Origin of the sequence: Lentzea cavernae, assembly GCF_014653695.1 — a bacterium.
Lineage (GTDB): Bacteria > Actinomycetota > Actinomycetes > Mycobacteriales > Pseudonocardiaceae > Lentzea > Lentzea cavernae.
Map to the genome: position 1 here is coordinate 1 of NZ_BNAR01000022.1, position 55,695 is coordinate 55,695.

A 55,695-nucleotide genomic window follows, 5' to 3' on the forward strand; every position below is an offset into this window, starting at 1 on the left:
CGTTCGCCCCGTCCGGCGACACGGCTGGCCGCCGGCACGTTCGCCCCGTCCGGCGACACGGCTGCCGCGTGCCACACCTCTTGCACGGCAACGAAGAGCTCGTCGATCGGTCACTTCGACTGGGGCAGCTTGACCTTCTTGTTCCCGCCCGACGCCGAAGGCGGCGGCACCACGGGCCCGATGTCCCCGTCCGGCGCCTCGTCCAGGTCCACGATCACCGGCGCGTGATCACTGGGCCCGGTCCCCTTGCGCGCGTGCCGGTCGATCCACGCGGCTTCAGCCCGCGGCGCGACGGAACTGGACGCCAGGATCAAATCGATCCGCATCCCAAGATCGCGGTGGAACATGCCGGCCCGGTAGTCCCAGTAGCTGAAGATCCGCTTGTCAGGCCACCGTTCGCGCACGACGTCGTGGAACCCCAACGCTTCGATGGCCTGCAAGGCGGCACGTTCGGGTTCGGTGACGTGGGTGTGGCCGATGTAGGCGGCGGGGTCGAACAGGTCGGCGTCGGCCGGTGCGATGTTGATGTCGCCGCACACCAGCGCGTCGGCGGGGCCTGCCTCCAGGACGTCGCGCAGTGCCGCCAGCCACTCGAGCTTGTACTTGTAGTGGTCGGAGTCGGGTTCGCGGCCGTTCGGCACGTACAGCGAGTGGACGCGCACGCCGCCGCACGTGGCCGCTACGGCGCGTGCCTCCACGTGGGGGAAGCCCGGTGCGCCTGCGATGCCCACGGCGACGTCCTCCAGGCCGACGCGGGAGAGCAGTGCCACGCCGTTCCACTGGGTTTCGCCGAACAGCGCGAACTCGTAGCCGCGTTCCTTCAGCGGGGCTTCGAGCAGCGCGGTGAAGGCGTCGTCGGCCAGCTTGGTCTCCTGCAGGCACACGACGTCCGGCTGCCGCTGGTCCAGCCACGGCAGGAGCCTCGGCACGCGTTGCTTGACGGAGTTCACGTTCCAGGTCGCCACTCGCACGGGTTCAACCGTAGTCACCGGGGCTCGAGCTCGCATCGAGGCGAGCACAGGCCGCGTGCCGCCACCCACGCGACCACGGGCATCAGCACGAGGGACAGCAGGCCCCACTGGAGTGTCGTGGCGCCCGCGACCGCGCCGACCACCGGTGAGCCCAGGCCTCCGACGCTGACCGCGAGGCCCAGCGTGACGCCGCTGGCGGTGCCGAGGCGGTTGGGCAGGTAGTCCTGGCCGAGGGTGACGTGCAGTGAGAACGGCACGTACAGCGACACGGCCGTGAGCGCCACCATCACGTACACGGCAGGGCCGGGCACCAATGCGACGCCTGCGACGGCGGGGATCGAGATCGCGTAGGACACCTGCAGCACGCGGACGCGTCCGAACCGTCCGGCCAGCACGCCGCCGAGCAACGTGCTCGCGGCGCCGGCCCCGAACAGCACCACCAGCGCCGCCGCCCCGGCTGCCGGACCACCGCCGACGCGCGAGGTCACCCAGATCGCGAGGAACGTGCCGAGCCCGAACGTCACCACCGAACGCGCGATGATCACCACGGTCAGCCTGCTGAACTGGCCCCAGTCATCGGCACCGGCGCGCGCCGCGACGGCGGCTTCGGAGCCCTGCACCCCGCGCAGCGCGACCATCGTGAACGCGCCTCCCACCAGCGCGGGAACGGCCAGCAACGGGCTCCACGCGAGTCCGCCGAACGCCAGGACCGGCGTGACGAGCACCGGCCCCAGCGCGAACCCGACGTTGCCGCCGACCGCGAACCAGCTCATGCCGACGTGGCTGTCCTGGGCGACACGACGCGCGAGACGAGCCGCCTCGGGGTGGTACGCGGCGACGCCGAGGCCGGACAAGGCGATCGCGAGCCACGTCACCACGTACGAGTCGCTCACCCCGGAAAGTCCGATGCCGACACCCGCGAACGTCATGCCGAGAGGGACCAGCCACGGCATGGGCCGCCGGTCGGTCAGCCACCCGAACAACGGCTGCACCACCGACGACAATAGCGTCGCGGCGACCGTGATTCCGGCGATCGCGAGGTAGCTGTATCCCCGTTCGAGCACGAGGAACGGCACGACGGCCGGCACCGCGCCCTGGTACAGGTCGTCGACCGCGTGACCGGCGACCAGGACCGACATCCGCCGGCGAGAGTTGTTCACACACCGATCGTCGCGCCGGCCAGCGCGTTCGCGATTCCGATATTCTGCCGATGTATGTCGAATTCTCGCCATCTGCCGGCGGCGCCGACCACGAGCCGCGACCTGGCGGCCACCAGTGGCGTCACCGCGCACTGGCACGACGAGCACCAGATCGTCTACGCCAGCCGCGGCGTCGTGGCCGTGCACACGGAGACGTCGCGCTGGATCGCGCCCGCGCACCGTGCGTTGTGGATTCCGTCCGGCGCCGTGCACTCACATCGCGCGTACGGCGTCACACGGCTGCACTTCCTCGGACTCACGCAGAACCCGTTGAAACTCCACGAACCGACGGCGCTCGCCGTCTCTCCATTGCTGCGTGAGCTGCTGATCACCTACACGGAGCTGGACGACCGAGAAACCCCTGCAGGCAAACGAATGCGCTCGGTCCTGCTCGACCAGCTCGCCACCGCGTCCGAACGACTGGTGCGCGTCCCCGCCGCCCACGACCCCCGTCTCGCGGCGGTCTGCGCGTCGCTCGAGACCGACCCCTCGGACTCACGCGGTCTCGAAGCGCTCGGCCGTGCCGCCGGCGCGAGCGGGAGGACGCTGACCAGGCTGTTCCGCGACGAGATGGGCATGACGTTCCCCCAGTGGCGCACGCAGCTACGGCTCTACCACGCCCTGCGCCTGCTCGCCGAGGGTCAGCCCGTCACCACCGTGGCCCTGCGATGCGGCTTCGCCACCGCGAGCGCGTTCATCGACGTGTTCCGCCGCTCGCTCGGCCACACCCCCGGTTCGTACCTCTAGAGCACGGAGAACACCTCCTCCGCGCGGTCCCGCTTCACGAACATCTGCCACGCCGTCTCCGCGACCTCGTCCGGATTCAGCGTGTGCCCGGCGAGATTTCCGAACTGTTCGGGCTTCGACTTCACCAACTCGTGGATGTCGCCCCGCTCGACGACGCCACCGATGGTGAGCGTGCCCGCGTACACACCCTTGTCCGCCAACGCCGCGTTGAGCGTCACCGCGTAGTTGCGCAGCGCCGCGGACGACAACGCGAGCGCGCCCAGCACCGGCATCGGCAGCACCGCGCTCAGCCCGCCCGCGAACAACAACCCACCCCCGCGCTCGACCACGCCCGGCAGCACGTGCTGGACCACGTCGACCGCCGGGTAGAGCCAGTCCATGGCCGCGCGGACCTCGCCGGACGTCGTCGACGTGATCTCGGGCGGCAAGGCGTCCAGGTAGGTGGCGCCAGGCCCGTAGTACACGAAGTCCACCGGCCCGACTTCGTCCAAAGTGGACAGCAACTGCTCGCCGTCGCGCACGTCGAGGGCGAACGCCCGCGCTCGCACCCCCGCCTCGGCGAGCGAGGCGAGGTACCGGGCGTGCCGGGCGCCACTCCGCGACACCAGCACCACGTCGTAGCCCTCACGCCCGAACCGGTGCGCGACGGACATGCCTAGCCCGGGACCGACCCCGAGCACAATCGCCTTGCGAGACATGGGTTTCGTCCTTCCGAACGCTAATTCGAGGCAACCCTCGACTTACGCCGGCCGACGCTACCACAAAACTTGAGGGCACCCTCGACTTAACGCCCGAGTAGGATCCCGCGCATGGTCACCGCGTCGAGGCCTCTGCGTGCGGACGCGGCACGCAACAGGGAGAAGCTGCTGACAGCGGCCACGGAACTGTTCGCGGAACGCGGCCTCGACGTGCCCATGGAACACATCGCCCGCAGGGCCGAGGTCAGCATCGGCACGCTGTACAAGCACTTCCCGACCCGCGACGACTTCGTGGCGTCGATCTTCCCCCAGCGCCTGGCCGCCCTCGAGGTCATCGGCGAGAAGGCCCTGGCGGAACCGGACCCGTGGCAGGCCCTCGCCGGCTACCTCGAAGACCTCTACGCGATGCAGTCGGAGGACCGCGGCCTCAACGACGTGCTGACCCGCGAACTGCCCAACGCCCCGCAGGTGGTCGCGGCCTGCCACCGAGGCGCCGGCCACGCCGGAATCCTGATCGACCGCGCCCTCGAAGCGGGCGTGCTCCGCGCCGACTACTCGATCGCCGACCTGGCAACGCTGACCAGGGCGATGGCCCAGGTCATCCGCGACTCCCCCGGCGAGTGGCGGCGCTTCCTGTCGATCTACGTCGAAGGACTCCGCGCATGAAGGTGGGGCCCCGGACATGTCCAGTCCAGGGCCCCGTTTGTCCGCCCAATTGCGCACACCAGCGACGTTTAAGAGTCGGATCAATCCTTAGGTCGCCGCGCTCTTCCGTTGAGCTACGGCCGCACGAGCAGAGCGGCCAGCAGGATTCGAACCTGCACCTCGGCGAGTCTTGTCCGGTCTCGGGTGATCTGGCGTTCGGCGGTAATGCTGATCCTGGAGCGAGAGTCTGAGCTTGATCCCGGCTGCCTCTGCCAGCTTGGGCCATCCCGGCGCGTGGTGCCGGGAGAGGGATTCGAACCCCCACTTGTGACCGGGTTGTTCAGGCTGACGTTCAGTTTCAGCTTTCGCGCTCCCTTCACGGGAACGCACCCCCGCGCTCCAGCGGGGGAGTCTTGGACGCTAGCGGAACAGGAAGTCGAACACCACGTCACCGACGTGCTGGTCGGTGATCTCCAGGCTGTTGGCCTCCTCGCGGGCGAACTTCACCGCCTGCTGCAGCTTCTCCACCCGGTCCACGAGCTCGTTCACCCGCCGCGCGGGCAGCGCACCGGAGAACTTCACGGTGTTCCAGTACCCCACCGGGATGTCCTCGTAGTACACCTCGACCTGCGCCGGGTGCTTCTCCGTGGCCTCGGCCTTGACGTGGTTGCGCGGCACCTTCTTGGTGCGGATCGTCCGGACCTGCTCGGTGCGCCAGTAGTCGGCGGACTCGTCGAAGCTCCAGTCCTCAGCCGCGTCCAGCAGGGGCAGCTTCTTCACGAACGTGTGCAGGTCGGTCAGCTGCTTCTCGAGGAAGAGCAGGTACGACACGGGCACGTCACGCAGCAACGTCTGCCCGCCGACCACCACGTCCGCCTTCGCGACGCAGTTCGCCCAGTCCTTGGTCGCCGTGACGTCGAAGAGCCGGGTCATCACGGCCGCGGTCCTGCGCAGCACGTCCTCGGCCTTGACCTGAACACGGGTCGACTCCGGCGGCAGCACCTCGCCGTCCTCGTCCTTCGGCTGGTACGTCCGGGAGATGCCAGCCAGCAGCGCGGGCTTCTGCAGCCCGTGGTGCGCGTCGGTCAGGTCTCGAAGAGTGCCGCCCTTGACACCCTTCTCCACCGCGATGATCTGGTTCAGCTTCGTCATGCCGGCCCCTTTTTCGGTCTCGCGCACAGTACTCATCGACAAGCTGTGCCCGCACGCGATTTCCTCAGTTCGCCCGGACGTCCTTGAAAAAGCGTGCGATCTCCGCCGTCACCCAATACCTGACGTTCTCGCCTTTGGCGTGGCCGCCCGTCCGCGTTGCCCAACGGCTCCGGACAGAGTGATTCGCACACCGATTGGAAGTGGCGGACGATAGTGATTGAACCAGTGACCCCTTCGGTGTCGTGGTTGCTCGACATGTGCTCAGAATTGCGAGACTGCCCCTCCCTCCGACCTGTTCACGCATTCGCCGCTTCGTAGGCCCTGATCACGTCGTGGGGCACGCGGCCCCGTTCCTTGACCTGGAACCCGTTCTGCCGTGCCCACACCCGCACAGCCGTCAGATCCTGGGCCGGGCCGGGGCGGGCGTTATGAACCGGCGCGACCGCTTCCAGGACCGTCCCCTCGCGAATCGCGGCACGCACTTCCTCCGCGGCGCGCGTCGGCTCCAGCGTGGCCGGCGCCACCAGTTCCGACACGGTCATGCCGGCCACACCCAAGCCTTCCGCCACCTGGCGGATGTGCGTGTGGTGGCTGAGCACGATGATCTGCCACCGCTCCGCCAACTCGGCCATCACCTGGATGGCCGCCGCTGCGCGCGCGTCGTCGAACGTCATCAGCACGTCGTCGAGGACGACCGGCAGGGTGGGCAGGCCGCGAGCCACACGACTTTCCTGCAACGACGCGATGCCCGCGAGCCGCAGCGCGAGGAATGCCTGGTCCGCGGTTCCCTCGGACAGTTCGTCGGGTGCGTGCGCTTGTTCGTCCGCTCCCACGATCCGGAGCGACCGCCCGTCCTTGCCGTGGACGGGGCGCAGTCCGACGTACCGGCCCTCTGTCAGCTGTTCGAGGATGCGGCCCGCCGCGTCGAGCAGTGGGGAGGCGTGCTTGCGCTCATACGCGTCCAGTTCGTCCCGCAGGACGGTCCGCTGGATCTCGACGACCAGGTACTCCTCGACGTGCTCGGCGAGCGCGGCCAACTTCTCCTCGGCCTTGGCGTGCAGTTCCGCCGCTCCGGGACGCGTGGTCAGCTCGCGGTACTGCTGCTTCAACCGGACATGATCCGCGAATGCCTGCTCGTGAGCTTGGTCGGCGATCTGGGCGCGTTCTCCGGCGGACTCCGCGGCGAAGCGCACGGAATCAGCGTCGGCATCCGCCAGTTCAGACACCAACTGCTCGGTGTCGAGGTCCGGCAGTGCCGCCCTGACCACTTCGGTGTGCTTCGCGATCCGCCCTTCGAGGTCGGCGAGGAGCCGTCCGCGCCCCGCCGCCTGCTCCAGGTCTCCGGTTCCCACACGGCGTTCGAGGTCTGCCCACTCGTCGAGAACGGATTGCCGCCGTCGTGCAGCGCGCTCGGCGTCCTCGTCCAGGACTGCCAGCCGGGTTTCGAAGTCGTCAGATCTCGTCTTGGCCTGCTGTGCTGCCCGCAGGCGGTCGGCCAGCAGAGCGGTGGTCTCAGCGGGATCGGCGGCCACGTCGATGCCGAGCCGAGCGGTCACTCGGGAGAGTTCCTTGGCGAAGATGTCGTAGCGGTCGCGGAGCACACGGGCTTCGGCGCGGCGACCGTTCGCATCTGTGTGGAGGTCACGGGCCTGCGTCACGACATCTCGTCGCCGGTACCACCCCTTCGGAGTCGACGAGGGCAATCCGACTGCGGTAAGGGCGCTGTTCCACTTCGCGTCGACCGAGTCGTGCGCCGCCGACGCACAGTCACGCCAGGACTGCGCTGCTTCTCGCAACTTCCGCATCTGCCCGGCCACGGCCCGCGCCTCGCGGGCGTCGGCGTCTTCGGCTAGCACCTCCTCTGCAGCCGCCAACAAGCTGCCGAGATCGGCACCGGGACGAGAACGCCCAGCTCGCGCGAGCACCTCGGTCAGGTAGACGCGCTGCTGCTCGGCCTGGGGGTGAAGGTTTTCCACGAGCTCCCGGGCGGCCACCACCTCACCTTCTGCGGCCAGCACGTCGACCAGGAGCGCACCATGTGCGACCGCCTCGGCGGGTGGGGGCGCGGCCACCCCCGCCAGCTGCCAGATGGCAGTCCAGGCTCGGCGCGCCCCGGCTAGTTCGGACTCCGCCGCGTCAACCGCGATCGTCGCGGCGGTGGCCTCGCGCCGTGCCGCCGTGAGCTGCGTGTCGAGACCAGCTCGTATCGCGGCTGCTTCCCGGTGTTCGGACAGCAGGTCGGCCAGGCGATCGGCCTGCCTTATGGCGCGTTCCGCCGCCACCGGGAGACCAGGTGCTTCTGACGTGGGGACCCCCGCCACCCACTTCCGCATGACTTCGTCCACGAGCCTGTCCCGCTCGGCACGCGCGTCCACCACCGCGGTGGGGCCAAGGACGTCTTGAACATCGGTTGCCCGCAAACGCTCTTCGAGCTCGGCGACCCGCTGTGTTGCGGTCGCCGCTGCTGAACGCGTATCGCGCACTGCCTCCTCGTCTGCAACGAGCCGGTCACCGCTGATCTTGATGGTGCCCGGTGAAGGGACGACACCCACGGCCGTGTGCGCCGGGAGACCCGCTCGGGTGAGCGACACGGTGCGCTTCGAGGCCGCATCGCGCGCTGCGCACAACGCTTGGTCGAGTGCCGCGGATGGTGACCCTGCCGCCTTCAGCGAGTCGACGGCTTCCCGCAGAGCCGAGACGGTTTCCGGGGGTGCCACAGCCGGGCTACAGCTGTCGACGCCCTCCTGGTCACGGGCATCGGACAGCTTCTTCTCCGCCTCGGCCAGGGCCTCTTCCGCGTCGTCGAGTTCTGCCGCGGCGGCGTCCAACTCGGCGATCCGGTCCTCGCCGAGCCACAACCGGGACAGCAACTCCGCGACCGGCAGGTCGCCGGCACCGGTGAGACCGGACATCAGAGCCAGCGCCTCACCATCCAGCCGGTCGGCCTCGGTACAGGCGTTCGCGGCACCGGCCATGCTCTCGATCCGAGCCGTGCACTCCTTGGTCAGCTGGATGATCGAGGAATGCTCGGTCAGGACCTCGTGCTCGACGGTGACGTCTGCCAACTGCGCGCTCACCTCGGCCCGCAGCCGTTCTGCGTCTGCCAGGTCGTCGCCGAGTCTCTGGAGTTGCTCGGTCGCCCCGTCCCAGGCCGCCAGGTCCTCAACCGAGAGGTACGGACCAACGGCGCGCAGTTCGGTTGCGCGGGCATGCAGGTGTGCCAGGTCTCGGACATCTCCTGCGACCCTGAGCTTTGCGCTCCACGTGTCGTGCTCGGCTTTGGCCCGATCGGCCTCGGCGCGGCGTGCGCTGCGGTCACCCGCGGCCCGTTCGACTGCTGCCCGCACCTCCATCACCTTGTGGGCGAGTGCCATCGCCTTGTCGGCTTCGGCCACGGCTTCCTTGTACTCGTCGAGTGCCCTGCGCGCCTCGACGTTCTTGTTGTTGCGGTGGCTCCGGTAAAGAGCGTCGGCCCGCGCCGACAGGTCGTCGAGGATGCCGTGGACCGAGTGCCCGCTGCGGGCCCGGAAGATCAACGAGGCGAGGTCGCCCCTCGCTTGGCACAGCTCGCGTCCACCAGCGCGCAGGGCTTCGTGCGACAGCCCGAACGAGGTCTTCCAGCGGGCGCGGTCGTCTCCGTCACCTTGCCACGCCGCTGTGATGCCGGCGCCCGTCGCGGTGTCGCTCAGGCCGCTCGCGACGCGTTCGACGAGCAGCTCCGTCTCGTCCGGCAGGAGGAGGGCGGCGCGCAGCACCAGCGCCTGCCTGCTGAAGCGGAAGCTGCGCGACGAGTTGGGCGGGATCGACCACAGCAGATCGGCCAAGGCGTCGAGGGTCGTGCTCTTGCCGGTCTCGTTGCCGCCGAGGACGAGGCTGAGTCCGGTGCCGAACTCGACGGTCCTGTTCTCGAAGGCTCCGTAGCGGACGAGATCGAGAGTTCTGACGCGCATCAGTTCACCTCGGAGGACATCTTGGCCAGCAGGTCGGCCAGCGCCGTGGCGGTGATCCTGCGCAGGACGTCGTCGTCGCTCAGGTCGAGCCCTGACTTGCGCAGTTCGAAGCCGAAGTCGCGATTGGGCAACTTCGCCACCTCCTTCACGGCACCGATGTCCTCGGTCAGCTCCTGACCCCGGCGGAGCACCGCGTCGAGCAGCCGGTCCTCGACCCTGCTCCTGGCCTGTGGCACCCGCGCCTGCGAGACGGCTTTCTCGACCGTGACGCCGGTGCGTTCCGCGAGTGATCGCACCGTCTCGGTCAACCGGACCCGGTCGCTCAACGCCCCCGCCATCGCGGTCTCGCCGGTGATCGTGACGCGGGCCAGCAGCGGGCGGTCACCCGTCGCCGCCCGGTCTTCGGCCAGACGACGTTCCACCGCGTCGTAGACGTCGTCGACCGATCGCAGGCCGGTGGCGTCCACCTGGACCTTCCCCCACCGGGCCACGTCCAGCGGCTCGAAGGTCAAAGCCGCTTTCTGCCCGACGGCGAGGTCCACCACCAAGGCACCCTTCGGGCCGGTTTCGTTCACGTGCCTGCCCTGGAGGTTGCCCGAGAACGCGGCCACCCAGTGGTCCTGGTTCACGACCCGCCGGGTGTGGACGTGTCCGAGCGCGAAGTACTCGTAAGCCTTCCGCTCCAGGTCGGCCGGTGAGCACGGGGCGTAGCTCGCGTGCCCCTCCGCTCCCGCGACCGCCGTGTGGAGAATGCCGACGTTCACCAGGTCGTCGACCCGATCGCGGTATGACAGCACCAGGTTGTCGCGTACGTCCCTCGACGGGAATCCCTGACCGTGGACCGCCAGCCCCAGGTCTGCGTCGATGATCAGCTCCGGCTCGTCCGTGCTCATCACGCTGACGTTGCGAGGCAGGGGCACGGCTTTCGTGACGACGCTGGCGGCGTCGTGGTTGCCGGCGACCATGAAGACGCGCACTCCGTGGTCGTCCAGCACGCCCATCTGCTTGGCGAAGAACTGGCCTGTCGCGTAGTCCTTCCAGTCGCCGTCGTAGATGTCTCCGGCCAGCACGAGCGCGTTGGCCTTCTTGTCGACAACCAACTTCACCAGGTTCTCCAGCGCACGTCGCGACGCCAGCCGCAGTTGCTGGGCGAGGTCGTCGTCGGCGAACCTGCTGAGCCCGCTGAGGGGGCTGTCGAGGTGGATGTCGGCCGCGTGCACGATCCGCACCCCGGTCACCCCTGCACACTCCGGTGGCATGGACGGACCACGAGTGACGGCACCGAAAAGTGATCATGCAAGAGCGTCATGGCCCGCACATCGCAGTCGTCCGCCACAGCGCTACACGGAACCGCACGGCCAGTTTGTGAGTAGTTTTCACGTAATTGTCAGGTACTGCGACAAGGCGAAAGTGACATTGGCGTAATTCACCCGTTTGGGCGCTAACGTCACATGGAACTGACGCGACGTAGCCGCTGTCACCGTTTTCGAGAAACCGTCCTCGCCCGGACGGCGCAGACCCGAGGAGACCGAGTGGGGCTGTTCGACCGGCTGCGCCAGAGGTTCGGGAGCGGGTCCACCGTGATCACGCCTCCACCACCCGCACCGCGGTACGCGCCGGCGTCGCCACCGGTCTTCACGACCCGCCCTCCGCTGGTCGCTCTGGCACCGCCTTCCCGGCCTGCCGCACAGCGTGAACCCGCGGCGCCGGCTCCGGAGTGGGTGCCGCCTGGCACGACGACGACCGTGGCGGGCCGGTCGCTGCCCGGCGGGATGATCTACGTCGGGAAACTGCCCCACGGCGAGGCCGCGCTCCGCCGCAACGTCGAGGTCATCGACCCGAGGTTGCCGATCGACTGGCGCAACCCCGACTTCGCCGGCCAGGACATGGACTACTGGCCCGCCTACCAGTCGATCACGCCGCGCAGCAGGGCCGCGTACCTGCTGTGGCTGGAGAGCGGCCGGTGGGCCCCCGACGCCTACATCGGCTACGTGTTCCTCTACTTCTACGGCCTGGAGCGACGTGCGCTCGTCGACGCGCAGCAGGACCCGGCCGCGCGGGCCGACCTGCCGCGCATTCTCGGGGAGGTCGTCCGCCTGCTGACGGTCTACGGTGTCAACTCGTCGTTCCACCAGTACGCGACCGAGTTCCAGCAGGTCCTGTGCGCCCTCATCACCAGAGGTGAGGGCGCCGCGCCCGATCCGGACGAGCACGACAGATGGTCTCCGCCGCTCATGCTGCGTCTCGGCATCGGCCGCTTCGCGGCCGAGGGACGTCCGGTACCCGTCGACTGGGCTTGGGCGTGGGCCATGCTCCACCCCGAGATCTACTCGCGAACGCCCGCGACGCGGTGCCCTGACGAATTCCGCACGTTGTTCACCGCCCGCTACCAGGCGCGGTATGCCGACGGCATCAAGATCCGCCCCCTCAAAAGCCGGGTGGCCCTCTCCTACCGCCCCGCGAGCGGCGGGCTCCGCGCCACGAGCTGGCAGCTGGACGTGCCTGACGTGCTCACCGCTGCGGCGCCGACGAAGGCGCTCAAAGCACTGGTCGAGTCGTGCACCGACGACTTGGACGCCTACAGCCGCCTGATCGGCCGCCAACCGGAGGCGGCCGGAACGCTGCCCGCACTGGCCCTGCTGCCGGACGAGCTGTTCACCGTCGGCCTCGACGGTATGCGCCCGATGCGCGACCTGGTGGACCGGACCCTCCCGGACGACGTGCGGCAGGCCCGGTTCGAGCTGGCCGACCTGACTTCTCTCTGGCCGTCCCGCACACCCGGCAAGTTCGCGAAGGCCGACGCGGTCGGTTTGGCGCAGTTGCTGGACAAGCTCGGTATCGGCATCGAGCCCGACGTGCGCATGGGCGCCTCGGTGCACAGCGCGGGACCGGCTGTGCTGTTCAGGGTCACCGCCGCGCAGCCAACGACCGCGACACCCGAGTACACAGCTGCCACGACGTTGCTGCACCTCGCCGCGGTCGTCTCGGCGGCCGACGACGACGTGTCCGCCGCCGAACGCGACCACCTGGTCTCGCACCTGGAGTCGAGCCTGAACCTGACGCCGGGGGAACGGGTCAGGCTGACCGCCCACCTGGACTGGTTGCTGGCCTCGAAGCTGAAGCTGACCGGTCTCACGAAGCGCCTGGGTGCCCTGACCGATGCCCAGCGCACCCACGTCGCCCAGTTCGCCACCGCCATCGCGGCCGTGGACGGCGTCGTCTCGCCCGGCGAGGTCGACACGCTGCGCAAGATCTACAAGCTGCTGGGGCAGGAGCCGGACTCGGTGTACACCGAACTGCACGCCCTCACCGCCACCTCGGCCCGCCCCGCACCCGCTACCGAACCGGTCGTCGTCGTGCCTGCAGACACCGGTCCGACCGGCTACCTCATCCCTCCACCGCCGAAGCCCGAGCCGCCCGCCGGAGCCATCCGTCTCGATCCGGCCCTGGTGGAGGCCAAGATGCGGGAGAGCGCCGCTGTGGCAGCCCTGCTCGCCGACGTCTTCGACGACGAACCGGACGAGGTGGCACCACAACCGCCCGCTCCGGTCGCCGCGGTGGACCTCGTCGGTTCTCTCGACGCGGCCCACTCGGCCTTGCTGCGAAAGCTGACCGTCCGACCGTTCTGGAACCGCGCGGATTTCGACGCCCTGTGTGCCGAGGTCGCGCTGTTGCCCGAAGGCGCGCTGGACGTGCTCAACGAAGCAGCGGTCGAGGCCTCCGAAGAACCGGTCGTCGAGGAAGACGACGACCAGCTCGTGATCAACGACTACGCAATGGGAGAACTGCTCGCATGAACGACACGCGCATCCGGCCACGCGACCGCGACGCGATCATCCAGTCGCTGCGGGCAGGCGTCGTACCCCGCTCGGGCCAGCAGCACGTCCAGGTCGGGCGTGCCCGCGAGGTCGAGTCGTTGCTGCGCGACCTCGACAGCGTCGCCGACGGTGGTTCCACAGCCCGCTTCGTCATCGGGGAGTACGGCTCCGGCAAGACGTTCTTCCTGAACCTCATCCGCGCGGCAGCGCTGAAGAAGCGACTGGTCACCATGCACGCCGACCTTGCGCCCGACCGCCGCCTGCACGCCACCGGCGGCCAGGCCCGCAGCCTCTACGCCGAGCTGGCCCGCAACACGTCCACCTCGGCCAAGCCGGACGGCGGCGCGCTGGCGGGCATCGTCGAGCGTTTCGTCTCCCAGGCGCTCACCACCGCACGGGAGCAGGGGGTGTCGCCGGAGAACGTCATCCGGCAGCGCATGGCAGAGCTGTCCGAACTGGTCGGCGGCTACGACTTCGGCACGGTGGTGGAGGCGTACTGGCGCGGCCACGACACCGGCAACGAACAGCTCAAGATCGACGCGGTGCGCTGGCTGCGTGGTGAGTTCACCACCAAGACCGAGGCCCGGGCAGCGCTGGGCGTGCGCACGATCGTGGACGACGCGAATTTCTACGACCAGCTCAAGCTGCTGTCCCGCTTCGTGCGCATGGCCGGCTACAGCGGGCTGCTGGTGTGCCTGGACGAGATGGTCAACCTCTACAAGCTGACCTCCTCGCAGGCCCGTTCCGCCAACTACGAGCAGATCCTGCGCATCGTCAACGACAGCCTCCAGGGCGTCAGCACCCACATCGGCTTCCTGTTCGGAGGCACACCCGAGTTCCTCATGGACACCCGCCGAGGCCTGTACTCCTACGAGGCGTTGCAGTCGCGCCTGGCGGAGAACGCCTTCGCCACCAACGGCCTGGTCGACCACTCGGGCCCGGTGTTGCGGCTGACCAACCTCACGCAGGAGGACTTCTACATCCTGCTCACCAAACTGCGTCACGTGCACGCTTCGGGTGACCCGCAGCAGTACCTCGTGCCCGAAGAGGCGCTGCACGCGTTCATGCACCACTGCTCGCAGAACATCGGTGACGCCTACTTCCGCACACCGCGCACCACGATCCGGGAGTTCCTGAACCTGTTGTCGGTGCTGGAGAACAACGCCGCCCAGCCGTGGGAGCCGCTCGTCGGCGGCGTGCGGTTCGAGGTGGAAACGAACCCCGACCTCGAACCGCTGGAGCCGGCGGCGCAGGACGAGTCGAGAGTGGACGATGAGCTGGCCACCTTCCGCCTCTGACGCCCGGTCGGGCACCTCGGAGTTCTTCCGCCTGCACACGAAGGTTCAGCGCTGGATCCACCGGCAGGGGTGGCCGAAGCTGAACGACGCCCAGGAACAGACCATCCCCCTGGTGCTCAAAGGCACCGAGGACGTGATCGTCTCGGCGGCCACCGCGTCCGGCAAGACGGAGGCGGCGTTCCTGCCGATCTGCTCCGCGCTGCTCGACGAGGTGGCCGATGGCGGCATCCAGGTCCTCTACGTGTCACCGCTCAAGGCGCTGATCAACGACCAGCACCGCCGCCTCGACGAGCTGTGCGAAAGCCTCGACCTGCCAGTGCATCGCTGGCACGGAGACGTACCGGGTTCAGCGAAGGCCAAGGTCCTCACCAAGCCCGAGGGCATCCTGCTGATCACGCCGGAGTCGCTGGAGGCGATGTTCGTCCTGCGCGGCATGGAGATCGGCTGGCTGCTGCGCGGGCTGCGGTGGGTCGTGATCGACGAGATGCACTCGTTCATGGGCACCGAGCGCGGCGCGCAGCTCCAGTCCCTGTTGCACCGCGTCGAGCTCGCCACCCGCCGCCGTGTGCCCCGCATCGGGTTGTCGGCCACCCTCGGCGACATGCAGGCGGCGCGCGACTACCTGCGCTCCGGCCACAACGAAAGCGTCCACCTGGTGACCGCTTCGCACCAGACGAGCAATATCAGTGCCATCATCCGCGGGTACGTCAACGAGGCGCCCACTGCGGGAGACCACGAATCCGACGGGGGGACCTCCGTCGAGCGGATCAGCGAGCACGTCTTCACCGCCCTGCGCGGCGGCAACAACCTCGTGTTCTTCGACCGACGCGGCGACGTCGAGCTGTACGCCGACCGGCTGCGCCGCAGCAGCGAGGAACGCGCCGTGCCCAACGAGTTCTTCCCACACCACGGCAACCTGGCCAAAGAGGTGCGAGAGCACGTCGAAGACCTGCTCAAGAGCAACCGGCCCGTCACCGTGATGTGCACCTCCACGCTGGAGATGGGCATCGACATCGGCACGCTCACCTCGGTCGCCCAGGTCGGGGCGCCGCCCTCGGTCGCGAGCCTGCGCCAGCGCATCGGCCGCTCCGGGCGACGCGGCGAACCCGCCGTGCTGCGCATGTACGTGACTGCCGAGGAGATCACCGCCGACATCGCGCCCCAGGACGAACTGCGCGCGGAACTGTTCCAAGCCGTGGCGATGATGAGTCTGCTCGCCGAGCGCTGGTACGAGCCCGCGGACACGTCCTCCCTGCACCTGTCCACACTCGTGCAGCAGGTCATGTCCGTCATCGCCCAGCACCAAGGCGCTCACCCGGCCGAGCTGTTCCGGGGGCTGTGCCTGTCCGGGCCGTTCTCGCACGTCGACAAGGCGACCTTCGCGGCCCTGCTGCGAGACTTGGGCAACGCCGAACTCGTTCAGCAGGAATCTGACGGCCTGCTCCTGCTCGGCAGGGTGGGGGAACGGATCGTCGGCCACTACTCGTTCTACGCCGTGTTCGCGGAGAAGCAAGAGTACCGGCTGGTCCACGGCTCCCGCACGCTCGGCACTCTGCACGTGACCACACCTATCGAGGTCGGTTCACTCGTCATCTTCGCGGGCAAGCGCTGGAAGATCGTCTCCGTGGACGACCAGGCGTCCCTGATCCAGGTCGAGCCCTCCCGCGGTGGACGGGCACCCAAGTTCGCCGGCGGCCGTGCCGAGATCCACGACGAGGTCCGCCGTCGCATGCGCGTTTGGTACGAGTCGGGCGACGTCCCCGCCTACCTCGACGTCACCGCCCAACGCCTTCTCGACGAGGGGCGTGCGGCCTACCGCCGCTTCGACCTCGCCCGGAACGGTGCACTCACCAGGGGCGACGACACCATCGTGTTTCCCTGGCGCGGCGACCGCATCCTCAACACCCTCACTGCCTGGCTGACCCGCATCGGCGTGCAGGCCGCACGGGACGGTGTCGCCTTCACCGTGCCCAAGTGCACACCGGCGCAACTGCGCGCAATCCTCCAGCAGTTGCTGCTGGAGGACGACACCACCGCCGAGGACATCGCCGCCGCATTGCCCGACACCGCGGTCGAGAAGCACGATGTCCACCTCGGCAAGCCATTGCGCACCCGCGCCTACGCCGCCGGGTACCTCGACATGACCGGAGCTCGCTCCGCCCTCGTGGACCTTGTCGACCGACTGCCAGAGCACGACGTGGACATCATCACCGGAACCCTTCGCGTCCCCCAGTCCCTCATCACCACCCCGACGGCTTACGCAGTCGTCGACGTCGAAACCACCGGCTTCGCCGCCAGGGGACACGATCGGATCATTGAGGTCGCGGTCGTCCGCATGGCCCGGGACGGGACCGTCCTCAGCGAGTGGAGCTCACTGGTCGATCCCCGGCGTTCGCTCTCGGCCACCGAGGTCCACGGCATCACCGAGGAGGAGGTGGCCGATGCCCCGACATTCGCTGACGTAGCGCCCACTCTCGCCACCTACCTGGACGGTGCCGTCGTCGTGGCCCACAACGCTTCGTTCGACCTGAACTTCCTGCATGCGGAGTTCGCCCGCGCCAGCCATCCGTTCACCCCTCACGGGTCGCTGTGCACGATGAAGCTCGACACCCGCGTCCACCAGGCAGGGCGCCGCAGGTTGCCGGACTGCCTGGCCGCGGTCGGCGTGCCCGGTCCCCACGGCGCGGCCCACCGTGCGCTCACTGATGCCAAAGCGACCGCCGACCTGCTGCGCCACTACTTGACCCATGCGCCACACGATGTGCGAACCGTCGTCATCGGACCGGATTTCAGCACCTCGTAGCTAAGAAGTTCGTGACGAACAGTGGCGCGAAGACCGCCCCAGCAACACCCCGCGCGGCCTGTTCGAGTCCATGACCACCGCCCAGCAGAACAAGGCATTCGGCCCCGGCGACGCCGAAGCGATCCGGGCCGGAGCGGATATCTCCCGCACGGTCAACGCGCGCCGCCGCAACGCGGTCTACGTCGCGGGCGGCCACGAGTACACCCTCGACGCCACCACGGTGCGCGGTGTCGGCCGTCAGCTCGGCGACCTCGCCAAGCAGGGCCGCCGCTTCAGCAGCACCCGCACCCCGCGCCCGACGGCCGCGCAGCTCGTCAACACCGCCCGCGACCGCGACGAGCTGATCAACCAGCTCCGGCGCTTCGGCTACCTGCGCTGACGCGTGCCTCTCGTTCGTCCTCTCCTCGCCCCGGAAAGGGGGTTTTCCTGCCCTTGTCCCAGCCCATCACCCCGACCACCAGCGCTACAGACACCCCGCCCACGAGCCCCGTGCAGGCCCCGGCAACCCCACCCGCCCAGCCGTCCGCCCCGCCCGTGACCGACCCGGCCGCCGACGCCACGCTGGACTACAAGGCGCTCTACGAGTAGGCGCAGACCAAGCTGTCCAAGGCCGAGACCACGGCGCGGGAGCACCGCGACAAGGCCAAGCGTCTGGACGAGATCGAGGCCGAGCAGCAGAGCGAGGCCAAGCGCACCAACGCCCGCGCCACGGCCGTGGAACAGCAGCTCGCCACGCTGCGCCGGACCGCGCTGGATGCGGAGATCCGCGCCGCCGCAACCGGCTGGGCCGACCCGAGCGACGCACCGCGCTACCTCGACGACCGAGACCGCTACCTCACCGAGGACGGCGCGATCGACACGGCCGCCATCACGGCCGACCTCGCCGCGGTCCTTGTCCAGCGTCCGCACCTCGCCCGCGTCGACGGCCCCCGCCGCCCTGCCCCCGATCTCTCGCAGGGACAGCGCAACGGCCCGTCCGGTGTCGCGGAGCAGATCCGCGACGCGGAAGCACGCGGCGACTGGGCCGCGGCCATCAGCTTGAAGAACCAGCGGCTTGCCGAGCAGGCGCGCGAACAGCGCTGACCGCTGCTTCCCTTGACACGTAAGGAGATTCATTGCCTGGTATCGCCGCGATCGCGAATACCTACAACAGTCCCAACTTCGTCGGCGAGTTGTTCTCGCTGACCCCTACCGACACCCCGTTTCTGTCCAGCATCGGCGGCCTGACCGGCGGCAAGCGGGCGAACGGCATCGTGCACACCTGGTCGGTGTACGACCTGCGCCCACCGGACCCCAACCGGCAGCGTCTCGAAGGTGGCGACGCCCCGGCCGCAGAGACCCGCGTTCGAGGCCAGGACCGCAACGTCCTGGAGATCCATCAGGAAACGGTGGGCGTCTTCTACACCCGGCAGGCCTCCCAGCAGATGTTCGCCGGGACCGGGTCGGCGAACCCGAACGCCGCCAGCATCGGCGGCAGCAACGCCGTCCTGAACGAACTGGACTGGCAGACCCGTCAGGCGTTGATCCAGATCGGCCGTGACGTCGAACTCGGGTTCATCACGGGCAAGTTTCAGGAGCCCACCGACAACTCCACGGTGCGCAAGACGCGCGGCATCCTGGAGGCCACCAAGACCAACGTCATCACCAACGCCACCGCCAAGGCCTTGACCGAGGCCATGATCCTCGACCTGTTGCAGAAGGTCTGGGAGAACGGCGGCATCCAGGTCTCCGAGACCGCCACCCTGATGTGCGCGGCGTGGCAGAAGCGTCAGCTCACCAACGAGTTCGTCACCAAGAAGAACTACCAGGAGCAGTCGCGCAACGTCGGCGGCGTCTCCGTCTCCACGATCGAGACGGACTTCGGGCGGCTCAACATCATGCTGAACCGCTACATGCCCGCCGACACCGTGCAGGTGGTCAGCCTCGACCAGTGCGCGCCCGTGCTGCTGGAGACCCCCGGCAAGGGCTTCCTGTTCTCCGAGCCGTTGGCGCGCACCGGTTCCACGGACAAGGCGCAGATCTACGGTGAGATCTCGCTGGAGTTCGGACCGGAGATCGCTCACGGCAAGGTCACCGGCCTCACCACCACCGCCGACGCTGGAGGTGGTGGCGCGTGAAGTTCACCAGCAGCGTCTACAAGGAACTCGTCGTGCACGACCTCGACGTCACCTTCCACGACGGCGAAGCCGAGATCACCGACAAGGCCACCGCCGACGCGCTCCGCGGGCTGCCCGCGGAGCTCGGCGTGCGCGCGGTCGGCGGCCGTCCAACGAAGGAACCGACAAGCTGACCACCTGCGAAGCCTGCATTCACAGCAGGCCCGCCTGGTGTAAGGCCATTCCGACGGCGAACAAGCCGGTGGTGCCGGTGACTGCCGTCAGCACGAGCCGGAGCACCTTGTAAGCATCAGCGCGCTTCTTCGCACACTCCACGAAGGAAGCGACGAAACCGGTGAAGGCGATGAGCATCGCGAACACGACGGCATAGCCACCGATCAGCCAAGCCCACATGGTCGCGATCCCTTCAACCTGAAACGAAAGGATGGGCGGACGACCGCGAGGAGCGGTTGCGTGGTCGCGAAGGGAGTACCGCTCAGCATCACGCGTTCTCCTCTTGGGCGGCGTAGCTCTTCTCCGCTTCAGCGGAAGCCTTGCTTCGCGCCTTCGCCGAGAACTCACCCGTGAGGGAGTAGACGTACTGCTGGGTCCAGCCGATGTCAGACCGAGGGTTGGTCACCCAGTCTTCGCGGACGTCAAGCAGCCCTACTTCGCGGAGTTCACGGAACCCACGGTCCGCAGTGTCTGCGGACACCCCGTACCACCCAGGCACCTTCTTTTGCGGCAGGACAAACTTGTCCTTCCGTTCGAGCGAGATAAGGAGCATGACCTTCGCCGCGAGGCTCAAGGTGAGGAAGTGTCCATCGTGCCAGTACGCATGGGGTAGCTGGAGGTACCGTTCGTTTCGGTCGAACGGGTGTGTGTAGTCCTCACCGGACCCGTCTTCGCACAGCAAAGTGAGTGACGCCCGACGCTTGACCCGCGTCCGCTTCACAAGATCACGGTCGACCAGACGCTTCATGATCTTGGAGACCGCCGCGCGCGCGTTGTCGATGGCTTCCGGTCCCTCTGTTGCTACGTCCGCAAGGCCGAGGCATCGAACCCAGAAGCCGGACGGGAGGTCGCAGTTCCAGGGTGCGCTGCTCGCGAGGGCGTGGAGCAACAGATACGCGTCGAGACCTCGAACATCTCGGCCGGAGACGAACTCTGCGAGCTTGCCGGGCGTCGTGTCCTTGCCCTTGCCCTTCTGCACGAAGGTCGTGCGGATGGGAACCTGGTCACGACGGAGACCGCGAAGCAGCTGGTCAATCGTCTCTTGCGGCCCGAGTGGCATGGGTGGGCCTGTGCGAGTCACCTCGCGGGGTACTGCGCGGTCTTCCGTCGTCATACCCAGATTCTGGCACATCAAACCGAGACACCCTGTTGACAGAACCTCTGTCACTTGCCGTTCCAGCGGGTACTCGTAGATACATCGTGCTACGTCCAATGCGACCACGTTGAGAACCCCATGTGCAAAGACCAAAGGCCGACTCGACGGTATCCAGCACTTTCTATAGACGCTCCCACGGTCACCTGCCACCCCGCCAAACTTTTTCCTCCGAATCTGCCCCCTGACCAGATGCGGGTCTGAGCACGGGGGTGCCTTATGACATCCCCCTCCCTGCTGGCCACAGCTGACGATGTTCAGGCCCGCACCGAGCAGGAGTTCACGCCGGCCGAGCGCGCCCGCGTCACAGTTCTGTGCGCGGACGCCTCGGCGATGGCGCGCACGCTCGTTCCCACAATGACGGACCCGCCGCCCGCCACGGCGGCGGGCGTGGTCAGCGCCGTCGTCCTTCGCGCACTCGCGACCCCGCCTGAGGGGTTGAAGGACGAGGCGATTGGCGGGCACAGCCGCACCCTCGCGCACGACGGCGGCGGCCTGTACTTCACCGCCGATGAGCTCACACTCCTGCGCCCACCCGTCCCGGTGCCGCGCGGGGCGTTCTCGATCTGGACCTGATCGCATCGTTGCGCGTGTCCGAGGCGATCGACTCGATCCGCAACACCGTCGACGTGCCGTATCAGATTTACACCACCGGCACGCCGGCCGAACGCTTCACCGAAACGACGGTGCGCTCCATCAGCGCGTTCCAGACGCTAACGATCACCTACGACTACGACGTCTCCGAATACGACAGCCCGCCCCCGGTCGTCTACGCCACCACCATGCCCGCCAACACCAGCCGGGTGCGGTTCTCCCCGACCACCAGCGGGACCTTCGGCATACACGGGTCCATCGAGTCCACCACCGAACGCGACGGCGCCACCCTGCGGGTGACCTTTCGCAACCTGTCCAGCAGCGCGTGTTTCATCGTGACCACCAGCGGCCTGCCGTCACTGTCAATCTGGTCGCAACGCCTCGCCGCGAACAGCCCCGCGCGGCTGTCCACCCGCCGCTACGACACCACCAGCCGCACCCGCTACGGAGCCCAGGTATTCCAAGTCCCCTCAACACCGTGGATTCAGACCCTCGGGACCGCCGGGCGCATCGCGGACTATCTGCTCTCCGTTGCCGCGCAACCACTTCCGGTGCTCGGAGACATCGAGATCCTGCCCGACCCGCGCATCACCCTGGGCGACCTCGTCCGCGTCGTCGATGACGTCGGCGCAACCCTGGACACCACCGCCTGGGTCGTCGGCATCCGCACCAGCGGCGACAACACCGGCCGCGTCCGCCAAATCCTCACCCTGCGCGCCACCACCAGCCCCGGCGCCCCCACCGACACCGGCCTGTTCCCAGACCCCGCCATCGACCCCGCCGCACGCGACCCGCTCGTGCGCGAAGGTGTGCGGGTGCCATAGGTCAGCGGCGAGGCCTTCCGCGCTTCTTTCTTTGCGGCAAGGGCTTCTGCTTCGAGTCCACTTGGTCGGCGCGGGCTTCTCGTTCCAGTTCTAGGTACCCAGTCACACGACCGATACCGGCCTGCACACGCATTTTGCTCGTCGTCCGATCGCTCAACCAGATCCTGCCCACAACCCACGCAAGCAGAACAATGAGCCCAACGAACGCGACAATCCAGATAAGAGGGGACACGGAAACTCCACAGAGCCGCACAAGGACAGGGTCGACAGTGATGGGGGCGACCGGCTGACCGATCACCGAGGCTCTCTGGCAGGTCAGGCCCGCCTGGAGCGCTACAGCAGCAATAGGCCAACAGCAACCCGTGGTGCTGGCCTAACTGATTCCCGTTTCCAATGTCGTGCGCTCGAAACGACGGATGCCCGCTCATGTCTCGGGACTTACTCGCCGTTGTTGGCGCCCAACCCTGCCTCCTCTTCTGATGGGGACGGTACCACCAGATCTGAGCAACATGCACGGGCCGAAGCCGCCTGTTCGGTTCAGAGATCACCAATAGGGAAGGTCTCATCGACCCTTCACTACTGCCACAGCTCGGCGTCGCGGGCGCGCTTGTGATCGTCGTTGGCTACCTGCTCACGGCCAACCACAGGTTGATGACTGCCAACCGTTCAGACCGAGCTGAATACCTCGCCGCGCTCGCCGGCCGCGAGACCTCGCACGCCACCGAGCTCACCGCCCTACGCAACCGCGTCGCAGGCCTCGAAGACCGCATCAGCGAACTCGAAGACGAGCTCGACCGCGAACGCGACCGACGCCGCCAGGCCGAGGACATCGCCGCGGCCGTGCGCCGCCACACATAAACCCACCCCGAAACGAACAGCCGTCACCTGCTGGTGACGGCCGTTTTTCGTTGCCCAACAACAGAAAGAGAATCTCTTGGCCTGGCGTGTAGCCAACTCCCTGCTCACCCTGCGAGACCAGATCAACGCCAAGTTCCCCGGCCGCAACAAGGCATCCGACGGCACCATCGGCGACGCCAACCACGACGTCACCAGCGACCACTCCCCTTGGTACGGGCCCGGCATCGTCACCGCCCTGGACGTCACCCACGACCCCGGCGTCGGGTTCGACATCGACCGGTTCACCGACGAACTCCAGACGTCGAGGGACAACAGGATCAAGTATGTGATCGCCAACGGGCTGATCATGGACAGTCGCCCACAGTTCTCGCCGTGGCAGTGGGTCCGGTACTCCGGCAGCAACCCCCACACGTCGCACGTGCACATCAGCGTCGTGGCCTCCGGCCTGTGCGACGACACCCGGCCGTGGAACCTGCCGATGCTCGGCGGCGCGAGCACCCCGCCGCCGTCCCGGCCACCGACGAAGCCACGGTTTCCCCTGCCACAGAACCACTACTTCGGGTTGATCAGCGGTCCGAACGAGTCCCACGGCGGCGCGCCCGTGTCGATGGGTGGCATCCCCGATGAGCAGATCTACGTCCGGCTCATCCAGGAGGAGTTGCAGCGCCGCGGCTTCGCCCCGAACACGCCCGGCTGGGCCGACGGCATCTTCGAGCAGCCCACCAAGGACGCCGTCGCCGCCTGGCAGCGCGCCCACCGCCCCAACACCACGTCCCGCTGGGGCGAGGTCTGATGGGACGACTGGGCCGACCTCATCCGCCCGTGACCACCGAACCGGTGCCCGCCGCGCCCATGACCGGCGGGCACTGGGTCGTCTCCCTCGCCCTCGTGCTCTGGCTGCTCATCAAGGGCAGCCGGGCCGCCGTGCTGTGGCTCGAACGCCACGACGGCACCCAACCCCCACAGGAGGAACACCCCGTGACCGATCCCCGTCCCCGCCCGTTGCGCGCCGTCGCCACCTGGGTAGGCCTGATTGCCGCTCTGGTCTCCTGGCTCGTCGGCTCCGGCCTGCTCACCACCGGCCAGGCCGACGCCATCACCGGCACCGTCTCCGCCGTCCTCGCGCTGCTCGGCGCGTTCGGTGTCGCTCTCGCCGGCGAGAAGCGCGTCACCCCGACATCCGACCCGCGCGACAACGCCGACCGCCCACTCAAGGTGCTTCCCACCCACCCTAAGAGGTAGGTCGATCACCCCTGGGGGAGCGAGCGGTCGTCATCGCCACGGCGTGAAGACCGCCGCTCTTTCGGTGGCTTCTTCTCGGCGATCCGAATAGCTCGGCGACGCGATCGGTTCTCAAACCAACGTCGTGGCTGGGCAAAGTACGTCCACCAATGGTCAGACGGGTCTCGCCACGTCACAACGAGATGCACCTGCTCATCGAGAGAAACTGCACCATCTCTAGGAACGATGCATGTGATCTTCTCCCGTTTATGCACCTCGTGTTCTGCGATCACCGCACGGTAGAGGTAGTCACACGGTTCTCCATCATCGTCCATGATCAGGTACCGCTTGCCGTTTGCGTCGATGACGCGCATCTCTACATCGAGAATCGGGAGCGATCCCGCGTTCCAGATTTCAACGCGCTGAACGTTGAAACGCCCCGCCTCTTCAAGCACGGCGAGTTTTCCAGTCACGCTTCTGGCGTTCTGCCAACGGGCTCGGCGGCGATCTCCCGCGCGCCAGAACTGCTCACGGACACCAAACGCAAGCGCCACAAGGACCGCCGCGCTGGTGACAACCGGACTCACCACCGGCGCCCATTGAGTCATCCACTCAGAGGGAGCTGTCATGCCGGGCGAACTTACCCATCCAACCCCACGTCCGCTGTAGACACGCTCACCTTCGATCCAGAACCAACCGCACACCAACGCGAGGAAGCCCCCACACCTCGCGCTGGCCTCGGGGGCTCTCGCACTCCACCTCCGGGAGCCCCCGATTGCAGCCAGAATCCCGTCAGCCGCAGGCGTGGACGATCGAGCACATTGAGACCGCGAACCTGGACGAGGCACAACGCGAAGACGGCGTGAGCGCCCTCGCGATACTCATCAATACCTGGAATGAAATGCAGCGTTCCGCGCAAGACTCAGACCTAATCAAATCAGGCCAGAAATGATACATTCCGGAACATGACCGAGAGAAATTCTGGAATGGGTACAGCCTTGCCTAAAACCGCGTCTATTCATATGGGCGCAGCAATTATTTGGGGACCTTCTTTGTCTAGGCGAACACGAGCTAAGAAGGTCGGCCACGCTGCGGCGGGGCTCGACCTCGACACCGTGCGGGTGGGCGTCTACATGCGGCGCAGCACCGACGACGAGAACCAGCCCTACTCGATCGAGGCGCAGGACACCCGGCTGGAGGCTTATGTCCAGTCGCAGCCCGGCTGGAAGATCGTCAAGAAGTTCAAGGACGACGCGTCGGGAAAGAACACCGACCGGCCCGATCTGCAAAAGGCGATGCAGTGGGCCAAGGCGAACATGATCGACGTGTTGCTGGTGTACCGAGTGGACCGGTTCTCCCGCAACCTGTGTGACACGGTGACACTGCTGGACGAGCTGGAGAGCGCTGGCGTGGCGTTCCGCTCCGCGACGGAGCCGTTCGACACCTCCACGCCGGTCGGCCGCATGATGCTTCAGCTCCTGTCGATGTTCGCGCAGTTCGAACGGGACCTGATCGTGGACCGCGTCACGGCGGGCATGGAGAAGAAGGCAGAGGCCGGACAGTGGAAGGGCGGCTATCCCCCGCCCGGCTACGAGATGCACCCGGACACGCACAAGCTCGTGAAGGTCGACACCGAGTCCGTCATCATTCGCCTGATCTTCGATCTGTACACAAAGGACCGAATCGGGTCCCGGTCGATCGCCCACGAGATCAACGAACGCGGCTACCGCACACGGAGCGGCGGACTCTGGGCATACAAGCGGATTCTGACCATCCTGGAGAACCGCGTCTACCTCGGAGAGATCCACTACCGCGACGTCATCACCCTGGACGCGCACCCTCCACTCATCACCCCCGAGCAGTTCGCCGAAGCCGAACGCATCATGGACGCACGCGGCGAGAGCCACGCCCGCCGAGCCGCGAACAACTCCGACTACGTGGCCACCGGCCGCCTGCCATGCCCCAAGTGCCGCACGGCCATGGTCGGCACCAGGGCCACCGGCAAGACCAAGACCTACCGCTACTACACATGCAACAAGCGCCTGAAGTACGGCACCGATGCATGCGACCAAGACCGCCTCAACGCCGACGCACTCGACCAAGCCGTACTCGACGCGGTCGCCAGCTTCTACGGCAACCAGCACCAACTCATCCGCGACGCCGTCGACGCCGCCCGCAAGGTCTACGAGTCCAGCCACGAAACAGTGACAGCCGAGCTCAAGACCGTCAGGACGAAGCTCGCCTCCGCCACCGCGAAGATCGACAAGTACCTCGACGCGTTCGAGGCCGACACCTTCGACACCGACGACGACTTCACCAAGGAACGGATGCGCGCACACCGCACCACACAGAAGCAACTACAGGCGCGAGAAGCCGAGCTTCTGGAAGAGCTGAAAAACGAGCCGACAATGCCTGACGCGGCCACGCTCAGTCAGGTCAACAACAACATCCGCACCATCATTCAGGCGGGCAACCCGAACCAACGCAAGGCCGTGGTGGAGACCTTCGTGGTCAAGATCAAGATCACCGGACCTGGCCGTATGGTCCCCGTCTTCCGAGTGCCGCAGACAGCCACACAGGCCGTTGTCGCGAATGCAGAAGGGGCGGAACCCGGTAGACCGGATTCCGCCCCTCTGAGTGTTCGTGCATGTAGTTCTTTGGTGGGGCAGGTGGGGCTCGAACCCACGACCTGACGGATTATGAGTGTCCAAGGTCACATCGCATCGGTCGCCCACCTGCAACAGTGGATGACTACATCCCTAACTCCAACGGCATAGCGGGCCTGTCCGGCAGCACTTCATGGACGAGACCATGGACGGCAAGTCCAAAGTAGACACTCATGAAGCCTCGTGCAGCATGTCCGACACTCGGTCAGCGACCTTGGCCACCAACGATGCCGTTTAGAGGCACAATCATCCGATGGCAACCGGAACCGCAGGAATCATCAGCCTTATCGGGATGGTCGCGTGCACAGTGTTCTGGGCACGCGAGGTCAGGACGACGAAGGGGCAGCGTAAGTCGATAAGAACGATCATCGGCAGCATGATCACTTTAGGGTCTTATATAGTCGCCGTTAAATTTGGGATCGATATCGCCACATCACTGTCCGCAGACCAGAAAGCAACCTCAATCGCTGGCTGCATTTGCACAGCCGCTAGCATAACTCTATGGATTATGTGGAGTAGACGCCCTGAGCCGAACAGGAATCAAGAATTTCTCTTGCCGGCAGTTTTTCTAAGTGCTACCGCGATCCTATTCCTTGCAATGTTCTGGCTCACATTTTCGAACCCGCCCCTAAATCGATCCGAAATACTGAAGACGGGAGGCATAGCATCAGGCGCGGTCATTGCACTGTACGCACTTTGGCTAAACGACCGGCGCCGCCGCGTCGAGGAATCAAGGCAGGACACAGAGGAACAGCGCAGAGTAATAGATTCAAAAAGACATATCCTCGAATCTGACAGGGCAGAACATGATCGAGAGCGAGTCGCTAATGAGTACTTCGCTCGCTCAGTTGAATTGATGGGCCACGCAGCCGATCAGGTCAGAGTTGGGGCTTTTCATGCACTTACTCGTCTTGCATTAACTCAACCCGAGTTCGGGCAGACCGTGGCCGACGTTCTTTGCGCCTACCTGAGACAACCTCTTCCTTACACCGAAATCGATCACCTTAAACCCACAGAGGATCGCCACGAGCGGGTTACCTCCAGGGAACGTCAAGTTCGGCGAACAGCCGAACAACTAATCAGTGACCTGGTTTCAACGAATCCAACAAAAGAGCTCGCCCTAGACTTGAACCTATACGGTGCCGAGCTGCAGGTTCTGAACATCGCTAATGGCAAGATCGGTACCTTGACTTTGACTAAATCAGTAATTAGGGAGTCAGTTACGATTCGAAACTCCGATATTATCGGTCTAGTTATAATGAAGGATACCGAGTTCCGTGGTCCAGTATATCTACAGTACTGCGATTTCAACAATAGACTTCTAATCTTAGAATGCAATTTTACGGAAGGAATTCAGGCCCATAACTCAGAATTCCTCTCCGGCCTCCAGATACTAAGAACAACAGGCAGAGGCTTCTACGCAAGTGAAACCAAGTTCCACGAGACTCTAGCCCTCGACTTTATTAACGAAAAGCCCGCCATTGCCTTGACAGATTCGTACTTGATCAACAGTCGAAGCATATTTATACCTGATGAGTACTCAGTTACCGTAGACCCCAATACGGGTCTACTGGAAGTAGACAACAAACCATGATGCGAATAATCTAATCCGGCACACTATCTGCACGAGCACCCTGCAGGACCACCAGCTTTGCTACGTCACGAAAATTCCGTAAACTACTTGCATGGCAGAGCATCCAAAAAATCTAAACTGGGGTATTCATGGAGAGCGAACCGTCTACGATAACCGATGGGTGACGGTCAAACTCGTCGACGTTGAGCCTCCGGACGGAAGCCGCTTCGAGCATCACGTTGTAAAACTTGATCACGTGGCTGTTGCCCTCTTGGTTAATGATCGGGAAGAAGTTCTGACTCTTTGGCGATATAGGTTCGCCGTCAACCAGTGGGGATACGAATTGATTGGCGGCCTCGTCGAAGCGGGCGAAGATCCGCAGACCACGGCTGCGCGAGAAGCTGTTGAAGAGACTGGTTGGCGCCCTCTGGGTGAGCCTGAGCACATGGGGACATTCCAACCATTGCCGGGCATCATAGATGCGCCAGTCGACGCCTACCTCTGGCGCAAAGCAGAGAAGGTTGGAGAGCCTTCGGACGGCGAAGAGGCTGCGCGAATCGAGTGGATTCCAATTGACAACGTCCTGGATCTCATTCGCCGTGGGGAAGTGCTCGGCTCTGGTGCGATCATCCCTCTTCTCTACTACCTAGCCTCGCGCAGTGCCGGGACCTCGGGGAGTCGGTAGCTCCAGCTTCGCGAGACGCTGCCGCTGACGGTCAGATCCGATGCGCTTGGCAAGCTGTCGAGCGTTCTGCGCAAATTCCACAGCTCCCTTGCTGTCGCCAGCGGCGGCGTACGCGAACGCAAGATCTACGTAGGTGTTCGTCAACCCACGCACGGCAGACCGTTGTGGGTTGACGAAGTCCCGCACAGCGGCCTCAAGCTGGGTGATCGCGTCGGCATCTCCCAGGCGCAGGAGTGCGTTACCACGCCATCGGACGAGCTGCCCATCGTTGAGGAGAAGGAACGCCAGCTCTGGATCAGCTGGATTCGTTGGCAGCAAAGACTTTGCGTCATCAAAGGCGCGGAGCGACGCGTCACGGTGGCCGACTGCCGCCAAGCCCTCGCCATGCGCGGCAGCCAGCCAGCTTCTCAGCAACGAAGGCGCGCGGTGCTCCGCGACGTGCCGCGCGTACTCCAGCAACTCGACCGCCGCATCGTTCTCCCCGATGTCGAGCAGGATCACGGCTTGCTGCGCTGCCGCGTGTGCCAACAACGACGGTGAATCTGCTTCTCTCGCAGAGACTTTGGCGTCCTCGTGGTACTGCCAGGCCTGCATCTGCGAGCCGCGATCGAGCGCCGTCCACCCTGCGAGCGTGCGCGCGTCGGTGAGGATCGTGGCCAACCGCTGACGTAGGTGCGTGCTGACGCTGAACACCTTCACGTCCTCGATCTGGCGCACCAGGCTGTTGAGCTGGTCGAGCACCACGAGCGCACCAAAGCGGTGGTCCGAACTGCGAAGGTCGTTGACCTGTCGCTGGAACAGGTCGAGCATCCCGGCGTCGATGTTCTTCGCGACGAAGAGACGATCGCGAAGCTCCTCAGCGGACTGGTTGAACGTCTCTCGTGGGAAGCCAAGCTCTTCGTTCGAGCGGCCGTACAGCTCTCGGAACAGACGCTGGTAGCCAAGCTCTGCCACCTCGACGTGGCCGTTCTCCCAGCGAGAGATCATGATCGGCAGTGCTGATGCGGACGCCACTGTGACGCCGATCTGCGGGCCGCGTGTCAGGAAGTACCGGACGACGTGGGCCTGAGTGTGTCCAAGCTGCTCGCGTACCGCCTGCAAGCGTGTGCGCGGCGGCTCTCCCCGCTTTTTCCTCGCCACGTTTCCCCCGTTCCCCAACGGCGTGACCTGCGGACTTAACTCCTCCTAACACGCGGCCTGCTAACCGCGAGCAATTATTTTCACCCCCTCCTTGGCGGTCTGCTGTTCTCATGACAGCAACACCGCAACTGATTCAGAAATTTCATCTAATCCTTTTCGCGACTCCCGTCGTCGATACGGCTAGCCAGAGTTCCGACCTGGGCGCGAAGGCCCCGGAGTTCGCGAATGATGGTTTGCAGCAGAGGCACCAGCGGGTCGTCCGCGGGCATGGCTTGCGCATCGACCTCAGGTGGCGTTTTGCCTTGCAGCACAGCGTTCAGGTGCTGCGGGTGCCAGTCCAGGGCGATCGAGAGGGCTTCGAGGGTGCGCGGGTTTCGCCGGCGCTGAATCCGGCCCTGCTGCATCTCGCGAACGATCGCGTGGGATACGCCGGACCGTTCGGCGATCTCCTTTTGCTTCAAAGCCAGCTCTATCGCACGGGCATTGATTGCCTCCGCGACCGCCGACCAGTCCTCCGCCACGTGCGCCTCCGTGCTCCGCCTTAGCGCCGACATTAGCGCGGCGCCAAGTCGGAAAGCGGATTTTGCGCAGACATCAGCGGAGAATCAGTGGTTATTGCCGCCAATGTCAGCGCCTTCATCGAAGAAATCAGTCTTCTGAAGGGCTTACAGCAATGACATCGAACAGCATGGCGGGCGAAGGCTCGCCGATCTTCTACACGGTCACGGAGGCTGCGCAGATCTTGCGCGTCGACGCGGCCACCATCTACCGAGCGATCAGGGAGGACGCGTTCCCCGCCGTCCGGGTGCGGACGCGCTACGTCGTGCCCGCACGGGCAGTCGAGGAACTGGCCAGGCAGGCAGCTGAGTCCAGCGGTGTTGTCGACGTGGCACAGATGGCCGCCGACAAGCGCAACGCACGCGACTTCGAGCGGGCGACCGGGGGTGCGTGGTGAACTCGGAGAACTACTACGAGGTGATCGCGGCCGAACTGGACCGCTACGCGAAGGTACCGGACGAGGTCCTGTTGGAGATCGTGACGCGGGACGGTGCGTGCATGTGGTTGTGGGCCAACGAGGACGGCCCGGAGTGGGAGAGCGAGGAGATCACCGACCGCGAGGCCGCCGCGCGGTTGTGCGCGGGCTGTCCGGTCCTGCCCGTGTGCTTGGAGTTGGAGTTGCGCACGGCCGGCGAGGACACGGTCGGTGTGTGGGGTGGTCTGTCGCAGGAGGACCGCCGTGAGGTGTTCCGGGTGTGGCGTGCTCGCCGTGAGGGTGGTGGGTCGTCATGACGATCAACCTGACTCCGACGCAGATCCTTGCGGCTATCGGTGTGGTCGTGATGCTGCTGTGGGTCTGGCGGGCGAGTGTCCGGCGGGCGAAGGCGGCGGCTGGCGCGGCGCGTGCCGGTGCTCGGCTGCTTTCGCTGACCGGGCGGGTGCTGCTGATGGCCGGGGCGATCGTTGGTGTGCAGTGGGTGGTGATCACGCACCGGGGCGACGTCACGCTGCTGCTGGTGGTGTTGGGGCTGCCCGCGTTGTTCGCGGCATACACGCTGACAAAGGCGCTCACGATCACCACGCAGGACAGTTCGCGTGGCCGGGGTGAACGGCGATGAGGACGCTTACAAGGGTTCGGGAAGGGGTGGCCGCCTTCGGGCGGCCACCCGCCGCACCGGCAGCCGAGAGGTTGGCCGCTGACGCGGCGGAGGCTGCGGAACTGCGCGCGTACGCGACGCATCCGGACGTGATCGCGCTGCGGGTCGAGCGGGTGCGCGCTCAGGTGGACCGGTTGTGTTGGTCAGGGATTGTGCTCGGGCTCGGGTTCACGATGACCAACGTGCAGTCGTTCGCGGCGGCGGGAACGCCGGCGTGGTCGCTGCCGTGGCTTGCAGCATGGCTGCTCGATCCCACGGTGTCGCTGGTGCTGCTGGCGATCCTGCGAGCCGAGCAGGTGACCGCGCGGTACCGGGTGCAGACGGGTTCGTGGACGCGTCGGGCGAAGTGGTTCACGCTCGCCGCCACCTATGTCATGAACACCTGGCACTCATGGGCGGTTGGTTCAGTGTCCGGGGTGGTGCTGCACTCGGTTCCGCCGCTCGTGGTGTTCGTCGCGGCGGAGGCTGTGACGGATCTGCGGGACAAGCTCACGGAGGCCGTCGCAGCGGCGTTCACGGAGGCGTCCACACGCGCCACAAAGGTCACCGCGGACTTGCCTACGAGGGCAGTTCACGAACCTCGAAAGTTGAAGCAGAGCAACAAGAAACGGGTGTCCTTCGCGGACTACCTCGGCATGGCACGCGAAGCGTGGTCGCCTGGTGTCGAGGTGAGTCCAGTATGGGTGCGTGGTGCCACTGGTTGCTCACGTGGCCTGTCTCCTCGCCTCGCTTCCGCGCTGGTGGCGGAGTTGGCAGGTGGTCCCGATGAGTGAGTACCGGCAGGAACTCGACGGTGGGGGCCAGACGCTTCCGGTGCGAGCGGTGTTCGAAGGCGAGTTCGTGAACGACGGGCCTACTGTGTCGCCACCGTCGTGGCGGCAACGGTTCGTGAACGCGTGGCTGCGTTCACCGCGCGTGCCGCTGTGGGCGAAGGACCGCGTTCACGCAGTGCAGGCCGCGAAGGATCTGATCGTGGCCGTACTGCGTTCACCGTTCCGGTTCGTCGGCGCGGTGGTGCGGGGCCTGGTCGTCGCCGTGCGCTGGTGGCGATCATGGGTAACAGTGCGGGACTACCGCCAAGCTGCCGAGCAGTCGGAGAAGCTTGCCGACAAGTTCACCGACATCCGCGCGCTCACGTTGTTCCGGTGGAAGGTCACCGGTGCGGGCGTGGCCGTGGTACCAACAGCCGGCCTGGTGCTGTGGCTCCTCTACGGGCCGCGTGCGCTGTGGCTTGCCGGGCTGGTCGTAGCGGTAGCACTGGCAGCGCTAGGCCGTCAGCGCGACGGCAACCCCGGGCGACGTGCGGTGCTCTCTGGGCCGCGCACGCTGACGTGGACGATTGATTCTCAGGTCCTTGTGGATGCGTTCCGGGACGCCAAGCTCATCGGCAAGGACGAGACCCTGCGTCTGGTCGAGCGCGCCACTCGGCAGGGCGACGGTTGGGCGATCACGGTTGATCTCCCCGCCACGCGCAAGGCGGTCGACGTCGTGAAGAACCGTGACGCGCTGGCGTCTGCCCTTGCGGTGGACGAGATCCAACTCAACGTCGAACGCGTCCGGGGCAACGGCGGCCACGCGGGAAGGGTGGCGCTATGGGTGGCCGACGAGGACCCCTACAGCGCACCGCCGATCCGGACCCCGTTGCTCGCAGTGGAGCGGTGGGACGCGTGGCGGCCGGTGCCGTTCGGCACGGACGCGCGTGGCCGTCGGATCGATCTCCCACTGGTGTGGACGTCGGTCTTGATCGGTGCAATCCCCAGACAGGGCAAGACAATGGCCGAACGACTGGCCGCCGCGGGTTTGATCTTGGACCCTCACGTCCGGCTCTACATCGCCGACTTCAAGAACGGAAAGGACTGGAAAGCCGCCGAGCAGGTGGCGCACCGGTTCATGGCAGGTGATGACTCCGAGTACGTGCTGACCCTCGTGGACTGGCTCGCTGAACTCGTGGCCGACGTCCAGTCCCGATACCGCCGCATGCAGGAGCTCGATGACGTCACCTGTCCGGAATCGAAGGTCACTCCAGCGATGTCCCGGGACCTCGCGCTGAGTATGCCGATCACTGCGTTGATCGTGGATGAGATCCAGATCCCGTTGGAGGACAGGACGCCTGTGGAGGTGCACGGCAAGAAGCTCACGGCTGGCGAGTACTGCGGCGAACTGCTGATGTGGCTTGCCAAGAAGGCCCCGGCAGCCGGTGTGATCCTGGTGCTTGCCACACAGCGCCCGGACGGCAAGACCATCCCGTCCGGATTGCGGGCGGTGCTCGGCTCACGGTTCGCGCTGCGGGTCATGGACTGGCGCGACAGCAACATCATCCTCGGGGAGCAGATGAACACCCGAGGCTATGACTCCAGCCGTCTGCTGCCCTCCCACAAGGGCGTCGGCATCTTGCGGCCGGACGGTGAAACCCAGGCAGGAGCGGACGTGCTGGCGTTGACCGTGCGGACGTTCTACATGCCCAACGAAGATTGGCGGGAAATCTGCGTACAAGGCCGCGTGCTACGCGAACAGGAAGGAACGTTGTCCGGACACGCTGCCGGGCAGACAGCGCGGCCGGTGCTCGATCACGCCACCGTGGCCAAAGCGATCGGCAGTGTCACGGCAGACCGTTCGGAGAGCGAGGGGCTGCCCGAACCACTGGCGTCCGTTGTGGACTACCTCGCTGACGAACTCAACGGAGATGACGGCCGGGACTTCGTGCCCACCGCCGAACTCGTGGCCGCGCTCAACGTCGAACCCACCTCGTTCGGGCGGGACATGGCGGAGCTTGGTTGCCGACCGACACGGGACCGGGTGACCGACGGCGACCGTGTGCGACAAGTTCGCGGCTACGACTTAGCCAACATCCGCGCCGCGATCGGGCGCGCGGGAGACGCTGCGATCGACGGTGAGGTGGTCGAGGATGGCCAGTGACCCGTCACTACCCGTCCCATCGACCCACTGTCCCGTCACACGACCTGTGACAGGTCCGAAACCGTCTCCAAGCTGGGAGTATGGGCCGCCGTGACGGGTTCGCCTTGTGACGGTCAACCCGTCACAAGGCCTGGAAACGCCAGGTGCCGCGCCATCCATGAGGAATGGCGCGGCACACCCGTCACAAGCTCAAACCGTCGCGTTGTCCTTGAAGTGCTGCGCAGCCTTCACAATCCATCCGGTCGTCACTGCCTCCGGGAGCGCAACGGTCAACAGTCGCTCGAACGTGTCCAGGTAGGGCCGCCGTTCAAGCTCGCTCTCCAGCCACGTCCCGCCATGCAGGCTGTCCAGGTACACCACGTCATCGAACTGCGGCTCACGGAACGACAGCACCGCGAACGAGGCTGGTCCCGCAAACGCGCCCCGTTTGTCCGGTACCAAGAACACCCGCGCACCCTCAAGTTGTGCGAAGGACGCCAGTTGGAACAACTGGTCAGCCATCACGAGAGGACCGCCGACCGCACGCCTCAAGACTGCCTCGCTCAGGATGAGGTCCATTCGAAGCGAAGGGCCGTTGGCCAACTGGTCGACCGCGCTTGTGCGATGAACCTCCGGGTAGTGGCGGTGACCCTGCTCAGACACTGCCTCTACCTGCGCGCTCTTGAGCGCAATCGCGTACTCCGGCGTCCAGACCAGCGGCGGCAAGATGTCGAGCGCCACGACCCGGACGTAGTTCGCTTCGGCCTCCACCTCGGGATACGTCCAGCCAACACAGTGCGCGGTGCCTCTTGCCAGCAGATCGAACGTCATGGGATCGAGTGCGCGTTGCGCTCCCCAGAACACCGGGTCCCGTCGAACCCCATCGACCCCGTAGACGAGGGCCAGAGCCGCCACCTCTGCATCCAAGACCGGGACCAGTCCGTTCTGCATCGTGGATGTCTTGGCCGCCGACCAGTGCACGCGTTGGGTCACCTCGTCCAGGCTGAGGCCGCTTTCCTTGCGCCACAGAGCAAGCGCACGAGCCACCGCACGGTTCTGAAGGTTGGACTTGAAGTTCTTCGGCATCGTTGGCGTATCCCGATGTTCAAGAGGTGGGAGAAGACCCGAACGGCACGCAAAGCAGGCAAGCCTCACAGGGCATGCCCTCCCCTGGCGTGACCAACTCGGCAGTGCCACGTTCGATCACAAGGCCGCACAGGGCGGTCAGTTGTTCAGGAACCTCATCGGCGGCCGGGATCGGCACCATGTGGCAGGTCCGCTGTGATTCGCCGACCAGCCCCTTACGGAACCGGACGAGCAAGAAAGCCAGACGTCGCAGCATCGTCGTCACCGTTGCCCTGCGGACGCGTGAGCAGCCAGCGCTGACTGATCGAGTCGGTGCCGACCGGCGGCAGGAGTGATCGCGGCGAACTCGTGTGTGTCGTCATCACGTGCGTCAGGCACAACAGGCGCACCTTGTCCGGGCGGCCCTTGCCGCTCGCTGGCGGCCTCAAGCTCCTCCACCAGGTCCAGCAGTTCATCACGCACCGCGCCGATGCGCCGGACCTCATCGGCGCACCGTCGGACGTAGAACCTGCCAAGCGCCACGACGTAGAGCGGCGGCAGGAGGAGCCAGAGGAGGAACAACAGAAGTCCAGTCGCATCCCACACCATGACCATCACCCACCCGCATCGACATCAGATCAGCAGACATCAGCGTCTTGGAATGCAGATTGGGTGTAAATGTCCTGGCAAAGACCTACAGCGACATGAATAGACCTACACTGGTCGGCGCTGATATTAGCGAGACGGAGAGGTCAGCCCATGAGTTCGTCGGAACGGAACGGGCAACCGGGGACGCTGTTCGGCGAGTTGCTGCGGCAACGGCGGCTGACCGCTGAGGAGTTCAGCCGGCAAGCCGATCGATTCGCGCGACAGCACGGTTTGAAGGCCACTCTCAGCCCACGACACGTTCAACGCCTGGCATCGGGCGTTCGCGCCGACGGTCGTCCTCTCGGACCTCCTCGACCGGTCACCTGCCGCCTTCTCGAAGAGATGTTCAGCCTGCCGATCGCACGGCTCCTCGAACCTGCGCAGAGTCCGCTGTCCGCCTTGTCCGGCGACTTGGAGTTGCAAGCGCGCGTCGCAGCCGGGCGGAACATCGACGAGCAGACCGTGAGGCTCTTTCAGCACCAACTCGACATCACCCGCGTGATCGATCGCCGGTTGGGCGCTCCGGCATTGCTCGGTCAGCTTCGTTCACAGATCGACCAGATGGACGCGGTGCTGGACGATGTCCTCGACGAGGTGGTCCAGCAACGCCTGGCCGCTGTGTTGGTCGACGCTTCCGCACTGGCCGGATGGCAGTCGCTCGACCAAGGGCAGACAAGCGACGCGTGGTCTCACTACAGCAAAGCCATACGGGTGGCGAGACATGCAAAATCAGCGGCGTTGGAGGCCTACGCGCGTGCAGGGCAGGCTGTCGTCCTGCTCGACATCGGTGAGACACAGGCGGCTGTCGACTTGACCAGGCATGCGCGCACAAGCGCGAAGGGGCGAGTACCCGACCTGCTGTTCTCGTGGCTTTCTGCGGGCTATGGCGAAGCTTGCGCAGCGAACGGCGAACGCCTGAAATCCATGCAGGCGTTCGATGACGCCGAACGCTTCGTGCCCTCCACTGACAACGGCGAGACGCCCTATCTCGTCTTCGACTCAACGCACCTGTCGCGGTGGCGTGGCAACGCCCTTGCTCGACTTGGTGCACGCGAAGCTATCGATGTGCTCAGCGATGTGCTGGTGCGTCTCGACTCCAGTTTCACGAGGGCGGAGACGACGCTCCGGATTGACCTTGCACAGGTGTTCACGGCGACCGGCGAGAAAGACGCAGCAGCCGCGCACATGGAACGTGCGCGGCTGCTGGCGGCTCAGGTGGGTTCGGTGCGTCAGCGCAAACGGCTCGCAGCGCTAGTCGGCTGACTTCTTCGGCTTGCGTTTCGGCATGCGGGAGCCGAGCAGTTCGGCCGCCTTTCGATCGGAGGCGGCTACCCAGGCCGCATAGACGCGCAACGTCGTCGCGCCACCGCCGCCGTGCCCCAGTCGCCCCGCCACGGTCCTCAGATCCACACCAGCGGTCAGCAGTTCTGTCGCCGAGTAGTGCCGCAGTGCGTGAATGTGCGTCTTGATCCCGAGCCGTTCGGCCATGTCCTTGTAGCGGCTCGACACGGCATGCGGTGAGTACGGCACTCTCGGATCGATCTTCCGCACGCCCGTGAAGACGTACATGTCGTCCGTCAGTTCGATCCCGACCTCAGCAAACCGCTCTGCACATCGCTGCCGATGTTCCATGAGCAGGACCACCGTCTCCGTGTCGAGTGCGATTCGCCGCATCTGGTGGGTCTTGGTGTCCTTCTCCTTGCCGACGCCCCGGCGCAGCGTGTAGCTGCGGCGGATCTCGATCACGCCTTCGTCCAGATCGACGCGCGACCACTTCAGCGCGCAAATCTCCCCACGTCGCACGCCCGTCGTCATCACGAGCCACACCAGCGTTCCCCAGTCGTCGTCCATGACGAACGCCTCTTCGACCAGGCGAGCAGCCTCAGCAGGGGACGGTGGGTCCGGCTGTGGTGGTTTCTGCTGTGGCTTCTTCGCCACCTTGGCCGGATTGCTCGTAACCCAGTCCCACCGGACCGCCGCGTTCATGACGCCGCTGATGATCGCGTGAATCTGCCGCACGGTCGAAGCTGCCATCGGCGAGCACTTGTGCGCTTTGCACTTCGCTTCCTTGCAGTCGTGCTGTCCCTCTGCCTTGTGCTGCTCCACGAAGGGCTTGCCTTCGCACCGGGTCCGGCAACGGCGAAGATCCGCGTAGAGGTTTTCGAGCATGCGGGCAGTCAGCTTCTTGACCTGGACCTTGCCGAGCGCAGGACGAATCGTTCGTTCGACGTACCCCTCGTAGCCTTCGCGCGTGGTGTCCTCAAGATCAGAGGTCCGCAGCCACTCATCAATGGCGTATGAGAACGACACGGTGGTGCTGGCGGCCCGCTGTGCGTCGACTTCCGCAAGTAGCCGCGTCTGCACTTTGTCGGCAGCCTTGTAGGCCGCTTTGTCCGTGCCCTTCACCGACTCGGTGAGATAGACGTCCTTGCCTGTAACCGGGTCCTTGCCCGCGAAGACGCGGACCTGAAGCGAGTTGCCGCGAACGCGGATGCTGCCTCGCGTCCGACGGTCTTCGGAGCCGTCTGCCCTGGTCATGTCCTCATGGTCAGCCCGCTGTCAATGGACAGCAACATGGACAGGCGATCACTTATGGATCTTGAAAAACACTGTCCATGCTGGTGAGAGTGGTGGGGCAGGTGGGGCTCGAACCCACGACCTGACGGATTATGAGTCCGCTGCTCTGACCAGCTGAGCTACTGCCCCCTGCAGCAACAGACCCCCCGGCCCCCTGACGCTGCGTGATGGAGGATACCGATCTCGCCGGACGGGTCTTGCGCGCCCCCGTGGCGAGCGACACATAGGCTGGACACGTGCGTCTGACCCTCCGCGACTTCACCCCGGCGGACGAGCCCGAGGTGCTGGCGCTGTTCGCCGAGTGCGACGACTGGTTCCAGGCCGCCACCGGTCACCCGTCCGGGCCCGGTGACGTGCAGAGCCTCTTCTACTCGTTGCCGGAGGGGGCCGCGTTCGAGCAGAAGCACCTGCTGGTGGCGCGGGCGCAGGGCATGATCGGGTTCGTGGACCTCGTCGTGGACCACCCGGCGCCCGGTGAGGTCAGCGTCGGGTTCTTCCTGGTGCCGAAGGACCTGCGCAGGTGGGGGATCGGTACGGAGATGGCCAAGGCGCTGGCCGGGCGCTTTCCCGGCGTCACGCGGGTGACGGTCGGGCTCGACGACTTCAAGCCCGGCAACGAGTTCCTGAGGTCGATGGGCTTCGTGTTCGACGGTCAGCTGGCCGTGCTGGAGCTCGCGCCCAGGTCCGACGGCCGGTAGCCGCGCGGGTAGCCGGGGTAGGTGCGGTTGCGGGTGCTCGTGAGCTTCAACGCGTGGCGCGCCGGCATCCGCCGGACCACGAAAGCCCTGAGCCGCAATGCCTTCCGCCCCAAGGCGCCCACCCACGACGGCGGTGCGGTGAAGCCGAACGCGCGGACCATCGCCGGGTCGAGCATCGCGACCACGGCCCGTGCGACCGCGGGGCGCAGGATCGACGGGTACCAGGAGCAGAACAGGTCCAGCGTGTACTGGCCGATGCGGCGGTTCGACGGCGCGAACACGAAGTGCTCCTGCTCGTAGGCCGTCTTGAACGCCAAGAGCTCGTCGTAGCCGGCGGGGATGTCGCGGATGCCCATGCGGGCGCCGACCGCGCGGTAGAAGTGGAACCCCGCCAGCCGTTCGTTGTGCGTCAGCGGGCGCCAGCCGTACTGCGAAAGCCACTCGATCGGGTCGTAGATGAACGTCGACAGCACGTAGAGCATGTCGTCGTTCGAGATGTCGTAACGGCCGTGCTGGCGGTTGACCACGCGTAAGGCCTCACGGCCGCGCGGCGAGTCGTAGCCGTGTTCCACGAGCTCGGCCATCAGGACCGCGGTGTCGTCGTAGCGCTTCTGCGGGCGTCGTTCGAACTCGCCGGTGCGTTCCAGCAGGCCGGAGATCGTCGGGACGCAATAGGTGCGGAAGAGCGCCATCTCCAGCGACTTCTGGTAGTCCCACGGGAACTCGAGGCCCGCGGAGATCCGCATGATCTCCTCGTGGTCGGTGACCGGGTCCAGCGAGGAGATGCGGTGGAGGTTCGTGAGGCGGGCCATCCGTCCAACGTGACCGAACGGCCGACAAAGCAAAAGACCCCAGTCCGGTGGACTAGGGTCTGAGCGGAAGCTCCCCCAACTGGACTCGAACCAGTAACCCTGCGATTTGAATTCTCGTCATCGCGTTGCCTGTCATTGCTTGTCGAAACCTAGTCTTATCTGCGAAGTTATCGTTTGCAAATGCTCTTCGCTTTTCAATTAATATCGACATTTGTCATTGTTTTATGAGGGTAAAGTGTGGAGATGATCTTGCCTGAGGGGGCTACTCGTCCTCGTCCTCGGCCTCGAAGTCGGCACCACACTTGCCGCACGTGATCGGACCCTCAGCGAGCGTACTCTTGGCGACGCGGATCTTCCTCGGGCACGCGCACTGGGCCACTGCGAGGTTCGTGCTCTTGGACCTCGAGGCGGGACGGATCTCCGCGTGACGGTAGATCACGAGTGCCGCGATGAGGGCGTCCAGCTCCTTCGCGTACTCGGTGACGGTTGCTGCGGGCACGCTGGTGAGACTCCAGCCGATCGAAGCGTCCTCGGCGAGTTCGAGTCCGAGCTCAATCCCGAGCTCCTTGAACTTCTTGTTGTGGTAGCGGCCCTGACGTGAGGTGTCCTTGATGTCACGGACGTGAGCGAGACCGTGTGCAGCCTCGTGCAGCAAGGTCCCCAGTACGTCCGAGGCTCCCCTCTGGAGCCCTTCCCCGGACACGAACAGCTCGGGCAGAGACTCGCCGTCACGCTGCCACCTTGCGGCTGCGAAGTGCCCCAAGCGTGCCTGACCCGGCTTCGCCCCGAGCGTGCCCGATCCGACCGTGATCATCACGTCCGGCACATCGGCATGACGGCGACGAATGCCTTGCCACACAACATCAATCGCTCGAACAAGCTCGGTTGCCACGTTCTCCACCTTGGTCGTCTTCGCGCGTCGGGTGGTCACTGTAGTCATGGTGTCCGTCCTCTCTGTTGATACCTCTATTCTCTCAGTTTGACGATTAAGTGTCAAGATATTTTGCCTGTTCAGAACGGGTATGAAGTGCTCCGCGGAACTGCCTGCCGTGGATCGGACACCCGGCGCACACCTCCCCCGTACCCCTCGTCCCTGCTGCTTCTAGTGGCAGGAGAACCGTGTCCAGAGTGGCCTTTAGGCCATCCCGTAGGGACGCGAAGCGCTCTGGACGCGGTTCTCCTGCTATTAGACGATTGGCTGGGATCAGGGGTGGCGGGGGACCTCCCGGCGGCCGACCGGCGAACGACATGCCGGCCGATCCAGTCCCCTCATCTCACTGCGGTTCCCTGCGGGGGTCGCTGGCCGTGCCTCTCCGAGAACGGTCGACCTGCGCGCATGCCTCCCGCCGCGCTCGGACGCCGGAGGCGGCCTTGGGCGCGGCGATATAGGAGGCGCGTAGGTCTGCCGTTCTCGGATGGGCACCAACGGCCAGCGGCCCCCGTAGGGGGCCGCCTTGATGAAGAAAAGAAACTCTGAACACGCCTATGCTGCAACGGTCACCGTGGTCGCTGCGACGGTCGAAGGATGCGGGATCGGCTCGCCGTGCTCACGCAAGCCTTCGAGGTGGAACCCGATGGCCTCGACCATGAGTTCAAGCACCTCGTCCATGTCATCGGCTACGGCGACACATCCGGGAAGGTCGGGACAGTAGGCGCCATAGCTGCCGGTCTCGCCACGCTCGATGATGACGGCGTAGGTGGTCACTGCTGCCTCCATCAGATGCCTGCCTGCTTGCGGATGCTGCGCTCGGTGCCGATCGGTAGGTCTGTGCTGGGCTTGCCAGCGATTGTCACGGTACCCGGCTTGCTGGGATGGTGGAACTGGCGGTGACTACCCTTCGTGCGCACTAGGTACCACCCGTCCGCTTCGAGCAACTTGACGATCTCGCTCACCTTGAGCGGCATTGATCATTGGCCTTCCGGTCGTACGCGTGACCTATCAGGGAGTGAGCATCCACCGTCCAGCGACGGTTGACCAAAGGTTCTGCAACGCCTTGGCGCGCTCGTTGATCAAGTTCATTCGCGCTGTCCACTCGACGGCCTCGTAGTGCTTGCTACCGGCCGCACTCTCCTGCCCTGGCCACTTCCGGTAGTGAAGACCAACCGTCTCATCAAAGAACCCGTTTGCCAGAACGCTTGCAGCAACTAGAAGACCGGTGTCATCGCTGCCCGGAACAGCCATCCACCCACCGAGCATCACCGCCAAGTCGCGCCGGATACACAGCGTCGTTGGGTGCACGGGAAGACGGAAGTTGTGCTCCTGCCAGTGCTTGAGCACATCACCCGGCTCCAACACACCGTGCTTCGGATCATTGTCAAAGCCGACCAACTTGCCGTCTGGCATGAGGTCCAAGACGCGCGAAGTCGTCCAGTGAACTCCGTCGTTCTCGGTGAGCGCTGCGATGTCACGGGCGAGCACACCGGCGGTGAGAAGGTCATCCTGATCCAGGTTCTTCACCAGCTCACCGCTGGCGCGTGAGAGAGCCAGGTTGCGAGTGATCGCGACACCACCGTGTCGGCCCGTCCCGTGCTTGATGCGGTCGTCAAGCGGAAGCAAGACCTCGGCAACGTCGGTGTTGCCGTCCTCCTGAACTAGCCACTCCCAAGTCCACCCGGGCGGAAGCTTCTGCGCCTGAAGGGATTCATGTGCTGCAAGCAGATACTCGGGCTGAGGGTTGTAGATGGGGGTGATGACCGAAATCGTTCGCACAGTGGGCTACTCCGCGTTCATCGGGACGTCGTGGGTGGCCGTGATGACCATGCGGTCACCCCGGATGATGATGTCTGCGGTCTCGACGGCAACGTCTGCCGCCCAGTGCGTCCGCTTGATCGCGAACACGGGAACGCCTGCCCCGATCTGAAGCTGCTCGCTCTCCTCGGCGTTGGGCATCCGTACGCGCGTCTCTTCTTCCACGCGATCAATGTGGACACCGATCGAGTCGAAACGGCTTATCACACCTGGGTTTCCTCGGGTCCCGTCCACCGGTTCCTCAATGGACGTTCCCCCGGTCACTCGCAGCGGTTCGTACTGCGTCGATACCTGGACGGGCTCCTTCTCCACGGTCCAGAGGTAGCGAACGGCCGTGACCTCCTCCTCGGGGTCGACGTTGAGCCTCGCCGCGAGTTCGGAGCCTGCTGGCTGCCGCCACAGCTCGGCAGTGACTTCGTCCGTCCAACCGCCGGCCGATGACTCCGCCCGGTTCGGCGCGAGTCCTTCACTGTTGCGCTGGTACCGGTTCGCCCCCTTCCTGAACAGCTCACGCACCTGGCGGACGAACGAGCCCGTACCGCGACGCGTCTCGATCAGGCCGTCTGCACGTAGTTCGTCTAGTGCTCGCTGTGCCGTCACGGGCGACACCTCGAACTCTGTAGCTATGTCTCGCGCCGACGGGATGCGGCCTCCAGCGACGTACTTGCCCTGAGAAATCTGATCCCTCAAAGCCGCCGCTACCTGCCTAAACGGTGCCACACCCGACGCCTGATTGATCGACATCTTTGTCATCTCCTCTCGACCCTTGACATCGCCTGGTGAGCTAGTGTTACATGTACCTAGCACACCGAGTCACTGTCACCCTAGCTCACCAGAGAGTACGCCCGCTCAAGGGTTGTACCCAACAGAGGAGAACCTCATGGGTCTGCGCAACATCCCCGTCGTGATGGAGTCGTTCAAGCTGATGATCAGCGAGGCGCCCGTGATGAAGATGAAGAAGGACGACAAGACCGGTCAGCCCGTGCCCGCGACGGACCACTTCGGCGTCCAGTTGTTCGTGGTGTCGCTGTTCGCCAAGTCCCTTCCGAACGCTGACGGCTACGCGCCGAAGGGCGAAGAGATCAAGGTGACCTTGACGTCCGACCCCGGCGACGGCTTCAACGAGGGTGACTACGTCTCCTTGATCGCACCCACGGTGTCGCCGTGGTCCAACGACAACGGCGGTGGCGTGTCGTGGCGGGCTGAGGGTCTCGCTCCGGCGATTCGTGCGGCTGCTGCTGCCTGATCGTCCACTGTGCTCGATTGCCCTGCCCGGTTCGGCCGGTCGCCCGTTTCGAGTCGGGCCAGGGCTCTGTAATCCACGTTCTGCCAGGGGACTGGCCTGCTGCCCGTTCGAGTCGGGCATGGGAACGCGCGATTGTGTCCTTTGAGAACTCCACAGTGTGTTGAGCCATGCCAAAAACAGCGCCGGTTTGTTCGGCGGTGTCAGGCCCGTGCATAACGTTCCTGCCACCTGCCGTGCATTCCGTGCACACAGAAAGGTTTGCTTGATGGCAAGGACAAACGGTCTCGTATTAGTGATCGACCGTGCACGCGGTCCTCAGCCCTACGTGCTCGCGGTGGACTACCGTCGCATCTACCGACGGATCTCGCCGACAGAAATGGAGGGATTGCCTCGCTGGGAGGCGCAACTCGTCACTCAGCTGCTTGAAGCGGGCGAGTTCGAGCGCGGCTCTCAGATCCTCAGCCTGACCGACGGCGAGCACACGAACCGCGTGGTCACCCTGGAAGAGCTTCGCAGCATCGACGTTGAGCTGATGCCTGGATCGATCTCCGACAAGGGAGGTCGTAAGAATGCCGACTGATCTGTTCGGCTTCGAGAACGAGCCCGTAGCCGCTCCGGTTCCTCCGTCGTCTCCGGTCACCAATGACATGCGCGTGATCATGGATGTCTTGAACCGGGCAGTGATGGAGACCGGTTACGTGCTCGCCGGTGCTTCACGGCGCGTATATCGCCGCATCGGAAAAGACGGCATGAAACGGGTTCCTCAATGGGAGCTGGACGCGGTGCTGCAATGTATCGACAGTGGTCAGCTCACAGTCGGAGGAACGCACCTCTTGCGGTGCGGCGCGGTTCGCCAGTCGGCAAGTTCGGTGACCGTGCCGAAAGCGACTCGGCAGAAGGTGATGCGGTGGAACTCGCTCATGCCGCTGGTCGGCACGCCTGCGGGCGATGAGAAGAAGGGTGCTTGACCCATGGTGGTTCAGGCGTACAACGCGCACGCGATTAGGAAGTACGGCGAGTTCGTCGGCGCGATCAATTTCGCCACGGAGCAGCTCGTTCCGCTGGAGGCGCTGATCGGTCGGATGAAGCCGGGGAACGCCCTGCCGGGTGACTGGCGAGTGCCGAAGCCCGACGAACTCAGGGCCCAGCTCACCAAAGCTCGCAAGGACCTGGAAGACCTCAAGGCGCACGCCGTCAAGTACGAGATCGAGCTCAAGTCTCGTGAGTGGAGGGTCTGATGTCTCACCAGCTCAACAACGCCCTGGAGGACGTGGGCAAGTCCATGTCCCAGCTGCGGATCGCGCTCAAAGGCGTCCCGGTTCGTCGCGAGGGCTTCAAGGGTCTGCACGACCAGTTTGCGCGGTCGGTGGCGACGCTGACCACGCACATGTCCTACGCCCGTGTGCTGCTCGACGAGGAAGCCGCGGAGCGCCGCAAGCGTCGTCGCCGCCGCTAGTCACGTTCGAGGCAAAGGCCGGCCGAATCCGCCAACCGTGCGGACTTGGTCGGCCTTCGTCGTTCTACCCACCCGACAACCAACTGAAGGGAATCAACCATGTCCAAGCGCTCTCGTAACAAGTCCGATCGTCCGCAGGGTCGCGAGTTCGCGGCTGTGGTGTGGGCGGTGCGACACCCCGGTTCGATCGTCGCCCCCTCGATGCTGCTCGGTGCGCTGGGAGAGTTCGGCCCAACCGCGACCGGTGCCGTGCTCGGTGGTGCTGCTGCGGGTGTCGGTGCCTGGTACCGGGCGCACCCGGACACCTTCGACACCTACGCCGCTCCGGTGCTGCGCGCTTGGAAGCGTCGATGGGCCGGTGCCTACTCGGGTCGCAGCTGGCGGAACCTGATGAGTTCCTGCGGGCTGACGCGGACACACCCGCGAACCAAACAGATCCTGGTACCGCGCGTGATCCGGGTGCGCTCGTGGTCGTCCTCCGTGGACACGGTCCGGGTCAGCCTGGTGCTGGGCATGTCGGCGAAAGCGTTCATCGACGCTGCGGACGATCTGGCTGACTCGCTCAAGGCCGAACGCGTCGCGATGGAACGCACCGCGCCCGGTGAGGTGACGATGATCGTGCAACGCGATGAGCCGTTCACCTTCGCCATCCCCTCGCCTGAACTGGCCGAAGAGGTCGCGGAAGTCGACCCGATGTCGTTGTACGTCGGTGAGGACGAGTTCGGCCGTGAGTACCGCGAACCGCTGTTCGGCACGCACTTCCTGCGCGCTGGCGAGACCGGTTCAGGCAAGAACAGCCTCCCGGCGCAGCGACTGCGGGCGGCGGCTCCGCTCATCCGGGCGGGTCTGGTCCGACCGTGGGTGATCGACCCGAAGATGATGGAGTGGAGCTGGCTCAAGCCGATCCTGGACGGTCGCTACGCCGACAACCCCAAGGACGGCATGGAGCTGCTCGACTCCTTCGTCGGGAACATGGAGCGCAAGCAGAAGCGCATGCAACGCGCCAAGCTGCGCAAGGCTCCGGTGAGCCACGAGTTCCCGATTGACTGGCTGATCTTCGATGAGATCGGCTACACGATGGCTTACCAGTCCGATTTCGCTCACTCGATCTGCGGTCAGACCGCAATCATCGCCTCCACTGGCCGCACCACGCATGACGTGGTTGAAGCGCTGGTGCAGGAACCCACCAAGGACACCGTGCCGGTACGCGAGTTGCTGCCGCATCGCGTGTGTCTGCGTGCCTCCAGCTCCAGCCACCCGGACATGGTCCTAGGTGACGGAATGCGGGCACGTGGTGCGGTCGCCGACGAACTCCCGCAAGGTGAGGAGTACGCCGGTATCGGCTTCGCCCGTGCTCCCAAGACGCGTCAGCCTCGCCGCATCCGCGTCGCCTACACCGACGACGCGCAGTGCTCCGAACTGGTGTCGTACGTGAAGGCACCGACCACTCTCCGCGCCGTCTCCTAGTCATCTTTGACCCTTAAGCGTCAAAGACTCACAACGCTCATCCCACTTGTAAGGAGGTCTGTTTGTCATGCCTGCCAACGGAAATCGCTCGCTCGACCGGCTACTGAGGACGTTCCGTGGACACATCCGCACCCACAATCTGCCGCGCCCGGATCGCCTGGTCATCTTCACGAAGACGCGGTCGGTGCACGCCGAGTTCACCTCGGGGCTGCCGGTGGACCGGTTCGCAGCCGTGCTGTCGTGGACGGCGACCTTGCATCACTTGAACATCGGCCTCACCTTCGACGGACGCGACGAACTGCGGCTCGCTGCAACCGGTCGCAGCGGCTCGGGTCCGGCGATCGGCCTCGCGTGCTCGGCTCCCGTGCTTGATCTCGGCGGCACGGTTGAGCACTTCGACCAGCCCTCGCCGCTCCCGAACCGATTCGCGTTCCTACCCGGACTGCCGATGCTGTTCTACGGCAAGTCCGACTACGCCACGTTCGACCAGCTCACCGGACTGGTTGCTCACGCCCGCACCGTAGCGGCCTCTGAGAACGTCGCTGCGGATCGCGCGCTAGGGGTGGTCGCGTGAACCCCGCCGACCACCCCGGCTACGTCGGCACGCGCGCTCTGATGCTTGCCCTGTTCGGCCCGTCCGGTGAGCCTGCCGAGTGGCGCGCTGAGGCCGCGTGCGCCGGTGCGGACACCGAACTGTTCTACGACAACGGATCCACGGGTGAGGCGCTCGACTTCTGCGCCTCCTGCCCGGTCCTCGTCCAGTGCCGCGCGGACATCACCGACTGGGAGAGCAAGACCCGCTCCCGGCGCTTCTACACCTCCGGCGTCGTCGGCGGCACCACCGGATCGAACCGCAACCAGACCTACTACCCGCGCACCAACCGAAAGGCAGCCTGACCATGAGCGTCCAACTCGTCATCCCCGTGAAGCGCAACACCCCCGCCCGCCTGATCGGCCTCGGCCTGACGGTGCTGGCCTGCATCGGCCTCATGTGGCTGATCGTCGGTTGGGTCGGCGCGATCGTGCTGACCGCTGAGCTGTTCCTGCTCGGACGGCTACTGATGCGCGCCGCCCACGGCCGCTAGTCCCGTGCCAACCCCACACCCTCAAAGGAGGTGAACCCTCGTGAAGCTGTTCGGAAGCAACAAGAAACTGGCCGTGGACGGTCCGGAAGGGACTCGTCCGGAACCGACTCGGGCTGTGCGGCGGCTGCGGCACCAGCTCGACGAAGCACGCGACGTGCACGCGCTGGCCACCGATCCGCTGCTGGCCGTGGTCGCCGCCGACCGTCTGCGGGTCTCGGTCAGTCGGTCGCTGTGGTGGTTCCTCGCGATCGGACTCGGGTTCACCACCACGGGCGTGCACGACTTCCTCGCAGGACGCCTCCCCGTCACCGACCCACTGTGGTGGGGGGCCTGGCTGGTGGAACCGGCGCTCGCGGGCATTCTGATCACGCTGTTGCGGTGGGAGTCGGAGATGCTCGCACGTGGCCAGCGCGTCGACGACGGACCGGTGATCAAGCTCAAGCGGCTGCTCCTGGCCGCCACGCTGGTCACCAACGTCTGGTCCGCGTTCTCCCCTTCCAAGGGCGGCGTCAGCTCGGGCAACGTGTTCCTGCACGTCGTCATCCCCGTGGTGGTGTTCCTGCTGGCTGAGGTCATGCCGATCGTTCAGCAACGCTGCATGGCCGTGCGAGAGGCAGCCATGCGCGACGTCGCCCTCCAGCAGACCCAGCCGGAAAGGCCGGCCGAACCTGCGGCTGCCAGCCCGGTCAACAGCGTCAGCCTCGATCCGTTCGTGGGCCTGCGGCTGCCTCCCCAGATGCGCGCCACGCTCAACGCGCGCATGAAAGAACTCGAACGCCCACTCACCGCTACCGAGGTCTCCGAGCTGGTGCGGGTCCCCGCGGACTTCGCCGCTCGCGTCGCTGGCCAGCTCGCCGCCTAGAACTTCGAGCAGGACATCCCCTCGCCTGCTCCTCATGAGGGCGGGACACGACAGACCCCCAGTCGTGTCCCGCCCTTCTCGCATTTCAGGCCCTGCAACGAAAGGAGGTGCGCCTCATGCTGCCTGCCGACCCTTACACCACCCTGGAAGACCGCATCGCCCGCAAGCTCGCCTCACCCGGCTACCACGACTGGCGCAAGAAGGTCACCGCTACCAACGGGTGCGCCGTACCGGTCCGCCTGTTCGGCGCGTGGCAGTTGCACGACGTCACCACCCGCAAGGTGCTGGCCCACCACGGCGGCGACATCATGGTTCCGTGCGGCAACCGGCGCTCGGCCGTGTGTCCGTCCTGTTCGGACCGTTACGCCGCTGACGCCTACCACCTGATGCACGCGGGCCTTGCTGGCGGCTCCAAGGGCGTCCCGACCACGGTCACGGACAAGCCCCGTGCGTTCGCCACCTTCACCGCCCCGTCTTTCGGTCCGGTCCACAACCGCGCGATCATGAAGAGCGGCAAGATCCGGCCCTGTACCGGCTGCGGCGAGTACCACCACGAGGCAGACCCGCGCCTGGGCACGCCGATCGACCCCGGCACCTACGACTACGAAGGCTCGGTGCTCTGGCAGGCCAACGCAGGGGCACTGTGGCACCGTCTGCGCATCGCCCTGATCCGCGAACTCGCACACGCGGCAGGGCTCAAGGCTCGCGAGTTCGCCGGTCACGCCCGGCTGTCCTACTCCAAGGTTGCCGAGTACCAACGGCGCGGCTTGGTGCACTTCCACGCCGTGGTGCGCGTAGACGGCCCTGACGGCCCCTCTGACCGCACGCCGTCGTGGGTCACGAGTGAACTCTTGGACGCCTGCATCAAGGCCGCTACAGCCTCCGTGAGGCTCACCGTGCCCCGGCCGGACGGCGTCGCGCTCGATCTGCGTTGGGGCTCCCAGGTCGACGTCCGTCCGATCCGAGCGACTCAGGCTCACGAGGTCGAAGACGAAGACGGCTCGATCAGTGAGACCCGCCTCGCCGCCTACGTGGCCAAGTACGCCACCAAGACCACCGGCAAGACCGACGGCACCGACCGGCCGATCCGCTCGCAACTGTGCATCGACCACGCCAAGGTCAGCGAGCACCACCGCCGCATCATGCAGACCGCGTGGGACCTCGGCGGCCTGCCGCAGTACGCCGAACTCAAGATGCGCCGCTGGGCTCACATGCTCGGCTTTCGCGGCCACTTCCTGAGCAAGTCCAAGCACTACTCCACGACGTTCAAGTCCATTCGCGACGAACGTCGCGACTTCCGCCACGCCGAAACCCTCGAGCGCCTCGGCCTCGAAGCCGACTCGGTCCTCGTCGTCAACGACTGGGCCTACCAGGGCAACGGTTACGACACCGACGCCGAACGCGAACTCGCCGCCGCACTGGCCGGCCGAATCCGCGATGACCGACGACGCAAGTACGAACAGGAGCAACGCCGATGAGCGAAAACAAGCTGTGGAGCATCGATGAGGTTTCCGCCTTCCTCGACGTTCCCAAGCAGACCCTCTACCAGTGGCGCACAAAGCACTACGGCCCTACCGGACGAAAAGTGGGCAAGTACGTCCGCTACGACCCTGAGGTAGTCATGGCGTGGTTCAACGCACAGCCCGAGGCCGCGTGATGGCGCGCCCACGTCTGCCGATCGGCACGCACGGTGAGATCAGGTGCTACCCGGCAGCTAACGGCAAGTGGCGGGCAGTCACGCTCTACCGCGACTATGACGGCGTCACACGGCCCGTTGAACGCACGGGAGCCACCCGCGCGAAAGCCACAACGAAGCTCAAGGAAGCCCTGCGCGACCGTGGCAGGATCGACGCCTCGGCAGAGATCACTCAGGACACGACGTTCAAGGCCGTTGCTGAACTGTGGTTCGCTGACATCGACGCTGAGGTCCAGTCGGGCAAGAAGTCGCCCAACACCGGTAGCCAGTATCGGGACCGCCTCGACCAGCAGATCATTCCCGCGCTTGGCGAACTGCGGATGTCCGAGGTCACTGTGTCCAGAGTGGACCGTGTCGTCAAGGACACGGTGGAGAAGAACGGCAACGCGGTCGCCAAGATGACCCGCACCGTCCTGAGTGGAGTGCTTGGCCTAGCCACGCGGCACGACGCTTTCGACAGCAACCCGGTTCGTGATGTGCGCCGGATCGAGAGCGATTCCAACCCCGCTCGTGCTCTGGAGCTGAAGCAGGCTCAGGAACTGCGCGCGTTCATCGCCGCTGATCCCAAGGCAGTCGCGCGGGATCTTGTCGACTTCACGGACATGATGCTCGCAACCGGCTTCCGCATCGGCGAGACGGCGGGGATCGTCTGGGACGCGGTTGACCTGGACGCCGCGACCGTGGAAGTCCGCGCGATCGTGATCCGGGTCCGTGGCGTCGGCCTGGTGCTCAAGCCCAAGCCCAAGAGCAAGAGTGGCTATCGGACGGTGGAGCTGCCGTCGTGGGCGGTGGCCATGTTGCGGCGACGCAGGCCAGCCAATCCAGCCCCCGGCGAACCGATCTTCCCCGCGCCGATGGGCGGCCTGCGGGACCCCTCGAACACCAACGCCGATCTGAAGGAGGTTTTCACGGCGGCGGGCTACGCCTGGGTGACCAGCCACGTGTACCGCAAGACGGTCGCCTCGATGATGGACGACGCGGGCCTGTCGGCTCGTGCGGCGGCTGACCAGCTCGGCCACGCCAAGGTGTCCATGACCCAAGACAACTACTTCAAGCGCAAGGTGGCCAAGACCGGAGCAGCGAAGGTTCTGGAGCCCATCGCAGTGACGGAGCACACAGACCGATCCACTTTTGATGCTTAAGCGTCAACGCGTCTGACCTGATGGCGGCCGGTTTGAGTCGCGACGAATCCCGTGGATAAAGCATGGATTCCCCGGAAAACAGTGAGGCCCCGTCCACATCGGACGGGGCCTCACCTGCGTTAACGCTCCCCCAACTGGACTCGAACCAGTAACCCTGCGATTAACAGTCGCATGCTCTGCCAATTGAGCTATGGGGGAATGTTCTGTTGTTCTAGCTTGTCAGGCTTGGTTCCTCCTGACAGTGGGTAACTCTACATGAGTCGCGAAAGGGGTTTTGCAAGGACCCCCCACTTGGCGGCAACACAGGGCTTGACCAGGCACGATGCGAGAGGAGACGCCACATGAAGGGCATCTTGGTGGGTGCGGCGATCGGCTACGTGCTGGGCGCGAAGGCCGGACGGGCGCGTTACGACCAGATCGCGCGCCTCTGGAACCGCTTCACCGCGAACCCGACGGTGCGCAAGACGGCGGCCCAGGCGAAGGACAAGGCCTTCGAAGCCGCGGTTCAGGCCAAGGACCTGGCGGCGGACGCGGCCGGAAAGGCCGCAGACGCTGCGGGAAAGGCGGCGGAGAAGGCTCCGTGGCGCCACCAGGAGGAGAGCAACGGCAAGGCCTTCACGCCTCCGGCGACGCCGAGGGCGTGACAGGACTCACACCTGGGCGACAGCGAAGATCCGCCTGAAGGGGAACCAAGTGGTGCCGTCGGCTCGCTGCGGGTACGCCTCGCGCAGCCGCGGCGCCAGTTCCGCCACGTAGGCGTCCCAGTCCGTTGAGGACAGCGCCGCGCGCACCGGGCGCAGAGCCGTGCCGCTCACCCATTCGAGCACCGGATCCGGGCCGGACAGCCGCTGCACGCACGTCGTCTCCCAGACGTCCGCGGTGGCGCAGTCGCCGAGCAGGTCCGCGTACTCCACCGGCTTCAGAACCGGCTTCTCGGCACGGAAGACGTGCTCCAGCGACGGGCCTGCCACCTCACGGATCAGGCGGTGCGACGGGTCCGAGTAGTTGCCGGGGACCTGGAACGCGAGCCACGCGCCCGGAGCCAGCGCCGACACCCACTTCGACACGATCGAGGGATGTGACGGGACCCACTGGAGAACGGCGTTGGACACCACGACATCGGTGTCCGGCAACGGTTCCCACGTCGTCACGTCGTCCACCCGCGCGTCGACGCCGGCCGCACGCGCCGCCTCGACCATCTCCGGCGACGAGTCGAAGGCCTCGATCACGGCACCCGGCCAGCGCGAGGACAGCGACGCGGTCAGGTTGCCGGGCCCGCAGCCCACGTCCACCACGCGACGCGGTTCGGAGGCGCGCACGCGCCCGACGAGCTCGTAGAACGGCCTCGCCCGGTGATCGGCGAAGGCCAGGTACTGCGCCGGATCCCACATGCCAACTAACAGTACACGCGTACTGCTAGCCCGCAAGCTTCGCGGCGAACGCCGACACGGCCTCGCGCACGGCGGCGAGATCCACGCCCGCATCGCCGCGTGCCTGCCACACGACGCCGTCACGGCCGGGGATCTTGCGCTGCAGGATCCACACGCCCGGCGACTCGACGCGTTCGCGGTGCCGGATCGACCCCTCGACGCGCTGGCTGATCGCCCGCAGCACCTTCCGGGGGTCCTCCAGCGCGAACCGGTGCGCGGGAAGGTCTTCCAGCAGCACGACGGGCCCTTCGGTGGAGGCCTCGGAGGCCTCCACGACCCGCAGCGCGCCCTCCCACTTCACCTTGCTGATCAGGTGCCAGCCGATCCGCCGCGGCGACTCCCCCGGCACCCACAGCCCGAGCGACGTCACCACGAGGTGCCCGCCGCTCGTCACCGGCGCGTGCGCGATCACGGTCTCCTCAGGCTCCAGCGAGCCGGTGAACCCGTCCGGCGCACCGTTGCCGAACAGCCGTCGCAGCAATCCCACTACAGCACTCCCGCGCTCTGCTGCAGGAGCGCCTTGCGGTACTCCTCCAGCGCCACCAGGTCGCCCCACAGCGCCCGGTACTCGTCGGCGTCCTTGATCGGCGACAGCCGGCGCAGCCGCGACTTCACGTCCTCGACCTGCTTGCCGACCTGCACCTCCTGCAGGCGCGCGATCACCATCGACACGTAGCGGAACTCGTCGTTCTGCTTGACGGCCAGCGGTTCCACCGCGAGCTCGGTCAGCACCGACCGCACCGACGCGTGCGAACACGCCTGCGAGATCGCCTCCAGGTACGCCGTGCCCGCGAGCCCGCAGGCCGCGCCGCCGGCGTCGCGGATGGCCCTGTGCAGCGCCACGTACGCGGGGTCGGTGAAGGCCTCGTCCGGCAGCGAGTCGTACAGCGGCCCCGCGTACTCGGGCAGCCGCAGCGCGATCTTGAGCACCTCGCGTTCGAAGATCAGCTTCGGGTCGCGCGGGCTCGGCCGGGGCGGGCCGTCGACCTCCACGCCCAGCGCGATCTGGTTCGGGTCGACGCGCGCGGCGGGGACCGCGGGCGTCTTGCCGCCGGAGACCTGGCGGACCCGGCGCACGACCATCGCCTCGTCGTCCCAGCCGACCCACCAGGCCAGGCGCGTCGCGTACCCGTCGCGCTTGGCGCGGTCCTTGATCTGCCCGACGAACGGCACCATCTTCTTCAGCGCCTCGACGCGGCCGTCCACCGAGTCGAGGTCGTACGCCTTGAGCTGGGCCTTGATCGCGAACTCGATCAACGGGATGCGCCGCGCCACCAGGTCGCGCACCGCCACGTCGCCCTTGGCCTGCCGCAGCTCGCACGGGTCCATGCCGTCCGGCGCGACCGCGATGTAGGTCTGCGCGGAGAAGTGCTGCTCTCCCTCGAACGCCTTCAAAGCGGCCTTCTGCCCCGCCTCGTCGCCGTCGAAGGTGAAGATCACCTCGCCGTTCACGTCGTCGTCGATCAGCAGCCTGCGCAGCACGTTCATGTGGTCGGTGCCGAACGCCGTGCCGCAGGACGCGACCGCCGTCGGCACTCCGGCCAGGTGCATCGCCATCACGTCGGTGTAGCCCTCGACGATGACCGCCTGCTTGCGCTTGGCGATCTCGCGCTTGGCCTGGTCGAGCCCGAACAGCACCTGCGACTTCTTGTAGATCATCGACTCGCTGGTGTTGAGGTACTTCGCCTGGATCGGGTCGTCGTCGAAGATCCGCCGCGCGCCGAACCCGACGACGTCGCCGCTGATCTCCTTGATCGGCCACAGCAACCGCCGGTGGAACCGGTCGATCGGCCCCTGGCGGCCCTCCTTGGTGAGCTGCGACTTGATCAGCTCCTGCAGCTCGAACCCGCGGCCGAGCAGGTGCTTCGTCAGCTTGTCCCAGCCGCC

General features: G+C 65.9%; 63 protein-coding genes and 2 tRNA genes (1 of these 65 only partly in view). 39 read left to right on the plus strand and 26 right to left on the minus strand.

The genetic code is table 11. The annotated features are described in order from the left end of the window. Positions 1–110: 110 nt before the first annotated feature. Both IE307_RS40950 and IE307_RS40955 read right to left on the minus strand, forming a co-directional pair. A complete protein-coding gene (locus IE307_RS40950) occupies positions 111–971 on the minus strand; it encodes an exodeoxyribonuclease III (RefSeq protein ID WP_444543468.1) in 861 nt (286 codons plus the stop codon). Positions 972–985: 14 nt separating this feature from the next. Then, positions 986–2,131 (minus strand): MFS transporter, encoded by a 1,146-nt coding sequence (locus IE307_RS40955; protein WP_229905554.1) that lies wholly within the window; start codon positions 2,129–2,131, stop codon positions 986–988. 54 nt (positions 2,132–2,185) lie between these two features. On the opposite strand from IE307_RS40955, the gene IE307_RS40960 reads away from it, so the two are divergent. Further along, positions 2,186–2,917: an AraC family transcriptional regulator gene (locus IE307_RS40960; protein ID WP_191304883.1), complete on the plus strand. Its 732-nt coding sequence runs from the start codon at positions 2,186–2,188 to the stop codon at positions 2,915–2,917. Here the strand turns inward: IE307_RS40960 and IE307_RS40965 are convergent. Further along, positions 2,914–3,615, minus strand: coding sequence for an SDR family NAD(P)-dependent oxidoreductase (locus tag IE307_RS40965; RefSeq protein WP_191304884.1), 702 nt, complete (start codon positions 3,613–3,615; stop codon positions 2,914–2,916). The two genes, IE307_RS40960 and IE307_RS40965, sit on opposite strands and share 4 nt — an antisense overlap. Positions 3,616–3,726: 111 nt before the next feature. Here IE307_RS40965 and IE307_RS40970 point away from each other — a divergent pair, with 111 nt between their 5' ends. After that, positions 3,727–4,281, plus strand: a complete 555-nt coding sequence (locus tag IE307_RS40970) for a TetR/AcrR family transcriptional regulator (RefSeq protein WP_191304885.1) — start codon at positions 3,727–3,729, stop codon at positions 4,279–4,281. A 399-nt stretch (positions 4,282–4,680) separates the two neighbouring features. Here the strand turns inward: IE307_RS40970 and IE307_RS40975 are convergent, their stop codons facing one another. The 3 genes from IE307_RS40975 to IE307_RS40985 form a co-directional block, all read right to left on the minus strand. After that, on the minus strand, positions 4,681–5,412 hold the full coding sequence (locus IE307_RS40975; RefSeq protein WP_191304886.1) for a DUF7873 family protein: 732 nt from the start codon (positions 5,410–5,412) through the stop codon (positions 4,681–4,683). A gap of 296 nt (positions 5,413–5,708) precedes the next feature. Next, positions 5,709–9,362 carry an AAA family ATPase gene (locus IE307_RS40980; RefSeq protein ID WP_191304887.1) on the minus strand — a complete coding sequence of 1,218 codons (3,654 nt, stop codon included), beginning with the start codon at positions 9,360–9,362 and terminating at the stop codon, positions 5,709–5,711. Then, the gene (locus tag IE307_RS40985; protein WP_191304888.1) at positions 9,362–10,591 is read right to left on the minus strand and encodes a metallophosphoesterase family protein; all 1,230 of its coding nucleotides are present in this window, start codon (positions 10,589–10,591) and stop codon (positions 9,362–9,364) included. The genes IE307_RS40980 and IE307_RS40985 overlap by 1 nt, the downstream gene beginning before the upstream one ends. Before the next feature lie 303 nt (positions 10,592–10,894). Between IE307_RS40985 and IE307_RS40990 the strand changes: the two genes are divergently transcribed. The 8 genes from IE307_RS40990 to IE307_RS41025 all read left to right on the plus strand — a co-directional run bounded on the left by IE307_RS40990 (position 10,895) and on the right by IE307_RS41025 (position 19,571). Next, a complete protein-coding gene (locus IE307_RS40990; protein WP_191304889.1) occupies positions 10,895–13,159 on the plus strand; it encodes a tellurite resistance TerB family protein in 2,265 nt (754 codons plus the stop codon). Continuing rightward, positions 13,156–14,478 carry an ATP-binding protein gene (locus tag IE307_RS40995; RefSeq protein ID WP_191304890.1) on the plus strand — a complete coding sequence of 441 codons (1,323 nt, stop codon included), beginning with the start codon at positions 13,156–13,158 and terminating at the stop codon, positions 14,476–14,478. The genes IE307_RS40990 and IE307_RS40995 overlap by 4 nt, the downstream gene beginning before the upstream one ends. After that, positions 14,453–17,281: a DEAD/DEAH box helicase gene (locus IE307_RS41000; RefSeq protein ID WP_191304891.1), complete on the plus strand. Its 2,829-nt coding sequence runs from the start codon at positions 14,453–14,455 to the stop codon at positions 17,279–17,281. Before IE307_RS40995 ends, IE307_RS41000 begins: the two co-directional genes overlap by 26 nt. A 70-nt stretch (positions 17,282–17,351) precedes the next feature. Beyond that, on the plus strand, positions 17,352–17,660 hold the full coding sequence (locus IE307_RS41005) for a hypothetical protein (RefSeq protein ID WP_191304892.1): 309 nt from the start codon (positions 17,352–17,354) through the stop codon (positions 17,658–17,660). Positions 17,661–17,713: 53 nt separating this feature from the next. Next, positions 17,714–17,869 (plus strand): hypothetical protein, encoded by a 156-nt coding sequence (locus IE307_RS41010; protein ID WP_191304893.1) that lies wholly within the window; start codon positions 17,714–17,716, stop codon positions 17,867–17,869. Positions 17,870–17,995: 126 nt separating this feature from the next. After that, on the plus strand, positions 17,996–18,364 hold the full coding sequence (locus tag IE307_RS41015; RefSeq protein ID WP_191304894.1) for a hypothetical protein: 369 nt from the start codon (positions 17,996–17,998) through the stop codon (positions 18,362–18,364). 32 nt (positions 18,365–18,396) lie between these two features. Further along, on the plus strand, positions 18,397–19,398 hold the full coding sequence (locus IE307_RS41020; protein ID WP_191304895.1) for an SU10 major capsid protein: 1,002 nt from the start codon (positions 18,397–18,399) through the stop codon (positions 19,396–19,398). Further along, on the plus strand, positions 19,395–19,571 hold the full coding sequence (locus IE307_RS41025; protein ID WP_191304896.1) for a hypothetical protein: 177 nt from the start codon (positions 19,395–19,397) through the stop codon (positions 19,569–19,571). The genes IE307_RS41020 and IE307_RS41025 overlap by 4 nt, the downstream gene beginning before the upstream one ends. A 19-nt stretch (positions 19,572–19,590) precedes the next feature. Here IE307_RS41025 and IE307_RS41030 read toward each other — a convergent pair whose 3' ends face one another. Beyond that, the gene (locus IE307_RS41030; RefSeq protein WP_191304897.1) at positions 19,591–19,791 is read right to left on the minus strand and encodes a hypothetical protein; all 201 of its coding nucleotides are present in this window, start codon (positions 19,789–19,791) and stop codon (positions 19,591–19,593) included. An 88-nt stretch (positions 19,792–19,879) separates the two neighbouring features. After that, positions 19,880–20,725 carry a hypothetical protein gene (locus IE307_RS41035; protein ID WP_191304898.1) on the minus strand — a complete coding sequence of 282 codons (846 nt, stop codon included), beginning with the start codon at positions 20,723–20,725 and terminating at the stop codon, positions 19,880–19,882. Positions 20,726–20,983: 258 nt separating this feature from the next. Between IE307_RS41035 and IE307_RS41040 the strand changes: the two genes are divergently transcribed. The 5 genes from IE307_RS41040 (at position 20,984) to IE307_RS47165 (ending at position 24,282) form a co-directional block, all read left to right on the plus strand. After that, a complete protein-coding gene (locus IE307_RS41040; protein ID WP_191304899.1) occupies positions 20,984–21,340 on the plus strand; it encodes a hypothetical protein in 357 nt (118 codons plus the stop codon). A gap of 14 nt (positions 21,341–21,354) precedes the next feature. Next, a complete protein-coding gene (locus IE307_RS41045; protein WP_191304900.1) occupies positions 21,355–22,182 on the plus strand; it encodes a hypothetical protein in 828 nt (275 codons plus the stop codon). 651 nt (positions 22,183–22,833) lie between these two features. Then, entirely contained in the window at positions 22,834–23,040 is a 207-nt protein-coding gene (locus IE307_RS41050) for a hypothetical protein (RefSeq protein ID WP_191304901.1), read from the plus strand. Positions 23,041–23,116: 76 nt separating this feature from the next. Next, positions 23,117–23,833: a peptidoglycan-binding domain-containing protein gene (locus IE307_RS41055; protein ID WP_191304902.1), complete on the plus strand. Its 717-nt coding sequence runs from the start codon at positions 23,117–23,119 to the stop codon at positions 23,831–23,833. A gap of 29 nt (positions 23,834–23,862) precedes the next feature. Continuing rightward, positions 23,863–24,282, plus strand: coding sequence for a hypothetical protein (locus tag IE307_RS47165; protein WP_229905555.1), 420 nt, complete (start codon positions 23,863–23,865; stop codon positions 24,280–24,282). A 5-nt stretch (positions 24,283–24,287) separates the two neighbouring features. Here IE307_RS47165 and IE307_RS41065 read toward each other — a convergent pair whose 3' ends face one another. Then, positions 24,288–24,890, minus strand: coding sequence for a hypothetical protein (locus IE307_RS41065; RefSeq protein ID WP_191304903.1), 603 nt, complete (start codon positions 24,888–24,890; stop codon positions 24,288–24,290). A 336-nt stretch (positions 24,891–25,226) separates the two neighbouring features. Here IE307_RS41065 and IE307_RS41070 point away from each other — a divergent pair, with 336 nt between their 5' ends. The 3 genes from IE307_RS41070 (at position 25,227) to IE307_RS41080 (ending at position 29,185) form a co-directional block, all read left to right on the plus strand. Beyond that, complete coding sequence (locus IE307_RS41070; RefSeq protein ID WP_191304904.1) at positions 25,227–26,954, plus strand: recombinase family protein; 1,728 nt, start codon at positions 25,227–25,229, stop codon at positions 26,952–26,954. 226 nt (positions 26,955–27,180) lie between these two features. Further along, entirely contained in the window at positions 27,181–28,521 is a 1,341-nt protein-coding gene (locus tag IE307_RS41075) for a hypothetical protein (protein WP_191304905.1), read from the plus strand. Between the two features lie 91 nt (positions 28,522–28,612). Then, the gene (locus IE307_RS41080) at positions 28,613–29,185 is read left to right on the plus strand and encodes an NUDIX hydrolase (RefSeq protein ID WP_191304906.1); all 573 of its coding nucleotides are present in this window, start codon (positions 28,613–28,615) and stop codon (positions 29,183–29,185) included. On the opposite strand, the gene IE307_RS41085 is transcribed toward IE307_RS41080, so the two are convergent. Both IE307_RS41085 and IE307_RS41090 read right to left on the minus strand, forming a co-directional pair. Continuing rightward, the gene (locus IE307_RS41085) at positions 29,147–30,325 is read right to left on the minus strand and encodes an NsdA family TPR-like regulatory protein (protein ID WP_191304907.1); all 1,179 of its coding nucleotides are present in this window, start codon (positions 30,323–30,325) and stop codon (positions 29,147–29,149) included. The two genes, IE307_RS41080 and IE307_RS41085, sit on opposite strands and share 39 nt — an antisense overlap. A 146-nt stretch (positions 30,326–30,471) precedes the next feature. Next, positions 30,472–30,846 carry a hypothetical protein gene (locus IE307_RS41090; RefSeq protein ID WP_191304908.1) on the minus strand — a complete coding sequence of 125 codons (375 nt, stop codon included), beginning with the start codon at positions 30,844–30,846 and terminating at the stop codon, positions 30,472–30,474. A gap of 152 nt (positions 30,847–30,998) precedes the next feature. Between IE307_RS41090 and IE307_RS41095 the strand changes: the two genes are divergently transcribed. Genes IE307_RS41095 through IE307_RS41115 form a run of 5 tightly spaced genes read left to right on the plus strand, consistent with a single transcriptional unit; the run spans position 30,999 to position 34,896 of the window. Next, the gene (locus IE307_RS41095; RefSeq protein WP_229905556.1) at positions 30,999–31,280 is read left to right on the plus strand and encodes a helix-turn-helix domain-containing protein; all 282 of its coding nucleotides are present in this window, start codon (positions 30,999–31,001) and stop codon (positions 31,278–31,280) included. Further along, entirely contained in the window at positions 31,277–31,615 is a 339-nt protein-coding gene (locus tag IE307_RS41100) for a WhiB family transcriptional regulator (protein ID WP_308436439.1), read from the plus strand. Before IE307_RS41095 ends, IE307_RS41100 begins: the two co-directional genes overlap by 4 nt. Further along, on the plus strand, positions 31,612–31,941 hold the full coding sequence (locus IE307_RS41105; RefSeq protein WP_191304910.1) for a hypothetical protein: 330 nt from the start codon (positions 31,612–31,614) through the stop codon (positions 31,939–31,941). The genes IE307_RS41100 and IE307_RS41105 overlap by 4 nt, the downstream gene beginning before the upstream one ends. After that, positions 31,938–32,753, plus strand: a complete 816-nt coding sequence (locus IE307_RS41110) for a hypothetical protein (protein WP_229905557.1) — start codon at positions 31,938–31,940, stop codon at positions 32,751–32,753. The genes IE307_RS41105 and IE307_RS41110 overlap by 4 nt, the downstream gene beginning before the upstream one ends. Then, complete coding sequence (locus tag IE307_RS41115) at positions 32,746–34,896, plus strand: cell division protein FtsK (protein ID WP_191304911.1); 2,151 nt, start codon at positions 32,746–32,748, stop codon at positions 34,894–34,896. Before IE307_RS41110 ends, IE307_RS41115 begins: the two co-directional genes overlap by 8 nt. 189 nt (positions 34,897–35,085) lie before the next feature. Here IE307_RS41115 and IE307_RS41120 read toward each other — a convergent pair whose 3' ends face one another. From IE307_RS41120 to IE307_RS41130, 3 genes are read right to left on the minus strand one after another with little or no spacing between them, the layout of a single operon-like run. Next, on the minus strand, positions 35,086–35,961 hold the full coding sequence (locus IE307_RS41120) for a helix-turn-helix domain-containing protein (protein WP_191304912.1): 876 nt from the start codon (positions 35,959–35,961) through the stop codon (positions 35,086–35,088). Positions 35,962–35,980: 19 nt separating this feature from the next. Continuing rightward, the gene (locus IE307_RS41125) at positions 35,981–36,217 is read right to left on the minus strand and encodes a hypothetical protein (RefSeq protein WP_191304913.1); all 237 of its coding nucleotides are present in this window, start codon (positions 36,215–36,217) and stop codon (positions 35,981–35,983) included. 5 nt (positions 36,218–36,222) lie between these two features. After that, positions 36,223–36,555 (minus strand): hypothetical protein, encoded by a 333-nt coding sequence (locus tag IE307_RS41130; protein WP_191304914.1) that lies wholly within the window; start codon positions 36,553–36,555, stop codon positions 36,223–36,225. 144 nt (positions 36,556–36,699) lie between these two features. Here IE307_RS41130 and IE307_RS41135 point away from each other — a divergent pair, with 144 nt between their 5' ends. Beyond that, positions 36,700–37,851 carry an NsdA family TPR-like regulatory protein gene (locus IE307_RS41135; RefSeq protein WP_191304915.1) on the plus strand — a complete coding sequence of 384 codons (1,152 nt, stop codon included), beginning with the start codon at positions 36,700–36,702 and terminating at the stop codon, positions 37,849–37,851. Here IE307_RS41135 and IE307_RS41140 read toward each other — a convergent pair. Together IE307_RS41140 and IE307_RS41145 are read right to left on the minus strand one after the other, a co-directional pair. Continuing rightward, the gene (locus IE307_RS41140) at positions 37,840–39,126 is read right to left on the minus strand and encodes a tyrosine-type recombinase/integrase (RefSeq protein WP_191304916.1); all 1,287 of its coding nucleotides are present in this window, start codon (positions 39,124–39,126) and stop codon (positions 37,840–37,842) included. The two genes, IE307_RS41135 and IE307_RS41140, sit on opposite strands and share 12 nt — an antisense overlap. 90 nt (positions 39,127–39,216) lie before the next feature. Further along, positions 39,217–39,294, minus strand: a tRNA-Ile gene (locus IE307_RS41145). Positions 39,295–39,401: 107 nt separating this feature from the next. On the opposite strand from IE307_RS41145, the gene IE307_RS41150 reads away from it, so the two are divergent. After that, positions 39,402–39,863, plus strand: a complete 462-nt coding sequence (locus IE307_RS41150) for a GNAT family N-acetyltransferase (RefSeq protein ID WP_191304917.1) — start codon at positions 39,402–39,404, stop codon at positions 39,861–39,863. Here IE307_RS41150 and IE307_RS41155 read toward each other — a convergent pair. From IE307_RS41155 to IE307_RS41180, 6 genes are all read right to left on the minus strand, one after another. Beyond that, a complete protein-coding gene (locus IE307_RS41155) occupies positions 39,818–40,675 on the minus strand; it encodes an oxygenase MpaB family protein (protein WP_191304918.1) in 858 nt (285 codons plus the stop codon). The genes IE307_RS41150 and IE307_RS41155 overlap by 46 nt on opposite strands. A gap of 262 nt (positions 40,676–40,937) precedes the next feature. Further along, on the minus strand, positions 40,938–41,606 hold the full coding sequence (locus IE307_RS41160) for a hypothetical protein (protein ID WP_229905558.1): 669 nt from the start codon (positions 41,604–41,606) through the stop codon (positions 40,938–40,940). A gap of 552 nt (positions 41,607–42,158) precedes the next feature. Then, complete coding sequence (locus IE307_RS41165; protein WP_191304919.1) at positions 42,159–42,380, minus strand: type II toxin-antitoxin system HicB family antitoxin; 222 nt, start codon at positions 42,378–42,380, stop codon at positions 42,159–42,161. Between the two features lie 11 nt (positions 42,381–42,391). Beyond that, the gene (locus IE307_RS41170; RefSeq protein WP_229905559.1) at positions 42,392–42,568 is read right to left on the minus strand and encodes a type II toxin-antitoxin system HicA family toxin; all 177 of its coding nucleotides are present in this window, start codon (positions 42,566–42,568) and stop codon (positions 42,392–42,394) included. 46 nt (positions 42,569–42,614) lie between these two features. Next, entirely contained in the window at positions 42,615–43,385 is a 771-nt protein-coding gene (locus IE307_RS41175) for a glycosyltransferase (RefSeq protein ID WP_191304921.1), read from the minus strand. Between the two features lie 6 nt (positions 43,386–43,391). Further along, the gene (locus IE307_RS41180) at positions 43,392–44,168 is read right to left on the minus strand and encodes a GntR family transcriptional regulator (protein ID WP_191304922.1); all 777 of its coding nucleotides are present in this window, start codon (positions 44,166–44,168) and stop codon (positions 43,392–43,394) included. A gap of 136 nt (positions 44,169–44,304) precedes the next feature. Between IE307_RS41180 and IE307_RS41185 the strand changes: the two genes are divergently transcribed. From IE307_RS41185 to IE307_RS41245, 13 genes are all read left to right on the plus strand, one after another. Next, on the plus strand, positions 44,305–44,670 hold the full coding sequence (locus tag IE307_RS41185; protein WP_191304923.1) for a hypothetical protein: 366 nt from the start codon (positions 44,305–44,307) through the stop codon (positions 44,668–44,670). A 265-nt stretch (positions 44,671–44,935) separates the two neighbouring features. Beyond that, positions 44,936–45,250, plus strand: coding sequence for a hypothetical protein (locus IE307_RS41190; RefSeq protein ID WP_191304924.1), 315 nt, complete (start codon positions 44,936–44,938; stop codon positions 45,248–45,250). Then, the gene (locus IE307_RS41195) at positions 45,240–45,638 is read left to right on the plus strand and encodes a hypothetical protein (RefSeq protein WP_191304925.1); all 399 of its coding nucleotides are present in this window, start codon (positions 45,240–45,242) and stop codon (positions 45,636–45,638) included. The genes IE307_RS41190 and IE307_RS41195 overlap by 11 nt, the downstream gene beginning before the upstream one ends. Before the next feature lie 3 nt (positions 45,639–45,641). Then, positions 45,642–45,908 carry a hypothetical protein gene (locus IE307_RS41200; protein WP_191304926.1) on the plus strand — a complete coding sequence of 89 codons (267 nt, stop codon included), beginning with the start codon at positions 45,642–45,644 and terminating at the stop codon, positions 45,906–45,908. Continuing rightward, the gene (locus tag IE307_RS41205; RefSeq protein ID WP_191304927.1) at positions 45,908–46,126 is read left to right on the plus strand and encodes a hypothetical protein; all 219 of its coding nucleotides are present in this window, start codon (positions 45,908–45,910) and stop codon (positions 46,124–46,126) included. Before IE307_RS41200 ends, IE307_RS41205 begins: the two co-directional genes overlap by 1 nt. Before the next feature lie 99 nt (positions 46,127–46,225). Beyond that, positions 46,226–47,593: an FtsK/SpoIIIE domain-containing protein gene (locus tag IE307_RS41210; RefSeq protein WP_191304928.1), complete on the plus strand. Its 1,368-nt coding sequence runs from the start codon at positions 46,226–46,228 to the stop codon at positions 47,591–47,593. A gap of 67 nt (positions 47,594–47,660) precedes the next feature. Further along, the gene (locus tag IE307_RS41215) at positions 47,661–48,167 is read left to right on the plus strand and encodes a hypothetical protein (RefSeq protein ID WP_191304929.1); all 507 of its coding nucleotides are present in this window, start codon (positions 47,661–47,663) and stop codon (positions 48,165–48,167) included. Beyond that, positions 48,164–48,490, plus strand: coding sequence for a WhiB family transcriptional regulator (locus IE307_RS41220; protein ID WP_191304930.1), 327 nt, complete (start codon positions 48,164–48,166; stop codon positions 48,488–48,490). The genes IE307_RS41215 and IE307_RS41220 overlap by 4 nt, the downstream gene beginning before the upstream one ends. Before the next feature lie 2 nt (positions 48,491–48,492). Continuing rightward, entirely contained in the window at positions 48,493–48,678 is a 186-nt protein-coding gene (locus tag IE307_RS41225) for a hypothetical protein (RefSeq protein ID WP_191304931.1), read from the plus strand. Between the two features lie 40 nt (positions 48,679–48,718). Then, positions 48,719–49,540, plus strand: coding sequence for a hypothetical protein (locus tag IE307_RS41230; protein ID WP_229905560.1), 822 nt, complete (start codon positions 48,719–48,721; stop codon positions 49,538–49,540). Between the two features lie 116 nt (positions 49,541–49,656). Next, positions 49,657–51,018 carry a replication initiator gene (locus IE307_RS41235; protein WP_191304932.1) on the plus strand — a complete coding sequence of 454 codons (1,362 nt, stop codon included), beginning with the start codon at positions 49,657–49,659 and terminating at the stop codon, positions 51,016–51,018. Next, complete coding sequence (locus IE307_RS41240) at positions 51,015–51,197, plus strand: helix-turn-helix transcriptional regulator (protein ID WP_191304933.1); 183 nt, start codon at positions 51,015–51,017, stop codon at positions 51,195–51,197. The genes IE307_RS41235 and IE307_RS41240 overlap by 4 nt, the downstream gene beginning before the upstream one ends. After that, positions 51,197–52,378 carry a site-specific integrase gene (locus IE307_RS41245; RefSeq protein ID WP_191304934.1) on the plus strand — a complete coding sequence of 394 codons (1,182 nt, stop codon included), beginning with the start codon at positions 51,197–51,199 and terminating at the stop codon, positions 52,376–52,378. Before IE307_RS41240 ends, IE307_RS41245 begins: the two co-directional genes overlap by 1 nt. Positions 52,379–52,503: 125 nt before the next feature. Here the strand turns inward: IE307_RS41245 and IE307_RS41250 are convergent. Then, positions 52,504–52,576 (minus strand) — tRNA-Asn (locus IE307_RS41250). 143 nt (positions 52,577–52,719) lie between these two features. Between IE307_RS41250 and IE307_RS41255 the strand changes: the two genes are divergently transcribed. Then, positions 52,720–53,022 carry a hypothetical protein gene (locus IE307_RS41255; RefSeq protein WP_191305022.1) on the plus strand — a complete coding sequence of 101 codons (303 nt, stop codon included), beginning with the start codon at positions 52,720–52,722 and terminating at the stop codon, positions 53,020–53,022. A 6-nt stretch (positions 53,023–53,028) separates the two neighbouring features. On the opposite strand, the gene IE307_RS41260 is transcribed toward IE307_RS41255, so the two are convergent. The 3 genes in view from IE307_RS41260 to dnaG are tightly spaced (at most 25 nt apart) and all read right to left on the minus strand, a layout consistent with a single transcriptional unit that may run on beyond the window. Next, on the minus strand, positions 53,029–53,769 hold the full coding sequence (locus tag IE307_RS41260) for a trans-aconitate 2-methyltransferase (protein ID WP_191304935.1): 741 nt from the start codon (positions 53,767–53,769) through the stop codon (positions 53,029–53,031). Positions 53,770–53,794: 25 nt separating this feature from the next. Then, positions 53,795–54,295 carry a hypothetical protein gene (locus IE307_RS41265; protein WP_191304936.1) on the minus strand — a complete coding sequence of 167 codons (501 nt, stop codon included), beginning with the start codon at positions 54,293–54,295 and terminating at the stop codon, positions 53,795–53,797. Further along, a protein-coding gene (gene dnaG, locus IE307_RS41270; protein WP_191304937.1) for a DNA primase crosses the window boundary here: on the minus strand, positions 54,295–55,695 show its 3' portion. It continues 489 nt past the right edge of the window; only the last 1,401 of its 1,890 coding nucleotides appear in the window; its start codon lies off the right edge, out of view; it ends in the stop codon at positions 54,295–54,297. Before dnaG ends, IE307_RS41265 begins: the two co-directional genes overlap by 1 nt.

Coding starts and splice junctions, on each gene's coding strand:
- IE307_RS40960 (WP_191304883.1), top strand. CDS start 2,186: ATGTCGAATTCTCGCCATCTGCCGGCGGCGCCGACCACGAGCCGCGAC.
- IE307_RS40965 (WP_191304884.1), bottom strand. CDS start 3,615: ATGTCTCGCAAGGCGATTGTGCTCGGGGTCGGTCCCGGGCTAGGCATG.
- IE307_RS40970 (WP_191304885.1), top strand. CDS start 3,727: ATGGTCACCGCGTCGAGGCCTCTGCGTGCGGACGCGGCACGCAACAGG.
- IE307_RS40975 (WP_191304886.1), bottom strand. CDS start 5,412: ATGACGAAGCTGAACCAGATCATCGCGGTGGAGAAGGGTGTCAAGGGC.
- IE307_RS40980 (WP_191304887.1), bottom strand. CDS start 9,362: ATGCGCGTCAGAACTCTCGATCTCGTCCGCTACGGAGCCTTCGAGAAC.
- IE307_RS40995 (WP_191304890.1), top strand. CDS start 13,156: ATGAACGACACGCGCATCCGGCCACGCGACCGCGACGCGATCATCCAG.
- IE307_RS41000 (WP_191304891.1), top strand. CDS start 14,453: ATGAGCTGGCCACCTTCCGCCTCTGACGCCCGGTCGGGCACCTCGGAG.
- IE307_RS41005 (WP_191304892.1), top strand. CDS start 17,352: ATGACCACCGCCCAGCAGAACAAGGCATTCGGCCCCGGCGACGCCGAA.
- IE307_RS41030 (WP_191304897.1), bottom strand. CDS start 19,791: ATGTGGGCTTGGCTGATCGGTGGCTATGCCGTCGTGTTCGCGATGCTC.
- IE307_RS41035 (WP_191304898.1), bottom strand. CDS start 20,725: ATGACGACGGAAGACCGCGCAGTACCCCGCGAGGTGACTCGCACAGGC.
- IE307_RS41040 (WP_191304899.1), top strand. CDS start 20,984: ATGACATCCCCCTCCCTGCTGGCCACAGCTGACGATGTTCAGGCCCGC.
- IE307_RS41050 (WP_191304901.1), top strand. CDS start 22,834: ATGACTGCCAACCGTTCAGACCGAGCTGAATACCTCGCCGCGCTCGCC.
- IE307_RS41065 (WP_191304903.1), bottom strand. CDS start 24,890: ATGACAGCTCCCTCTGAGTGGATGACTCAATGGGCGCCGGTGGTGAGT.
- IE307_RS41070 (WP_191304904.1), top strand. CDS start 25,227: ATGACCGAGAGAAATTCTGGAATGGGTACAGCCTTGCCTAAAACCGCG.
- IE307_RS41075 (WP_191304905.1), top strand. CDS start 27,181: ATGGCAACCGGAACCGCAGGAATCATCAGCCTTATCGGGATGGTCGCG.
- IE307_RS41080 (WP_191304906.1), top strand. CDS start 28,613: ATGGCAGAGCATCCAAAAAATCTAAACTGGGGTATTCATGGAGAGCGA.
- IE307_RS41095 (WP_229905556.1), top strand. CDS start 30,999: ATGACATCGAACAGCATGGCGGGCGAAGGCTCGCCGATCTTCTACACG.
- IE307_RS41105 (WP_191304910.1), top strand. CDS start 31,612: ATGACGATCAACCTGACTCCGACGCAGATCCTTGCGGCTATCGGTGTG.
- IE307_RS41110 (WP_229905557.1), top strand. CDS start 31,938: ATGAGGACGCTTACAAGGGTTCGGGAAGGGGTGGCCGCCTTCGGGCGG.
- IE307_RS41115 (WP_191304911.1), top strand. CDS start 32,746: ATGAGTGAGTACCGGCAGGAACTCGACGGTGGGGGCCAGACGCTTCCG.
- IE307_RS41120 (WP_191304912.1), bottom strand. CDS start 35,961: ATGCCGAAGAACTTCAAGTCCAACCTTCAGAACCGTGCGGTGGCTCGT.
- IE307_RS41125 (WP_191304913.1), bottom strand. CDS start 36,217: ATGCTGCGACGTCTGGCTTTCTTGCTCGTCCGGTTCCGTAAGGGGCTG.
- IE307_RS41130 (WP_191304914.1), bottom strand. CDS start 36,555: ATGGTCATGGTGTGGGATGCGACTGGACTTCTGTTGTTCCTCCTCTGG.
- IE307_RS41135 (WP_191304915.1), top strand. CDS start 36,700: ATGAGTTCGTCGGAACGGAACGGGCAACCGGGGACGCTGTTCGGCGAG.
- IE307_RS41140 (WP_191304916.1), bottom strand. CDS start 39,126: ATGACCAGGGCAGACGGCTCCGAAGACCGTCGGACGCGAGGCAGCATC.
- IE307_RS41155 (WP_191304918.1), bottom strand. CDS start 40,675: ATGGCCCGCCTCACGAACCTCCACCGCATCTCCTCGCTGGACCCGGTC.
- IE307_RS41180 (WP_191304922.1), bottom strand. CDS start 44,168: ATGTCGATCAATCAGGCGTCGGGTGTGGCACCGTTTAGGCAGGTAGCG.
- IE307_RS41185 (WP_191304923.1), top strand. CDS start 44,305: ATGGGTCTGCGCAACATCCCCGTCGTGATGGAGTCGTTCAAGCTGATG.
- IE307_RS41190 (WP_191304924.1), top strand. CDS start 44,936: ATGGCAAGGACAAACGGTCTCGTATTAGTGATCGACCGTGCACGCGGT.
- IE307_RS41195 (WP_191304925.1), top strand. CDS start 45,240: ATGCCGACTGATCTGTTCGGCTTCGAGAACGAGCCCGTAGCCGCTCCG.
- IE307_RS41200 (WP_191304926.1), top strand. CDS start 45,642: ATGGTGGTTCAGGCGTACAACGCGCACGCGATTAGGAAGTACGGCGAG.
- IE307_RS41205 (WP_191304927.1), top strand. CDS start 45,908: ATGTCTCACCAGCTCAACAACGCCCTGGAGGACGTGGGCAAGTCCATG.
- IE307_RS41210 (WP_191304928.1), top strand. CDS start 46,226: ATGTCCAAGCGCTCTCGTAACAAGTCCGATCGTCCGCAGGGTCGCGAG.
- IE307_RS41215 (WP_191304929.1), top strand. CDS start 47,661: ATGCCTGCCAACGGAAATCGCTCGCTCGACCGGCTACTGAGGACGTTC.
- IE307_RS41225 (WP_191304931.1), top strand. CDS start 48,493: ATGAGCGTCCAACTCGTCATCCCCGTGAAGCGCAACACCCCCGCCCGC.
- IE307_RS41235 (WP_191304932.1), top strand. CDS start 49,657: ATGCTGCCTGCCGACCCTTACACCACCCTGGAAGACCGCATCGCCCGC.
- IE307_RS41240 (WP_191304933.1), top strand. CDS start 51,015: ATGAGCGAAAACAAGCTGTGGAGCATCGATGAGGTTTCCGCCTTCCTC.
- IE307_RS41245 (WP_191304934.1), top strand. CDS start 51,197: ATGGCGCGCCCACGTCTGCCGATCGGCACGCACGGTGAGATCAGGTGC.
- IE307_RS41255 (WP_191305022.1), top strand. CDS start 52,720: ATGAAGGGCATCTTGGTGGGTGCGGCGATCGGCTACGTGCTGGGCGCG.
- IE307_RS41260 (WP_191304935.1), bottom strand. CDS start 53,769: ATGTGGGATCCGGCGCAGTACCTGGCCTTCGCCGATCACCGGGCGAGG.